Annotated in this window: 57 protein-coding genes, 2 tRNA genes and 1 pseudogene (1 of these 60 only partly in view); 40 read left to right on the top strand and 20 right to left on the bottom strand. The window is 63.1% G+C overall.

Features of this window, described 5'->3' with window-relative positions:
* Positions 1-213: pseudogene (locus tag RBA95_RS11200) on the bottom strand (hypothetical protein); the annotation flags it as partial.
* 17 nt (positions 214-230) lie between these two features.
* Positions 231-2,333, bottom strand: a complete 2,103-nt coding sequence (locus RBA95_RS11205; protein WP_306016948.1) for a TonB-dependent siderophore receptor — start codon at positions 2,331-2,333, stop codon at positions 231-233.
* Positions 2,334-2,421: 88 nt separating this feature from the next.
* On the opposite strand from RBA95_RS11205, the gene RBA95_RS11210 reads away from it, so the two are divergent.
* A complete protein-coding gene (locus tag RBA95_RS11210; protein WP_306016949.1) occupies positions 2,422-3,081 on the top strand; it encodes a DNA-3-methyladenine glycosylase in 660 nt (219 codons plus the stop codon).
* 187 nt (positions 3,082-3,268) lie between these two features.
* On the opposite strand, the gene RBA95_RS11215 is transcribed toward RBA95_RS11210, so the two are convergent.
* Positions 3,269-4,315 carry a serine hydrolase gene (locus RBA95_RS11215; RefSeq protein ID WP_306016950.1) on the bottom strand — a complete coding sequence of 349 codons (1,047 nt, stop codon included), beginning with the start codon at positions 4,313-4,315 and terminating at the stop codon, positions 3,269-3,271.
* Between the two features lie 107 nt (positions 4,316-4,422).
* Here RBA95_RS11215 and RBA95_RS11220 point away from each other — a divergent pair, with 107 nt between their 5' ends.
* The 3 genes from RBA95_RS11220 to RBA95_RS11230 are packed head-to-tail and all read left to right on the top strand — an operon-like array spanning position 4,423 to position 8,146.
* Positions 4,423-5,919: a LytTR family DNA-binding domain-containing protein gene (locus RBA95_RS11220; protein WP_306016951.1), complete on the top strand. Its 1,497-nt coding sequence runs from the start codon at positions 4,423-4,425 to the stop codon at positions 5,917-5,919.
* A 59-nt stretch (positions 5,920-5,978) separates the two neighbouring features.
* Positions 5,979-6,752: a putative hydro-lyase gene (locus tag RBA95_RS11225; RefSeq protein WP_306016952.1), complete on the top strand. Its 774-nt coding sequence runs from the start codon at positions 5,979-5,981 to the stop codon at positions 6,750-6,752.
* A gap of 50 nt (positions 6,753-6,802) precedes the next feature.
* A complete protein-coding gene (locus RBA95_RS11230) occupies positions 6,803-8,146 on the top strand; it encodes a hypothetical protein (RefSeq protein WP_306016953.1) in 1,344 nt (447 codons plus the stop codon).
* Positions 8,147-8,207: 61 nt separating this feature from the next.
* Here RBA95_RS11230 and murD read toward each other — a convergent pair whose 3' ends face one another.
* The 4 genes from murD to RBA95_RS11250 form a co-directional block, all read right to left on the bottom strand.
* A complete protein-coding gene (gene murD / locus RBA95_RS11235) occupies positions 8,208-9,524 on the bottom strand; it encodes a UDP-N-acetylmuramoyl-L-alanine--D-glutamate ligase (protein ID WP_306016954.1) in 1,317 nt (438 codons plus the stop codon).
* Positions 9,525-9,529: 5 nt separating this feature from the next.
* Entirely contained in the window at positions 9,530-10,819 is a 1,290-nt protein-coding gene (gene tyrS, locus RBA95_RS11240) for a tyrosine--tRNA ligase (RefSeq protein WP_306016955.1), read from the bottom strand.
* An 87-nt stretch (positions 10,820-10,906) separates the two neighbouring features.
* The gene (locus RBA95_RS11245; protein WP_306016956.1) at positions 10,907-11,779 is read right to left on the bottom strand and encodes a crotonase/enoyl-CoA hydratase family protein; all 873 of its coding nucleotides are present in this window, start codon (positions 11,777-11,779) and stop codon (positions 10,907-10,909) included.
* Between the two features lie 2 nt (positions 11,780-11,781).
* The gene (locus RBA95_RS11250) at positions 11,782-12,951 is read right to left on the bottom strand and encodes a CaiB/BaiF CoA-transferase family protein (protein ID WP_306016957.1); all 1,170 of its coding nucleotides are present in this window, start codon (positions 12,949-12,951) and stop codon (positions 11,782-11,784) included.
* A 118-nt stretch (positions 12,952-13,069) separates the two neighbouring features.
* Here RBA95_RS11250 and RBA95_RS11255 point away from each other — a divergent pair, with 118 nt between their 5' ends.
* From RBA95_RS11255 to RBA95_RS11265, 3 genes are read left to right on the top strand one after another with little or no spacing between them, the layout of a single operon-like run.
* The gene (locus tag RBA95_RS11255) at positions 13,070-13,903 is read left to right on the top strand and encodes a sulfurtransferase (RefSeq protein ID WP_306016958.1); all 834 of its coding nucleotides are present in this window, start codon (positions 13,070-13,072) and stop codon (positions 13,901-13,903) included.
* Positions 13,900-14,442, top strand: a complete 543-nt coding sequence (locus tag RBA95_RS11260; protein WP_306016959.1) for a GNAT family N-acetyltransferase — start codon at positions 13,900-13,902, stop codon at positions 14,440-14,442. Before RBA95_RS11255 ends, RBA95_RS11260 begins: the two co-directional genes overlap by 4 nt.
* Before the next feature lie 48 nt (positions 14,443-14,490).
* Positions 14,491-15,483, top strand: coding sequence for an NAD(P)H-dependent flavin oxidoreductase (locus tag RBA95_RS11265; RefSeq protein WP_371933607.1), 993 nt, complete (start codon positions 14,491-14,493; stop codon positions 15,481-15,483).
* Between the two features lie 71 nt (positions 15,484-15,554).
* Here the strand turns inward: RBA95_RS11265 and RBA95_RS11270 are convergent, their stop codons facing one another.
* Positions 15,555-16,169, bottom strand: a complete 615-nt coding sequence (locus tag RBA95_RS11270) for a TetR/AcrR family transcriptional regulator (RefSeq protein WP_306016962.1) — start codon at positions 16,167-16,169, stop codon at positions 15,555-15,557.
* A 115-nt stretch (positions 16,170-16,284) separates the two neighbouring features.
* Here RBA95_RS11270 and RBA95_RS11275 point away from each other — a divergent pair, with 115 nt between their 5' ends.
* From RBA95_RS11275 to RBA95_RS11285, 3 genes are all read left to right on the top strand, one after another.
* Positions 16,285-17,820 (top strand): amidohydrolase family protein, encoded by a 1,536-nt coding sequence (locus tag RBA95_RS11275; RefSeq protein ID WP_306016963.1) that lies wholly within the window; start codon positions 16,285-16,287, stop codon positions 17,818-17,820.
* A 130-nt stretch (positions 17,821-17,950) separates the two neighbouring features.
* The gene (locus tag RBA95_RS11280; RefSeq protein ID WP_306016964.1) at positions 17,951-19,249 is read left to right on the top strand and encodes a hypothetical protein; all 1,299 of its coding nucleotides are present in this window, start codon (positions 17,951-17,953) and stop codon (positions 19,247-19,249) included.
* Positions 19,246-19,755: a hypothetical protein gene (locus tag RBA95_RS11285; RefSeq protein ID WP_306016965.1), complete on the top strand. Its 510-nt coding sequence runs from the start codon at positions 19,246-19,248 to the stop codon at positions 19,753-19,755. Before RBA95_RS11280 ends, RBA95_RS11285 begins: the two co-directional genes overlap by 4 nt.
* 53 nt (positions 19,756-19,808) lie before the next feature.
* On the opposite strand, the gene ald is transcribed toward RBA95_RS11285, so the two are convergent.
* The gene (gene ald / locus RBA95_RS11290; RefSeq protein ID WP_306016966.1) at positions 19,809-20,927 is read right to left on the bottom strand and encodes an alanine dehydrogenase; all 1,119 of its coding nucleotides are present in this window, start codon (positions 20,925-20,927) and stop codon (positions 19,809-19,811) included.
* A 210-nt stretch (positions 20,928-21,137) separates the two neighbouring features.
* On the opposite strand from ald, the gene RBA95_RS11295 reads away from it, so the two are divergent.
* The 7 genes from RBA95_RS11295 (at position 21,138) to RBA95_RS11325 (ending at position 25,006) form a co-directional block, all read left to right on the top strand.
* Positions 21,138-21,599, top strand: coding sequence for an Lrp/AsnC family transcriptional regulator (locus RBA95_RS11295; protein WP_306016967.1), 462 nt, complete (start codon positions 21,138-21,140; stop codon positions 21,597-21,599).
* A 55-nt stretch (positions 21,600-21,654) separates the two neighbouring features.
* Positions 21,655-22,119, top strand: coding sequence for a preQ(1) synthase (queF, locus tag RBA95_RS11300; RefSeq protein ID WP_306016968.1), 465 nt, complete (start codon positions 21,655-21,657; stop codon positions 22,117-22,119).
* A 186-nt stretch (positions 22,120-22,305) separates the two neighbouring features.
* On the top strand, positions 22,306-23,220 hold the full coding sequence (locus RBA95_RS11305; protein WP_306016969.1) for an alpha/beta fold hydrolase: 915 nt from the start codon (positions 22,306-22,308) through the stop codon (positions 23,218-23,220).
* Positions 23,221-23,222: 2 nt separating this feature from the next.
* The gene (locus tag RBA95_RS11310) at positions 23,223-23,615 is read left to right on the top strand and encodes a hypothetical protein (protein ID WP_306016971.1); all 393 of its coding nucleotides are present in this window, start codon (positions 23,223-23,225) and stop codon (positions 23,613-23,615) included.
* Entirely contained in the window at positions 23,612-23,815 is a 204-nt protein-coding gene (locus RBA95_RS11315) for a helix-turn-helix transcriptional regulator (RefSeq protein WP_306016972.1), read from the top strand. Before RBA95_RS11310 ends, RBA95_RS11315 begins: the two co-directional genes overlap by 4 nt.
* A 149-nt stretch (positions 23,816-23,964) precedes the next feature.
* Complete coding sequence (locus RBA95_RS11320; RefSeq protein ID WP_306016973.1) at positions 23,965-24,474, top strand: curlin-associated protein; 510 nt, start codon at positions 23,965-23,967, stop codon at positions 24,472-24,474.
* Positions 24,475-24,574: 100 nt separating this feature from the next.
* Entirely contained in the window at positions 24,575-25,006 is a 432-nt protein-coding gene (locus RBA95_RS11325) for a hypothetical protein (RefSeq protein ID WP_306016974.1), read from the top strand.
* Here RBA95_RS11325 and RBA95_RS11330 read toward each other — a convergent pair.
* Positions 25,003-25,545 (bottom strand): TIGR00730 family Rossman fold protein, encoded by a 543-nt coding sequence (locus tag RBA95_RS11330; protein WP_306016975.1) that lies wholly within the window; start codon positions 25,543-25,545, stop codon positions 25,003-25,005. The two genes, RBA95_RS11325 and RBA95_RS11330, sit on opposite strands and share 4 nt — an antisense overlap.
* A 140-nt stretch (positions 25,546-25,685) precedes the next feature.
* Between RBA95_RS11330 and RBA95_RS11335 the strand changes: the two genes are divergently transcribed.
* From RBA95_RS11335 to RBA95_RS11350, 4 genes are all read left to right on the top strand, one after another.
* Positions 25,686-26,684: a LysM peptidoglycan-binding domain-containing protein gene (locus RBA95_RS11335; RefSeq protein ID WP_306016976.1), complete on the top strand. Its 999-nt coding sequence runs from the start codon at positions 25,686-25,688 to the stop codon at positions 26,682-26,684.
* Between the two features lie 51 nt (positions 26,685-26,735).
* Entirely contained in the window at positions 26,736-28,568 is a 1,833-nt protein-coding gene (locus RBA95_RS11340; protein WP_306016977.1) for an ABC transporter ATP-binding protein/permease, read from the top strand.
* A gap of 86 nt (positions 28,569-28,654) precedes the next feature.
* Positions 28,655-30,856, top strand: coding sequence for a patatin-like phospholipase family protein (locus RBA95_RS11345; RefSeq protein WP_306016978.1), 2,202 nt, complete (start codon positions 28,655-28,657; stop codon positions 30,854-30,856).
* A 128-nt stretch (positions 30,857-30,984) separates the two neighbouring features.
* Positions 30,985-32,268, top strand: coding sequence for an NAD(P)/FAD-dependent oxidoreductase (locus tag RBA95_RS11350; protein WP_306016979.1), 1,284 nt, complete (start codon positions 30,985-30,987; stop codon positions 32,266-32,268).
* 77 nt (positions 32,269-32,345) lie between these two features.
* On the opposite strand, the gene RBA95_RS11355 is transcribed toward RBA95_RS11350, so the two are convergent.
* The 4 genes from RBA95_RS11355 to RBA95_RS11370 all read right to left on the bottom strand — a co-directional run bounded on the left by RBA95_RS11355 (position 32,346) and on the right by RBA95_RS11370 (position 36,417).
* The gene (locus tag RBA95_RS11355; protein ID WP_306016980.1) at positions 32,346-32,549 is read right to left on the bottom strand and encodes a DUF2892 domain-containing protein; all 204 of its coding nucleotides are present in this window, start codon (positions 32,547-32,549) and stop codon (positions 32,346-32,348) included.
* Between the two features lie 159 nt (positions 32,550-32,708).
* Positions 32,709-34,244: a sodium/proline symporter PutP gene (putP, locus tag RBA95_RS11360; protein WP_306016981.1), complete on the bottom strand. Its 1,536-nt coding sequence runs from the start codon at positions 34,242-34,244 to the stop codon at positions 32,709-32,711.
* Positions 34,245-34,298: 54 nt separating this feature from the next.
* A complete protein-coding gene (locus tag RBA95_RS11365) occupies positions 34,299-35,591 on the bottom strand; it encodes a glutamate-5-semialdehyde dehydrogenase (protein WP_306016982.1) in 1,293 nt (430 codons plus the stop codon).
* 55 nt (positions 35,592-35,646) lie between these two features.
* Positions 35,647-36,417, bottom strand: coding sequence for a pyrroline-5-carboxylate reductase (locus RBA95_RS11370; protein ID WP_306016983.1), 771 nt, complete (start codon positions 36,415-36,417; stop codon positions 35,647-35,649).
* A 272-nt stretch (positions 36,418-36,689) separates the two neighbouring features.
* On the opposite strand from RBA95_RS11370, the gene proB reads away from it, so the two are divergent.
* Entirely contained in the window at positions 36,690-37,844 is a 1,155-nt protein-coding gene (gene proB, locus RBA95_RS11375; RefSeq protein WP_306016984.1) for a glutamate 5-kinase, read from the top strand.
* Between the two features lie 157 nt (positions 37,845-38,001).
* Here the strand turns inward: proB and RBA95_RS11380 are convergent.
* Positions 38,002-38,077: transfer RNA gene (locus tag RBA95_RS11380), tRNA-Asn, on the bottom strand.
* Positions 38,078-38,398: 321 nt separating this feature from the next.
* Here RBA95_RS11380 and RBA95_RS11385 point away from each other — a divergent pair.
* Positions 38,399-38,755, top strand: a complete 357-nt coding sequence (locus RBA95_RS11385; RefSeq protein WP_306016985.1) for a DUF962 domain-containing protein — start codon at positions 38,399-38,401, stop codon at positions 38,753-38,755.
* A 43-nt stretch (positions 38,756-38,798) separates the two neighbouring features.
* On the opposite strand, the gene RBA95_RS11390 is transcribed toward RBA95_RS11385, so the two are convergent.
* Positions 38,799-38,872: transfer RNA gene (locus RBA95_RS11390), tRNA-Cys, on the bottom strand.
* A gap of 191 nt (positions 38,873-39,063) precedes the next feature.
* Here RBA95_RS11390 and RBA95_RS11395 point away from each other — a divergent pair.
* The 4 genes from RBA95_RS11395 to RBA95_RS11410 all read left to right on the top strand — a co-directional run bounded on the left by RBA95_RS11395 (position 39,064) and on the right by RBA95_RS11410 (position 42,986).
* Positions 39,064-39,720 carry a protein-L-isoaspartate O-methyltransferase gene (locus RBA95_RS11395; protein ID WP_306016986.1) on the top strand — a complete coding sequence of 219 codons (657 nt, stop codon included), beginning with the start codon at positions 39,064-39,066 and terminating at the stop codon, positions 39,718-39,720.
* 127 nt (positions 39,721-39,847) lie between these two features.
* A complete protein-coding gene (locus RBA95_RS11400; protein WP_306016987.1) occupies positions 39,848-41,197 on the top strand; it encodes a TolC family outer membrane protein in 1,350 nt (449 codons plus the stop codon).
* Positions 41,198-41,292: 95 nt separating this feature from the next.
* A complete protein-coding gene (locus RBA95_RS11405) occupies positions 41,293-41,925 on the top strand; it encodes a DUF2497 domain-containing protein (RefSeq protein ID WP_306016988.1) in 633 nt (210 codons plus the stop codon).
* A gap of 92 nt (positions 41,926-42,017) precedes the next feature.
* On the top strand, positions 42,018-42,986 hold the full coding sequence (locus RBA95_RS11410) for a DUF3137 domain-containing protein (protein ID WP_306016989.1): 969 nt from the start codon (positions 42,018-42,020) through the stop codon (positions 42,984-42,986).
* Here the strand turns inward: RBA95_RS11410 and RBA95_RS11415 are convergent.
* Positions 42,983-43,381, bottom strand: a complete 399-nt coding sequence (locus tag RBA95_RS11415; protein ID WP_306016990.1) for a VOC family protein — start codon at positions 43,379-43,381, stop codon at positions 42,983-42,985. The genes RBA95_RS11410 and RBA95_RS11415 overlap by 4 nt on opposite strands.
* Positions 43,378-44,169, bottom strand: a complete 792-nt coding sequence (gene xth / locus RBA95_RS11420; protein WP_306016991.1) for an exodeoxyribonuclease III — start codon at positions 44,167-44,169, stop codon at positions 43,378-43,380. The genes RBA95_RS11415 and xth overlap by 4 nt, the downstream gene beginning before the upstream one ends.
* Before the next feature lie 43 nt (positions 44,170-44,212).
* Between xth and RBA95_RS11425 the strand changes: the two genes are divergently transcribed.
* Positions 44,213-44,602: a hypothetical protein gene (locus RBA95_RS11425; protein WP_306016992.1), complete on the top strand. Its 390-nt coding sequence runs from the start codon at positions 44,213-44,215 to the stop codon at positions 44,600-44,602.
* On the opposite strand, the gene RBA95_RS11430 is transcribed toward RBA95_RS11425, so the two are convergent.
* Together RBA95_RS11430 and erpA are read right to left on the bottom strand one after the other, a co-directional pair.
* Positions 44,599-45,276, bottom strand: coding sequence for a nitroreductase (locus tag RBA95_RS11430; RefSeq protein ID WP_306016993.1), 678 nt, complete (start codon positions 45,274-45,276; stop codon positions 44,599-44,601). The genes RBA95_RS11425 and RBA95_RS11430 overlap by 4 nt on opposite strands.
* Before the next feature lie 86 nt (positions 45,277-45,362).
* Entirely contained in the window at positions 45,363-45,704 is a 342-nt protein-coding gene (erpA, locus tag RBA95_RS11435) for an iron-sulfur cluster insertion protein ErpA (protein WP_306016994.1), read from the bottom strand.
* 98 nt (positions 45,705-45,802) lie between these two features.
* Between erpA and RBA95_RS11440 the strand changes: the two genes are divergently transcribed.
* The 12 genes from RBA95_RS11440 to RBA95_RS11495 all read left to right on the top strand — a co-directional run.
* Positions 45,803-46,978 carry a deoxyguanosinetriphosphate triphosphohydrolase gene (locus tag RBA95_RS11440; protein WP_306016995.1) on the top strand — a complete coding sequence of 392 codons (1,176 nt, stop codon included), beginning with the start codon at positions 45,803-45,805 and terminating at the stop codon, positions 46,976-46,978.
* A 120-nt stretch (positions 46,979-47,098) separates the two neighbouring features.
* A complete protein-coding gene (locus RBA95_RS11445) occupies positions 47,099-47,947 on the top strand; it encodes an SPOR domain-containing protein (protein WP_306016996.1) in 849 nt (282 codons plus the stop codon).
* The gene (gene nagZ / locus RBA95_RS11450; protein ID WP_306016997.1) at positions 47,944-48,972 is read left to right on the top strand and encodes a beta-N-acetylhexosaminidase; all 1,029 of its coding nucleotides are present in this window, start codon (positions 47,944-47,946) and stop codon (positions 48,970-48,972) included. The genes RBA95_RS11445 and nagZ overlap by 4 nt, the downstream gene beginning before the upstream one ends.
* The gene (locus RBA95_RS11455; protein WP_306016998.1) at positions 48,969-49,817 is read left to right on the top strand and encodes a ScpA family protein; all 849 of its coding nucleotides are present in this window, start codon (positions 48,969-48,971) and stop codon (positions 49,815-49,817) included. Before nagZ ends, RBA95_RS11455 begins: the two co-directional genes overlap by 4 nt.
* Positions 49,810-50,574, top strand: a complete 765-nt coding sequence (gene scpB, locus RBA95_RS11460; RefSeq protein ID WP_306016999.1) for an SMC-Scp complex subunit ScpB — start codon at positions 49,810-49,812, stop codon at positions 50,572-50,574. Before RBA95_RS11455 ends, scpB begins: the two co-directional genes overlap by 8 nt.
* A 130-nt stretch (positions 50,575-50,704) precedes the next feature.
* Positions 50,705-50,947, top strand: coding sequence for a twin-arginine translocase TatA/TatE family subunit (locus RBA95_RS11465; protein ID WP_306017000.1), 243 nt, complete (start codon positions 50,705-50,707; stop codon positions 50,945-50,947).
* A gap of 3 nt (positions 50,948-50,950) precedes the next feature.
* Positions 50,951-51,370: a Sec-independent protein translocase protein TatB gene (gene tatB / locus RBA95_RS11470; protein ID WP_306017001.1), complete on the top strand. Its 420-nt coding sequence runs from the start codon at positions 50,951-50,953 to the stop codon at positions 51,368-51,370.
* A complete protein-coding gene (gene tatC / locus RBA95_RS11475; protein WP_306017002.1) occupies positions 51,370-52,173 on the top strand; it encodes a twin-arginine translocase subunit TatC in 804 nt (267 codons plus the stop codon). The genes tatB and tatC overlap by 1 nt, the downstream gene beginning before the upstream one ends.
* A 114-nt stretch (positions 52,174-52,287) precedes the next feature.
* On the top strand, positions 52,288-53,562 hold the full coding sequence (serS, locus tag RBA95_RS11480; RefSeq protein WP_306017003.1) for a serine--tRNA ligase: 1,275 nt from the start codon (positions 52,288-52,290) through the stop codon (positions 53,560-53,562).
* A complete protein-coding gene (gene surE, locus RBA95_RS11485) occupies positions 53,559-54,344 on the top strand; it encodes a 5'/3'-nucleotidase SurE (protein WP_306017004.1) in 786 nt (261 codons plus the stop codon). Before serS ends, surE begins: the two co-directional genes overlap by 4 nt.
* Complete coding sequence (locus RBA95_RS11490; RefSeq protein WP_306017005.1) at positions 54,341-54,988, top strand: protein-L-isoaspartate(D-aspartate) O-methyltransferase; 648 nt, start codon at positions 54,341-54,343, stop codon at positions 54,986-54,988. The genes surE and RBA95_RS11490 overlap by 4 nt, the downstream gene beginning before the upstream one ends.
* 106 nt (positions 54,989-55,094) lie before the next feature.
* Positions 55,095-55,338, top strand: partial view of a hypothetical protein gene (locus RBA95_RS11495; protein ID WP_306017006.1) — the 5' portion only. 152 nt of this gene lie beyond the right edge of the window; only the first 244 of its 396 coding nucleotides appear in the window; its start codon is at positions 55,095-55,097; the stop codon falls past the right edge of the window.

The following is a 55,338-nucleotide window of genomic DNA, read 5'->3' on the forward strand; positions in this document are numbered from 1 at the left end:
CAGCATGGGCGCGATGAACGCGGTGGTGACGCCCAGATCGGGCCCGAGCGCGACCACGAACGGGGCGGCCGCCACCGCCATCAGGGCCCAGCCCGCCACCATGATGGCCGTATGGCCATGCTGACGCTTGAGCCAGGACTGCCGAACCAGCGCCAGGCCCAGAAGGCCCAGCGCCAGTCCGACGATCAGTGCTGTTATCGAAGAGGTCGCCACGATCTCAGCACTCGATCCTAGAAGCGTTTCGCAACGCGGAGATTGACGGTGCGTTCCTCGCCGGGGAAGCAGTCGCCTCGCGCCAGGCAGCTGCCGTAATACTCCTCGTCAAACAGGTTGCGCACGTTCAGCGCCACGCTCCAGTCCTCGAGCTCATAAGCGACCAGAAGGTCGGCGAGGGTGTATTCGTCGGAGACGATCTGGACCCGGTCGCCGGTGACGATGCTGACGCCATTGCTTTCCCGCTCGCCCACATAGCGGACGCCCGCGCCGATACGCAGCGCCTCAAGCGCGGCGGGACGGAACTCCGCCCACAGCGAGGCCTGGTTGTCCGGGATGACCGAGAAGGGCACGCCATTGGCGTCTTCGGTGTCCAGAAGCGTCAGGGCGGCGTCCAGCTTGAGGTCGCCAAAGCCCAGCTCAAAGCTCGTCACGCCTTCAAGTTCAAAGCCGGTGACGCTGGCTTCGCCTTCCTGCTGGGACGGCGCGGTGGGCAGGGCGACCGGGTTCGGCAGGTTGGTCTGGGTGATGTCGAAATAGGCCAGCGTCAGATAGGTGCGGGTGCCGACCGGCTGGTACTTGATGCCGATCTCGACCTGCTCGCCTTCCTGCGGCTCAAGGGTCTGGCCGGTGAAGCTGTCGATGCCGATGACCGGTTCAAAGGATTCCGCATAGCTCACATAGGGCGAGAGGCCATTGTCGAAGGCGTACAGCAGACCCACCGAATAGGTGACCGCATCGTCATCCTGGGTGGTGGCGCCGGATTCATTGCTGACTTCATCCGCACGCAGGCCGGCGTTGAAGATCCAGTTCCCCCAGGAGATCTGGTCGTGCAGGTAAAAGCCCCAATAGTCGGTCTCGCTCGAGTTGAAGCTGCGCACGGCGTCGATTTCGGCCTGGGTCGGCACGCCGTCGCCATAGACCGGTTCGAAGACATTGATCGTGCCTTGCAGCAGGTAGGAGGACTCGCTCTCCAGCTCGACATTCTGATAGTTCACGCCCGCCAGCACTTCGTGTTCGAAGGCGCCGGTCATGAAGTCCGCGCGCACGCGGGTGTCGAAGGCGAGCTGCTCGGAGCTGGCTTCGCTGTCATACCAGCGACGGCCATACCGGCTGTCGCCATTGGGCAGGATGCGCGGCACGCCGGCGCCGGCGAACGCCACCCAGGTCTGGCGATAGGTGGACCCGGAATCGCGCCAGCGCGCCGTGCCTTCCAGCGTGAAGATGTCATTGAGGCGGTGGCTGCCGATCAGGGTGAGGGCGGTGGAGTCCGTCTCATAGGTGTTGAAACCCGGCTCGCCCAGATAGGTGCTCGGCTCGATCTTTTCGCCGTTGGGGTCCGGATAATAGGTGCCGGTCAGCGGAATGAACTGGCCCGCCGCGTCGCCATCGCGGTCGTCATAGTTGAACAGCACGTTGATTTCGGTGTTCTCGCCCGGCGTCCAGGTCAGTGACGGCGCCAGCGCGATTGCGTCGTCATTGACGTAATCGACCTGGGTTTCGCTGTCGCGCACGACGCCGACAAAGCGGGCGTAAAGCGTGTCCTCGATCAGCGTGGTGTTGAAATCGCCCGCCAGTTCAGCGCGGTCATGGGCGCCATAGCTCGCCACGATCTCCTGACCGAGATCGGGGCCGGCCACCTTGGAGGCGAGGTTCACGATGCCGCCCGGAGAGCCTTGCCCGTACAGCACGGACGCCGGACCCTTGAGCACTTCCACCTGGTCGATGGTGTAAAGGTCGGGGCGGGTGTTGTTGTAATTGCCGAACAGCGCCTGAAGGTTGTCGCGATATTCGGGCACATCGAGGCCGCGCACGGTGAAGAAATCGCCGCGGGTGGCGAAGCCATAGGCTTCAGCCAGAACGCCCGACGTGTAGTTCAGCGTGTCGCTGAGATCGAGCGCGCCGCGCGAGATGAAATCATAGGACGTCTCGACAGACACCGAACGCGCGGTCTCAAGGATCGGCGCGCTGGACTTGGTGGCGCCAAACGCGCCCAGAGCGCCCGTGACCACGATCACATCTTCGGTTTCACCGGACGTGTTCGTCTCGGTTTGCGCATGGGCGGAAGTCGCGAGCGTCATGAGCGCACAGGCGCCCAGCAGGGAGGAGCGGAAAGTCATGAGAAAACCCCGTTTGAAATCTTTCCGCCTCAATAATGCGGGTCATTCTCAATAGCAATGCCATCTGAGAATGAATTGCAGAGTCGATATGTCGCTCTGTGTTGACCCGAGCGATTGCGGCGCGCTCGATAGCGTCATGACCCAGGACGTTCACGATCATTGCCTTGATGTCGCCGCTGCGCTCAGCCCCGACCTGCACGCCGCTATCGCGCGGCAGGGGGCGTTGCCACACTGGTCATCGCCCTCCGCGCCGTTCCCGGTCTCGCTGAGCCGGTCGGTCGCTGGTCAGCAACTCAGCGTGAAAGCCGCCGCGTCCATCTGGAAGCGTGTCGAGGCGCTCAGTGATGCTCCCGATGGCCTGTTAGAGGTCTTCACAGAGACCCAGGCAGACCGGATGCGGGCATGCGGCCTGTCCGGCGCCAAGGTCAAGACGCTCATCGCCATCGCCGAGGCGCAGCGGCAAGGGCTGCTTGATGAGGCGGTGTTGCAAGCCCTGTCGCCTCAGGAGAGATCCGACCGCCTGATTGATATCTGGGGTGTCGGGCGCTGGACGGCGGACATGGCCAATATCTTCTATTTTCAAGAACCGGATATCTGGCCCGACGGCGATGTGACCGCGCGCAAAACGCTTGAAAAACTCACCAGCAAGCGCCGGAAAACGGTCCGGACGGCGGCGCGCTTTGCGCCGTGTCGATCCTATCTCGCCCGCTATATGTGGCGCCATGCCGATGCGCCGCCGGACATGTGACGTAAAAAATGAGAACCAAATTCCCGGTGCGGCGTTTGTACTACGGTGCTGATCCTATTCGGCGCTGAACATCGGAACTGATCTGGGTCGCACTGGCGGAGACTGGTAACAGTTGGCCTGCAGCGACTTTATCGGTCTCCGTCTAGGCCGGGCGCTCGGTATCCCCAGGCGCCCGGCTCCCTTCTTCCTATTCAGAGTATCCGGCGAACAGATCGGCCAGCGCCAGCGCCAGCGGATAATGGTTCGGGCCTTCGAAATTCGCCGTCGTGGCCACCACGACCTGCGGTTCGACATACGCCATGATGAAGCTGCGACCGCCAGGGCTGCCGCCCGAATGCGCGGCGTAGTGCAGATCAAGGCTGGGCTCGTAACCCGCTTCCATGCCGTAGACATAGCTCACCGCTTCTCCGTCACGGGTCTGGATCGGCTGGAAGGCGGTTTCGATTTCCTCGAACGTGAGAAGCTCGCCTTCGACGAGCGCCGAGCCGAAGGCTGCAAGCTCGCGGCTTGAAGCGATCAGACCGCCGCCACCGAACTTGCACTCTGCAGACAATGCCATGGGCTCAAGACCCTCGCCCGCATCGTAATAGGCTGTGGCCTTGTCTGCGTCCTGCGCATCCAGACGCGCCTGATAGACCTCGCCCAGCGTCTCATGCATGGCTGCGTCAAAACTCTTGGCGCCAGTCAGTTCGACCAGAAGATGGCTCAACAGAACAAAGCCATAGGTCGTGTAGGCGTGGCGGGCGCCTGGCGCATCGATCAGCGGGTCGTTGATGAAATGGCCAAGGGCGTCTTCCGGCAAAGCGCAGCGGCGCGCGCTGAAAGCCAGCCAGTCCGCATCGCCGGTATAGCCGCGCACGCCTGCTGTGTGGCTGAGAAGCTGACGCAGGGTCACATGCTGATAGCTGTCGGGCAGGGCGGGATCGATGGCGCGCACGGATCGGTCAAGATCGAGACCCTGATGCGCTTCGAGCCGGGCGAAAGCCGTTCCGAGCATCATTTTCGCCGTTGAATAGACGTTATAGTCCGTATCGACGCCGTCCTCAGCCGTGCGCATCGTGCCGCCTTCGGCTTCAAAGACGATCTCGCCATTCACCATCACCGTGGCGTTGAGGGCGGGATGGCCTTGGGCGAACTGATCAAAGATCGCCTGTGCGGTTTCGGTCTGATGCTGGGCGAACGCCGGACTAGCCAGCAGGGTGGCGGCGCCGAGGGCGGCAATGAAGGTTTGCATTGAACGCGTCCTTGTTGTCGTTTGCGTGGGGAGAGGCGGAGACCGCCAACCCCCTCTGTGTGCTGGGGTTTGGCGACATGGAAATGGGAAAAGGACGAACGGCTCAAATGGGGGGTGAACAGCTCAAGGCTTTGACAGCGCGCCTTGCTCAAGTCCTGCGCCCCTGGGAGGCGGCGCTGGCCGCGCTTCTGACAGCCCTTGTTCTGATGGCGCCCTGGCCGAGCACTGATGCGCCGGTCTGGCAGGCCCGCGAGGTTGAGGCCGCCTCGATCACGCCAAGCGGAACGGGCCCCCAGGGCTGGCGGACGGACTCGGTCTGGAGTCTCGACCCTGGCGATGCCGCCATGCGGGTGCGCTGGAGAGCGCCAGACAACGCCTTTCAGACCGGCGCCCCCATGGCGCTGGCCCTGTCCGGTCCGTTTTCAGCCCGGGCGTATTTCAATGGCGAGCCGGTGGGGTGCAAAGGCAGGCCGATGGACGCGGAGCAGGCTGAGCGGGCCGGGCCGATCGACGCTCTGATCGCCCTGCCGCCAGCGCTGACCCGTGAGAGCGGCAATGTCATCGAGCTTGATGTGTCCAGTACGCGCGCCGGCTATGCGCCTGCGGTTGTCTTGCAGACGGTCGCCATCACCCCGTACCGGGCCGACGCCCGCAGGTCCCTGCGGCTTTACGCGCCCACGCTGGGTCTGGCTGGCGTGCTTCTGGTTCTGGCGGTGGGGCTGGTCCGGCTGAGCCTTGACCGGTCAGACCCGACGCTGCTCTGGCTGGCGGGCGGCCTTGCCGCTCTGGTGCTGGCCGCGCTCGCGGAAATGTCGCGCGCTTACATCAATTATCCCTATAGCTGGCATCAGCCGCGACAGGCGGTGATCCTGACCGGGATGACGCTGTATTGCCTGGGCGTGCTGGCCTTCGTGATCCGGCGCTGGGCGCTGGGGCGGTTCTGGCGGCTGGCTCTGCTTGTCTCGGGCGGGGTCGGCGCGGTGTCAGGCGGGCTGCTCTATGGCGGGTATGACGGCAAGATCATTCTTGTGACCATGGTCTTGCTGGGCGCCAGCCTGGCTGGATGCCTGGCGGCGGGCTTCGGGAAAGATCGCAACGCCTGGGCCGTGGCCGGACTGCTTGTCCTGCTGCTCATCGCCAATTTCATCGCGCCGGGATGGTTCATCGATCAGGGCGTCTATGCGCTGACGGCGGTTGGCTTCGGCGTCTGGTTGGTGCGGGCGCCGGACCTGTTGTCACCCGCGGCTGAAGACGCGGCGCCTGAACCGGACGCCCGGCAAGCGGTGGTGATGGTGCAATCGACCGGGCGGCTGCATCGCGTCGCGCTTGAGGACATCCTGTTTCTGAAAGCGGCGGGCAATTACACCGAAGTGCACCGTTCGGGCGGCGACTGGCTGCTCGACCAGCGCGGGCTGGCGGCGGTTCTGGACGAAGCCGGACCGCCCTTGCTGCGGGTGCATCGGTCCTATGCGGTGAATATGGCCCGGGTGGATGCTTTTCTGACCCGGCCGGGCAGCCGCTACGCGCTCAGCCTTGCCGGCGGCGCCGAAGCGCCCGTGGGGCGCTCCCGCGTGGACGCGGTGCGGGATGCATTGTCACGTTAATCATGGCTTGCGCCACAGCCTGAACTGACGTGAACTGGCGTCAGATCAAGGACTTCGTAATGACTGACCCGCATTCGCTTCGTGACGCCCATCTTGCGGCGGTTCGCTCCGGCGGCTTTGACCAGCCCACGACCGGGCTGTGCCCGGGCTTCGCCCAGGCCAATCTGGTGATCCTGCCAGCGTCCATGGCTTATGATTTCCTGTTGTTCACCCAGCTCAATCCGCGCCCCTGTCCGCTTCTGGGCATGAGCGAGCCCGGCGATCCGGTCATTTCCAAGCTGGATACGGATGTGCGTACGGATGCGCCGCGGTACGAGGTGTTCCGGGACGGGGCGTTCAGTGAGGAACGCACCGACCTGACCGAGCTGTGGCGCGAGGATCTGGTCGCCTTGTTGCTGGGCTGTTCCTTCACCTTTGAACACGCCCTGCTCGCAGAAGATCTGCCGGTCCGTCACATTGATGCGGGGCGGAATGTGCCCATGTATCGCACCAATCTTGAGTGCGCTCCTGTCGGCCCGTTTGCGGGCGGCATGGTGGTCTCCATGCGCGGCTATCCGGAAGAGCTGGTGGAGCGCGCTGCCGAGATCACGGGCCGGTTCCCCGGCAGCCATGGCGCGCCCGTCCATGTGGGAGACCCGGCGGCGATCGGCATTGCGGACATCATGCACCCCGATTTCGGTGATGAACCGGTCCTGGAAGAGGGCGATGTGCCCGTCTTCTGGGCGTGCGGGGTGACGCCCCAGGCCGTGGTGCTGGACGCCAAGCCGGAACTAGCGATCTTTCACAAGCCCGGCCACATGATCATCACGGCGCAGCGCGACGCGGTGGTTTAAGCGCGCAAGGCCCGCTAGGGTCTGTCCAACACCGAATTTCGCGAGCCGACATGACCTCCTTCCGCCTCTGTTTCCCCAGACGCCTTGATGGGCAGAACGGGTACGCCTTCGAATATGATGTTCCCGGCCTTGGCGCGTTTACAGAGACGGTCGTGTTTCCCGATGAGGCGGACTTTGACCGCCTGGACCGCAGCGTGCTCGCCGGTCTGGTGCGCATGTGCGCCATTCTGATCGGCACGAGCTATTACAAGGCTGCGCCTGCCGCCTTGATCGAGCCTGACTTTGCGCTGACCGAGGCCGAACGGCGCCTGTTTGAACTGGCGTACGGGCCGGGGCTGGGCGAGTTCTATGTGCGCAACGAGCTGCCATACCCGCCTGAGTTCACCCTCAAGGCCGAGCCGCGCATGGACGCGCTGCAGGCGCCCGAACTCAGGACCGACGATGTGCACGCCGCGGTCGCGTTTGGCGGCGGCAAGGACAGCCATGTGGCCGCCAGCGTCATTGGCGCGGTCGGTGCGGATGTGGAGCGGGTCTCCCTGATCCTGTCAGAGAGTGTCGGTGAACGGCTTGTCGCGATGAGCGAGGCGCCCGTCACGCTGATCCGACGCCGGATTGATCCGCAACTGATCGAGCTGGGCCGTGCGGGCAAGGCGCTCAATGGTCACATCCCGATTACGGGCGTAAACTCTTGTCTCATGACGCTTTATGCGGCCGCCAAAGGGCTTGATTGGGTGGTGTTCGCCAATGAACGCGCCGCCAGCGAGCCGACCATGCAAAGCAATGGCCATCCGGTGAACCACCAGTTCTCCAAATCCCTGGAGTTCGAGGACGCCCTGCGCAACGCCTTCGCCGCGAACGCCGTGCCGGTGACCTATTTCTCGATCCTGCGGCCAGTGAGCGAGCTGTGGACGGCGCATTATCTGGCTACGGCCGGCGAGGATGCGCTCGAGATCTTCGCCAGCTGCAACCGCAATTTCGTTTTCGCTGGCCCCAATGCCCTGCCGAAGGATCGACGCTGGTGCGGTAAGTGCGCCAAGTGCGTCTACACCGCCGTGCTGATGGCGCCCTTCCTGCCGGTGGAGCGTCATGCGCGGGTGTTCCAGAGCCAGCCGCTCCATGATCCGGATAATCTCGACTTCCTGCGCGAGATCGCCGGGCTGACGGACGCCAAGCCCTGGGAGTGCGTGGGCGAGCGCCGCGAGGTCGCCGCCGCCATTACCCATCTTCTGAGCGATGCGGACTGGGCGAAAGCGCCGTTGATACAGGCGATTGAGAGTGAATTGTTCACTCAGTGGGAGCGTGCCGACCTGGAACTGGCCTGGTCGGAGGCGCTGGATGCGCGCTCCGAGCACCGCATGCCCGGATCGGTCGCCGGACTTATGGGCGCAAGCTGACCTTCTGCGTGAAGTTGCAGGCCTGAAAGCCCAAACCCTGAATTGAATCAGTGAGCGCGTTTTATCCGAGCTTCTTCGCGGCTTGCGTGAAGGCGTCGCCGCGTGCGCCGAAATAGGTAAAGGCTGCCCCCCTCGGGGCCGCCGGGCTCATCATCACGATCCCGCCCTCGGGCAAGGCGTCGTAAGCGCGCTTCACGGCGAGCTCAAAGTCTGGCTCGTAAGTGGTTATATCTGCATGCGGACCGGATTTCAGGGCATCGACGATGGCGGGACCGTTCTCCGGAATGGTCACAATCGCCTGGATCCGGGTCTCGTTTTTGAGCCCTTCAGCCAGCGGTGCATAGTCCTGTTCGCGGTCTTCTCCGCCCAGAATGAGGCTGATCGGACGGTCCGGGAACGCCGCGAGCGCCAGCAGGCAGGACTGGGGCGTAGTGCAGAGCGTATCGTCAATGAAGTCGACGCCATTAAGCGCGTGAACGGTCTCGAGCCGGTGCGGCAGCCCCTTGAAACTGGCAAGGCTCTCGAACGCTTCGTAGGCGCTCAGACCCAGCCCTTTGATGACGGCGAGCGCGGCGCAGGCATTGGCGGCGTTGTGGGCGCCGGGCAGGGCAGGGATGCGACCCCAAGCGTCTGCACCGTCATGAATGAGGCCGTCGGGGGCATGAAACCCCTCCGCGTGATCATACCAGACCGTGTTGGGACGATGTACGAACAAGGAGGTGAGCCGGGCATCCGTGGCGCTGATCACGCCGCGCGCATTGGGATCCAGCATGGCCAGCCGCGCTTTGTCGCGGCGATACTGCTCGACGCCGCGATGCCAGGGCGCGTGATCATTCAAGAGATTGAGGAAGATGAACCAGTCCGGAGCATGGGTGAGATCGGCGATCTGATAGCTCGACAGCTCCAGCACCACGATCTCGGCCTCTTCGGGCGTCTCGATCACCGGCTCGCCGATATTGCCCGCCAGCACCGCGTTCACATCGAGCGATTTGAGCATGTGATGCAACAGGCTCGACGTGGTTGATTTGCCCTTGGTGCCGGTAATGCCGATCACGGTCTGGTGGGCGGGCTTGGAGGCGAACCACAGATTGGTCTGGCTGGTCAGTTCCGCGCCCAGATCCATGGCTTCAGCCAGGCGCGCATCATAGAGCGATACGCCCGGCGACTTGACGATCAGCGACTGGCCCGCCTTCTCGATGACGCCCGTCAGCGCATCCTGCGCGACATAGTCCACACCGTCGGGCAGGTCGGACGGCTCTTTCGCGTCAATCACATAAAGCGCCGCGTCAGTGCGCGAGCGCACATGGTTGAGCGCGGCGCGGCCTTCCTTGCCGAACCCCCAGATGAAGATGGAGTCGAACTCAGGCAGCGGCGTCATCTGACTTACCCGGTGAAGCGAATGAGGAAGCGTTTGGCCTTGCCCACGCTCATCACCACGGCGCCGGCGCCGGTGCGATGCTCGCGCACATCCGCGGTCTCGTCCTGCACCTTCTGACCGTTGAGCGAGACCGAGTTCTGCTTGAGCAGGCGACGCGCTTCGCCCTTGGAGGCGGCGGCCTGAACGGTTTCGTCCACCATGGCGTCGATCAGCTTGAGTTCGTCATCCGCCTTGGCGTCCAGTGTCGGCACGGCGCGCGCGATCATGTCGATCAGCTCGGCGCTGAGATTGTCCGATTTGCCCTTGAAGATCACGGTGGAGGCTTCGATGGCGAGATCGGCGGCCTTCTGGCCATGTACGCGCGCCGTCAGAAGCTCGGCGAGGGCTTTTTGCGGCAGGCGCAGATGCGGCTCGGCCTGGGTCAGCTCCTCAAGCTGGCCCAGATCCACATCGGTCAGCCAGCTGAGGAATTTCGGTGCGTCGGCGTCCGCGCTGTTGAGCCAGAACTGGTAGAATTCGTAAGGGCTTGTCAGGTCCGGATCGATCCAGACCGCGCCCTTTTCGGACTTGCCGTATTTCTTGCCTTCCGAATTGGTCAGCAGCGGATAGGTGACCGCATGGGCCTGCACGCCCTCGATGCGGCGCATCAGGTCGACGCCGCCCACGATATTGCCCCACTGGTCCGATCCCCCCATCTGGATCTGGACATTGTGGGCGCGATGCAGGTGCACGAAGTCATAGCCCTGCAGGAGCTGGTAGGAAAACTCGGTGAAGGAAATGCCCTGATCGCGGTTCTCGATGCGGTTGCGCACCGAATCCTTGGTCAGCATGGCGTTGACCGAGAAATGCTTGCCCACATCGCGCAGGAAGCTGACCACATCCATCTTCCGCCACCAGTCGGCATTGTTCACGAAGATGGGCTCGGGGCCGTCCGTCATGGCGAACAGGCGTTCGAACTGTTTGCGCTGGCCCTCGATATTGGCCAGCACCACATCCTCGGTCTGCAGGTTGCGTTCGGCGTCCTTGCCGGACGGATCACCGATCAGGCCCGTGGCGCCGCCCAGCAGAACCACGATCTGGCCGCCGCGCTGGCGGTAGCGGTCCATGCCCAGAAGCGGCATCAGATTGCCCGCATGCAGGCTCGGCGCGCTCGGATCAAAGCCCACATACATCGCCGGCCGATGCTCGGTGATATAGGCGTCGGTCAGCTCTGGGGTCTTCTGGTTCAGAAGGCCGCGGGCTTCCATATCAGCAAGGAAGGGCGTGGCTTTGGGGTCGGCGAGGCGAACGCTCATGAGGCTCTCTTGGCGGTAGGGACGGTCAAGCCTTCGGCTTAGCCGCCCCCACTGTTTCTTGCAACGCTGTCATGGCGTTCGGATCAGTCACTCCATGCGGTCATAGGGCGTCTTCTCAACCTCCGCCGCAATCGGCTCGCCGCCATCGCGCTCGGCCACGGCCTGCTTGAAGCCGACCTCCTGGGCGCGCTGGCGGAACCACATGCCTTCGGGCGAGTGGCGCGAGACGCCGTCAAACACGGTCGCCAGCATCTGGGTGTTGGAAATGCCCATGGTTTCATAGGCCTGATTGACGACCATCTTGGTCATCATCAGCTGGTTCTTGGGCACGCCCTGCAACCGCCCGGCCAGCCGCTCCACGGCGGCGTCCAGCTCGGCTTCGGGCACGGCTTCAAGCGCCAGACCGATGCGCTCGGCCTCTTTGCCGTCGATCAGCTCGCCGGTCATCATCATGCGCTTGGCCTGCTGCGGGCCCAGGCGATAGACCCACATGGACGGGGTCGGCACGCCCCAGACGCGGGCGGGCGGATAGCCGATGCGCGCATCCTCAGCCATGATCACGAAGTCACAGCACAGCGCGATATCCGAGCCGCCCGCCGCCGCCGCGCCATGGACACGGGCGATGGTGGGCTTGTGACAGCGCCACAGACTCATGAAATCGAGCGTGTTCTGGTGCATGAAGGCGTAATCGATCATCGGGTCCCAGGGCATGTCCTGGCTGCCCGGCAATTCGCCTTCGCGCTCGGCGTAATCCTTGAGGTCATAGCCGCCGCAAAAGCCCTTGCCGGCGCCTTGCAGCACGATCACATGCACCGCCGGATCACGCTCGGCCTTCTTGATGGCGCGAGCGATATCGCCGGGCATGGCGTCATTGATGGCGTTCAGGCGTTCTGGGCGATTGAGGGTGATCGTGCAGACCCGGCCCTCGACCGCGTACAACAGGGTGGAAAACTCGCTCATGCTCAGTCTCCGCAAATGCGTGCGATCAGGGCGTCATCCACCCCGGCTTTTTCAAGAACCATGCGGGTGTCCGCGCCCAACTGGCCCGAACAGGTCGCGCCGTGGCCGGGGCGTTCGCCGTCAAAGCGCGCCGCGGCGCCCGGCAGGCGCACCGGGCCCGGACCGTCCGCTTCGCCCTCATAGAGGAAGCCGCTATTGGCCAGTTGCGGATGGGAGAGCAGGTCTTCGGACGTGTTGACCTTGCCCGCCGGCACGCCCGCCTTGCGCAGACGCTCGAGCAGTGCGTCAGCGGATTGATGCTCGGCGAGCGGGGCGCAGGTCTCGCGGATGAAATCCCAGTTCATGAACCGGCTGGCCATGTCCGCGCAGCGCGGGTCATCAAGCAGTTGCGGGGCGCCGACGACTTCGCACCAGGCGCCGAACTCCTTCTCCGACAGCATCACCACGACAAACCAGCCATCGGACGCCTTCCAGGGGCGGTAGACCTTGGAGATGTTGGGGCCGGGCTGGAGCGGATCCTTCAGCGTCAGCGGCATATGCACATCCATCCAGGAGAAGGCGAGGGCGGCTTCCAGCATGGAGACCGCCACATGCCGCCCCGCGCCATCACGTTCGCGACCCACCAGGGCGCTGGTGATCGCCTGGCACAGATACAGCCCCGCCACCTTGTCGCAGATATATTGCGGGTACAGCTCCGGTTCGGGCTTGTCGGGCCGCGCGGCGAGGCCGCTTTCGGCCTGGATCACCGGGTCATAGGCGCGCACATCGCTCAAAGGATCCCAGGGGCCGAAGCCGGTCACTTCCGCAACGATCAGCCCATCCTGGCGGGCGCGCAGGCTGTCGGCGTCGAGCCCCAGCTTCTTCGCCGCCGCCGGACGATAGTTGTGCATCACCACATCGGCCTGCTCGACCAGCGGGGCGAGGGCGGTCCGGCCGTCCTCCGTGCTGAGATCGAGACTGATCAGCGCCTTGCCGCGATTAAGCGTCTGGAATGTGGAGCTGGAACCGTCCTTGGCGATAAAGCCCAGACGGCGAACGAGGTCTCCGCCCGGCGGTTCGACCTTGGTGATATGGGCGCCCTGCTGGGCCAGTGTCAGGCTGGCGATCGGCCCGGCGACGACTGTCGTCAGGTCAAGCACGTTCAGCCCGGCCAGAGGTGTGGCTGGGGTCATGGTCTCCTCCCGTAAGCGCGCGATTTTTCGCGTCATTTTGATGACAGTGACGCAGCCGGCTGTCTCCGGCAAGCCAAGCTGGTACGGTGAATACGATTAGTTCTGGAGAATCGCCCTGATGCGGGAAACGGTGACAATCAGCGCGATACAGGCGCTGGCCGAGACAGATCCGGTCTTCGTGGAATCCAGCTGGTTCCTGCCGGGTTCAGGCATGACCGGGGAAGAGGTGTTTGAAGAGCGCCGTCTGCCGCGCGCCGTCTTCTTCGACATTGACGGGGTGTGCGATGCGACCTCGTCTTTGCCGCACATGGCGCCGGGCGCGGCGGCTTTCGCCCGCTGGCTCAGCTGGCACGGGCTTAGCGGCGGCGAGAAATTCATCATCTACGACCAGACGTCCATGGTGGGCGCCGCCCGGGTCTGGTGGACGTTTCGCCGGTTCGGGTGCGATGTGCGCATCCTGGATGGTGGCCTGAACGCCTGGCGCAAATCGGGCGGGTCGATCGAGACCGGCGAGATCTTTCGCCGTCATCCGGCGATTGAACGCACGCCACGCATGATCTGGGACGATACGGTGACCTGGGAAGACGTCTCCCACGCTTCTCGCTCGGGCAAGGCGCTGATCGTGGACGCCCGCTCCAAGGGGCGCTTTGAGGGGGCTGAGCCCGAACCGCGCAAAGGGCTGAAATCCGGTCATATTCCTGGATCGGTCAACCTGCCCTTTCCCCAGCTCCTGACGTCAGAGGGCAAGCTTAAGACCGAAGACGCGCTGGAAGCGGCCTTGCCGCGCATCAGCCGGGACACGCGCATCATCACGAGCTGCGGGTCCGGCGTGACGGCGGCGATCCTGAGCGCGGCCTTCCTCAGCGCCGGGTTTCGCGATGTGCGGCTCTATGACGGCAGCTGGGCGGATTGGGGCGCGCGAGACCTGCCCGTGGAGACCGGTCCGGCATGAGCGTGACGTTTACGGTGTATGATACGCTGGCGGATGCGCCAGATGCCGTGTGCGCGGATGTGTGGTCGTTGGTGATCGAAGCTGATGACGCGTTCTGGCCGCCCTTGCGGGCCCGCACGCCCGAACAGGGGCTGTCGGTGGGGGCGGGCGCCGTGCTGGATGAAACGCCCGACGCCTATTGGGCCTCGATCCAGAACCACGCTCTGATCACCGCCGAAGAGGCAGGCAATGTTCTGGGGATGATGAGTGTGGCGCAGAACAAGCCGCTCGAGGCGCTGAAGCTGACCGCCACCGCCTACCTGTCGACCCTGATTGTCGCCGAATCGGCGCGCGGGCGCGGGCTCGCCCGTCAGCTCTATGCGCGCCTGTTCGAGCTGGCGCGACGCTGGTCGCAGACCCCGAGCGTCGCCACCCGCACCTGGAGTACCAATGCGGCGCATCTGCCGCTGATTGCCCAGCTGGGCTTTGAAGAAAGATTACGCCTTAAGGATGATCGTGGCGTCGGGATCGACACCGTGTATTTTCTTAAACCGCTCTGAGCGCTTTTCTTGCGCGAAATCTGCGCTAGCCTTGGGCAAAACACTGTTATGCCAACCGCAGGGGAGGAAGCCCGCGTGTCCGAACTCAAATGCCTCAAAGGCAAGCTGCGTCTGCCCGTCATCGGCTCGCCGCTGTTCATCATCTCCAACCCCAAACTGGTCATCGCCCAGTGCAAGGCGGGTATTGTCGGCTCATTCCCGGCGCTGAATGCGCGTCCGCAGAGCCAGCTCGATGAATGGCTGGACGAGATCACCTCCGAGCTCGACAGCTACAACAAGGCCAATCCGGACGCGCCGGCGGCGCCGTTCGCGGTGAACCAGATCGTCCACCGCTCCAATGATCGTCTGGAAGCAGACCTCGCCACCTGTGAGAAATACAAGGTGCCGCTGGTCATCACCTCGCTGGGCGCGCGTGAAGAGCTGAACCAGGCTGTGCATGGCTGGGGCGGCGAGACGCTGCACGACATCATCAACATCAAGTTCGCCCACAAAGCGCTGGAAAAGGGCGCGGACGGCCTGATCCCAGTGTGCGCGGGCGCAGGCGGTCATGCCGGCACGCTGTCGCCCTTTGGCCTCGTGAGCGAGATTCGCGAATTCTTTGACGGTCCGGTTGCGCTGTCGGGATCAATCTCCACGGGCGCCGGCGTTCTGGGCGCCCAGGCCATGGGCGCGGATTACGCCTATATCGGCTCGGCCTTCATCGCCACCGAAGAGGCGCGCGCCAGCGAGGCCTACAAGCAGTCCATCGTCGACAGCACGGCGGAAGACATCATCTATTCCAACCTCTTCACCGGCGTGCACGGCAATTATCTGCGCAAGTCGATCGAGGATGCCGGGCTGGACCCGAACAATCTGCCCGAAAGCGATCCGTCCGCGATGAATTTCGGCTCCGGCGGCAATACCGACGCCAAGGCCTGGAAGGATATCTGGGGCTCCGGTCAGGGCGTGGGCTCGATCAAGAAAGTCCAGAGCGCGGGCGGATACGTCTCCGAGCTTCAAGCCCAGTACGAAGCCGCCAAACAACGCATCTGCGGCGGATAGAGACTGCGAGACGCTCATCAAAAGGCTCCTTGCTCAGCAAGGGGCCTTTTCTTTGTGAGGCTGCCGATGGGCTAGCCCTTCACCTCATGTACGCGCATCAGGATGGCGTGGATCATCGCATCGCGCTCTTCCGGTGAGCGCGCGTCGAGCTGCATCGGCGCCGTCGCGCGGCCGGAAATGATCAGCTCGGCGAGGCCATGCACCACCGACCAGGAGGTCATCAGCATGGTGGTGCGTCGCGCCTGATCGGTCTCGTCCGGGTAGAGCGCGTTGACGCCGTCCTGGAGCTTGGCGAAGGCGGCCAGGGACGCCTCGGCGAAATCGGGGTGGCTGCGATCGGGCTTTTCCGACGCAAACATCAGCTGGAACAGGGCCGGATGCGCTTCGGCGAAATCCACATAGCCCAGCCCCAGCGCCACAAACTGCGACACCTGATCGGGCCCCGCCTGCGCCTGGCGGGCCTCCTGAGCGGCGATGAGCCGGCGATAGCCATCTGCGCCGAGCGCGCTCAGAAGCCCCGTCATATCCTTGAAGTGATGCGCCGGGGCGGCGTGGCTGACATGGGCGCGCTTGGCCGTGGCGCGGAGCGAGAAACGTTCCAGTCCGTTTTCCGACAACTCGTCCTCGGCCGCCTTGAGCAACAAGGCGGGCAAATATCCCTTGTGATAGGGCTGCTTGGCAGTCATCGCCATTTTCCGTCACCCGTTTCGATTTCAAACTTGACACTGGAAAGATAGCGCGGCTAGCGTATCTTGACAATGTAAAGATACAGGTGTGGTCAGACGCCTTGAGGAGATAAAAATGTTGAAATGGGGCCTTCGGATTCTGGGCGTCTTCGTGTTGCTGAACGTGCTGGGCGCAATTGGCGCCTATGTGATGATCGATCGCTCGGTCTTTGAAATGTTTGGCGGACGCACGCCGGTCATCGCGCTGCAGCCCTCCGATGAGACGCCAGAACGCTATGTCCTGGCGAATGTGCGTGTGCTGGAGCCGGATTCGGAGCAGTTCTCTGAGCCCATGGACGTGGTCATCGAGAACGGCGTCATTGCCGATATGGGCCCGGACATGGTGGAGCGTGCGGCCGCGCCGGTGATGGAAGGCGAGGGGCGTTATCTGATGCCCGGCCTGACCGATTCCCACGTGCATTTGTGGAACAGCCAGAATGATCTGGCGCTTTATCTCGCCTACGGCGTGACGCAGGTCCGCGAAATGCATGGCCAGCCCCATCACCTGGAATGGCGTGACCAGATCACTCAAGGCGAGCTTCTGGGCCCGGACCTCTTCGTGGTGGCGGCGCAAATCGCCACCTATGACTTCGCCGAAGGCTTGTGGCAGTCGCTGACCTCCAAACGCAATGTCGCCCGGACGCCCGAGGCGGCGGACCAGATGGTCCGGGATCTGGCGGCGTCTGGCTATGATGCGGTGAAAGCCAGCAGCTATCTCAGCCATAGCGGCTATGAGGCGGTCAGCGCCGCCAGTGCGGATGTGGGCATTCCGCTGGTGGGCCATGTCCCGGTGGCGGCGCGTCTTGATGACCTGTGGGCGTCCAACCAGCGCGAAGTCGCCCATGTGGAGGAGCTGATCAAGGGGCTCGACCGGGATTTCGGCGGCTATGGCGTCAGCACTTCGGGGGAGTATCTCGACTATGTGATGGAGCACCGCGATGCGGTCGCCCAGTCCATGATCGACAACGAGATCGTGCTTGCCTCCACCCTGGCGCTGGTGTCGAGCTTCGCTCAGCAGAAGGTCGACACCGAAGGCGCGCTGGAGACGGCGCCGGTCAATCTGGTAAATCCCGGCGTCGCCGAAGGCCGCGCCATGGGCTGGTTGCCGGATGTGAACATCTATTCCGTGCCGCAGCAGTATCGCAATGAAGGCTGGCGCGATCGTTACCAGACCTACTGGACCACCTATGCCCAGGCGCAACAGCTGATGTTCGAGGCTGTGCTGGCAGCAGGCGTGCCCATGGTCGCAGGCACGGATGCGAATGTGCCGCTCATGGCGCCGGGCTATTCCATGCACCAGGAGCTTGAAGCGCTGGTTTATGCCGGGATGACGCCGGCTGAAGCGCTGGAATCGGCGACGGGAACGCCGGGCCGCTTCATGGACTGGAATACCGGCCGGGTGCTGCCGGGGTTCCGCGCCAATCTGGTGTTGCTGAATGCCAACCCGCTGGAGGATATCCGCAATATCAGCAGCATCGAGGCCGTGGTGATGCATGGCGAAGTGCTGTCCCGGGACGAGCTGGATGCGTTGCTGGATGCGGTCGTGGCCGCCAATGACAGTGCGCGCAACACGCCCCTGGACCCGGCCTGGGGCCAGGCGTCGGGACTCTGATCCCGTATCCGGGCGGGGGATTTCCTCGCCCGGATCGCCTGTTCCGTGTCTTTCGCTTCAAAAATCCATCCCTGATTGAAACGCGCCAGATGTAGGCTTAGTCTGGTTTTGGTGCTGCAGGGGGCGACGATTGGCTGTGACAGGTATTGCAACGTTCGTTGCGGGGTGGCTCTCGCTCCAGTCTGCTGATGTATGGAGCGGGCAGGCCTGCCCGACTTACGTTCAACCCAATGAACTGACGCGCAAGACCGAATTCCAGATCGCGCTGCCGCAGGACCAGGCCGAACGTTGGATAGACGCTTACTCCGGCCGTGTTCTCACCCTGGAGCAGGCAGAAGAATTGCTTCAAATTGCGCCGCGCGAAGCGGCGGGGCAGGACTGTGAAGTCTATCAGTTCTTCGCCACTGGCTATGATGACGGCTTGCCATTGTTTGAGTTGGTCTCGGCCAGGCCCGGCGCGCAGGATGACGTGTTCGCCGGCACGCTGGAGGTTGCCGCTCCCGATTTGAACCGGCTGGGCCAGCAAGCGATTTTGGCCTCGGCCGGATCCGAAATCGTGGCTTCAAGAACAAACCCGGATGGCTGGGCCTATTTGGTGAGCGTGGATGATCCGAGCCCGCGTCAGGCGGCCGACCTGTCACGTCAGTTGTCCGGTCGCGTGCGCGCCCCGCATCGGCCGTCACGCTCTGACGGGCCGGTGCAGCCCTTGCGTACGGTCACGCCGGTCCGGGTCCACCTTGAAGTCACAAATCTTGCCGGCCGCGCCTATCCCTATGGCGGCTGGGAGCGAACATCGACTGCACGAACCGCGCCCATCACACGGCGTTATGTCTGGGAGCCGGTCGATCCGATCCTGCCTTACGAAGCGCTGGGGCGCAGTTTCGAAGAGCCCTTGGATTGTTTTTTCAGGCTTTGGTACCCCGTCCATCCCGATGATCTGATGCAGCATCAGCGCCCACAATGGGGCGCACATTCGGAGGGGCGATTCTCGGTCCGGGCCATCATTTCTGATTTGCGGGCTGAGTTGCGCTCTGGGCGGGAAGAGGAATGGGAGCGCATCACCCTTGAGCTGGACCTGTCCGAGCTCAAGGCGCAGCAGGCGACCATGAATTACACCGTCTGGATCGAGCGCCAGCCAGGTGATCATGTGGGCGACGATGTGCCCCTGGTGGGGTCTCTCATCTCCGTGCTCAACACGTTTTCGCCCTCGCCGGAACCAGCCGATTATACCGCTTACGATGAGAGCATGTTCGCCAACATTACGGCTTATGCCGAAGCACTGACCCTGTGCCTGAACACGTTTCTGTCGCAGGGACGTTTCGTGTCAGGCTGTCCGATGGGAACCGAGTCCAGCTCGCGCTTTCGCGAACGCGAGGTCTTGATGAACCAGGTCTACGATCCGCAATACTGCCGGAGACGATCCCTATGAATCCTCTGGCTTGGATACGGGTCAAAAAGCACCTGGCCATCGTGGTCGGCCTGATGACGCTCCTGGCTCATATTGTCGTCTACGGATGCATATGGGCGGGGCTTGAGCTCGATGGCGGTGTTGGACGTGGCGAACTGGCCGAAATTCTCATTCCATTGAGCTCAGGCTATGCCGTGGCCGTGATCACCTATGTGGTCATGGACGGGTCGCGCCCCGCCACCTCTGAAGACCGCAAGGATATTCGCAGCGGCATGTTCGTCCTGCTCGCACTGGCCGGGCCCTTGATGCTGATCTTCGGCATGTTGGGGCTGACCGTGCTGATCAATTCCGGCGCGATCTACACCGGACCGCCAACCGAGACGCGCTCGCCTGAAGGGGCGCGAAACGTGCTGGCCGGGCTGGCGGCCGCCACGGCCGCGCTTCAGGGATTGTTTGTCCCCGCACTGTTCGGCACGCAAGCGCCGGACGCGCCGGATGTGCCGCGGGACGCGGATGGCGACGCCTAGAAAAAACCCCGGCTCATCGAGCCGGGGTTTCAGGTTTCATGCTGTAAGAGGAGTTACAGCACGGTCAACCAGTCAGGCTTCACGAAAGGCACGCCCAGATCGTCGGCGGCTTCCTTGAAGGTCACTTCGCCCTCGGCCACGTTCAGGCCGCGCGCGAGGTGGATGTCATCATTGAGGGCCTTCTTCGCGCCTTTGTTGGCCAGCGCGATGGTGAAGGGCAGGGTGGCGTTGGTCAGCGCCAGGGTCGAGGTGCGCGCCACGGCGCCCGGCATGTTCGCCACGCAATAGTGCACGATGCCGTCCACCACATAGGTCGGATCCTGGTGGGTGGTGGCGTGGGAGGTTTCAAAGCAACCGCCCTGGTCGATGGCGATATCAACCAGCACCGCGCCTTCTTTCATGGTGCCCAGCATGTCGCGGGTGACCAGCTTGGGCGCAGCCGCGCCCGGCACCAGCACCGCGCCGATGACGAGATCGGCTTCGGCGATCTCTTCGGCGATGGCGCCCTGGGTGGAGAAACGGGTCTTCACCTGGCCGCGGAAGAACTGGTCGGTTTCCGCCAGTTTCGGCAAGGAGCGGTCCAGCACGGTCACGTCAGCGCGCAGGCCCAGCGCCATTTCCGCGGCGTGTGAGCCGGACACGCCAGCGCCCAGGATGACGACCTTGGCCGGCGTCACGCCCGGCACGCCGCCCATCAGCACGCCGCGACCGCCGGCCGCCTTGTGCAGGGCGTTGGCGCCCACATGCACGCTCATCCGCCCGGCCACTTCGGACATCGGACGCAGCAGCGGCAGACGGCCATTGGGGTCGGTGACGGTTTCATAGGCGATGGCGAGGCAGCCGGACTTGCGCAGGCCTTCGGTCTGCGTCGGGTCGGGGGCGATGTGCAGGAAGGTGAACAGGGTGTGGTGCGGCTTCAACATCGCGGTTTCGGACGGCTGAGGCTCTTTGACCTTCACGATCATTTCGGCGGTGTCGAAGACCGACTGGGCGTCCGCCAGGATCTGGGCGCCCGCCTCGACATATTCCTCGTTGGAGAAGCCGGCGCCATTGCCCGCGCCGTCCTGCATGTAGACCTCATGGCCATGCGCGATCAGCTCGCGGGCGCCATTCGGGGTCAGGCCGACCCGGTATTCGTGATTCTTGATCTCGGTCGGAACGCCAATGCGCATCAATCTGCCTCCCGGCTGGCCGAACCTCGATGGGGAGGGTTCGGCGGTGTGATTTTGCGCGGAAAATAGGGATCATGTGTAGCATCCTGCAAGTAAAATTATCTTGTTCGAATTATTTTGCGTTATACTCCATTTTCACGCCATGACGCGCTGCGTCATTGGATGTGTTCACTCTGTCGGCGCTAGAAATTTCGACGTTTGGGAACGGACATGAAACTCGACGATATCGACGCGGCCATTCTGGGGGCGCTGCAAGCGGACGGGCGGCTGACAAACGCCGATCTCGCAGACCGGGTGGGCTTGTCGCCCTCGGCCTGTCACCGCCGGGTCAAGGCTCTTGAAGGCGATGGCGTCATTGCGGGGTATTCCGCCCGTCTCAACGCCAACCAGGTGGGCCGCGGCCTCACTGTCATCGTTCTGGTGACGCTGGAGAACCAGAAGCGGGAGACCATGGAAGCGTTTGAAACCGCGGTCGCCGGGATCGAACATGTCAGTGACTGCTATCTGACCACGGGCGCGGAAGACTATTTCCTGCAGTTGCAGGTGCGCGATGCGCGCGATTACGAGCGCGTCCACCGCGAGCGTCTGTCCGGTCTACCGGGCGTGGCGCGACTGGTGTCCAATATCGCCATGCGCACGGTTTTTTCCCGCCGGGCCATGAGCGTGCAGTAGGTCAAAGCGGCGTGCCCCATTGCCGCCACCGCGCTTCGGCGCTAAATGCGCGCCCATGACCGATGAACGCTATTCCAAGCTGGACATGCTGGGTTCGGACGCGAGAGCGGCCGAGACCCCCGAAGAGGCGCGTCTTGAGCGGGTGGAAAACCCCACGCAAAACGCTGACTACATGATCCGCTTCGCCTGTCCGGAATTCACCTCGATCTGCCCGGTGACCGGACAGCCCGATTTCGCCCATCTCGTGATTGACTATGCGCCGTCCAAATGGATCGTGGAGAGCAAGTCACTCAAATTGTACCTGCAGAGCTTCCGCAATCATGGCGCCTTTCATGAGGCGTGCACGACCATGATCGGTCAGCGCCTGGTCGATGAGCTCGATCCCAAATGGCTGCGCATTGGCGGCTACTGGTATCCGCGTGGCGGCATCCCGATCGACGTCTTCGCGCAATGGGGAGAAGCGCCCAAGGGGCTGTGGATTCCCGACCAGGGCGTATCTTCGTATCGCGGTCGCGGGTAAGTCTCTATAAAATTTGTACTTTGAAGCCCTTTCGGCCTGTTCCGAGAGGGCTTTTTTCTGTGCGCGATGTCTGGGTATTCACGACAAAAAGACAGGTTTGTCAGAAATTATGTCAGGATAAGTTGACATGCGGTCGGTATGTCAGGTAATCATGACACATCGTCAATTTAGCCTGATGGTGTGAACATGAAACCTGTCACCGCCTACCGTTTCGCCGCCGCCGTTCTGGGGGTGTTTGCTACCTTCCTGTCCTTGCAGGCCTTCGGCGTGTTCCGCGCCGAGGCCCAGGAGATCTGGTCCGCTGATCGCATCACGGTCGAGCGCACCGGCTCCGGGCAGGGGCCCAGCGTTGTGTATATCCCCGGTCTCGCCACGCCGGGCGAGGTCTATGCCCCCATGGTCGAAAGCCAGCCCGACTGGGATAATCATGTGGTCACCCTGCGCGGGTTCGGCGGTGATGCTGAAGCGCCCGACAGCCTTGACGATCTGGTCGAAGGGGCGGCGCTGGATATCGCCGCCTATCTTGACGCGGCCAATATCGACAATGTCGTGCTGGTCGGCCATTCCATGGGAGCCCAGGTGGCGCTGGTCGCAGCGGGAGAGGCGACCAACCGGGTCTCCCATGTCGTGGCGGTGGATTCCGCGCCCTTCTTTGCCGGGCTGATGCAACCGGGCGCGACGCCGGAGATGATGGCGCCGCAGGCGCAAGCCATCCGCCAGCAGATGACCGCCATGCCGCGAGACGCCTATCTGGGCATGATGGCCCAGGGCCTGCGCGTTCAGTCCATGGGCGCTGACAATCAGGGCCAGGTGATGTCCTGGATCGAAGGTGCGGACCAGGCCACGGTCGCGGCTGCCACCGCCGAACTGATGTCCACCGATTTCGCGCCCGAGCTGGCGGATGTGGAAGCGCCTGTGACCCTGCTCTATGCCGAATTCCCCGAACTGGCGCCGGCGCAAATTCGCCAGATGTTTGTCAGCCAGTATGAAGACTATATCGATGTCGAGGCGCGCGGCGTCGCCGACTCACGCCATTTCATCATGCTGGACCAACCTGAGCGCTTCTCGGCCGAGATCGAGCGCGTGGTGGAAGGAGACTGATCATGGCCATGACCCCTGCCGCCAAGACCTATATGCGGCGCATGCTGGTGATATTCACCCTGTATACCGTGCTGCTGTTCGGCGCCGTCTGGACCGACAACACGTTCGAGCTCGCCCAACCGGTGCGGATCATCCTGAGCCTTCTGCCTGTCCTGCCGGTGATCGCCTGTATCGGCGCCATCATCGCCTTCGTGCGAGCCATGGATGAAGTCCAGGCCCGGATTGTCCTGGAATCGGCCCTGATCGGCGCCATCATCGTCGCCATCGCCAGCTTCACCTATGGCATGATGCGCGGCGTGACGGACTGGCCGGCGATTTACGAGGTCTGGTACTTCCCCGCCTTTATAGGCGTGACCGGGGTGGCGAAGTTCTTTGTGAAAAGGCGCTACCAGTGAAGAACCGTATCCGAGTGCTCCGCGCCGAGCGGCGCTGGTCCCAGGCCGATCTCGGAGAACGGGTCGGCGTGTCCCGACAGGCGATCAATGCGGTAGAGACCTCCAAGCACGATCCGTCGCTGTCTCTGGCCTTCAAGATCGCCGAGGCCTTCGAGGCCCGGATCGAAGATGTCTTCGATCCCCATGGCGAGCCCGACTAGGCTTGCCCTGAAAATGTCCTGACCGTGAATGGCCTGTTCAGCTCAATCAATTGAAGCTGAACAGGCTTTTCCGTTCCGGTTCAGCTCACCCCAGGCAGTCTCCCTTTCGTCGCGGACGCTCTTGTCCGTTTCTGAAAGGGAGACATTCCATGTTCAAACGCTCGCTACTGGCCGCCGGCCTGGGTCTGACGGTGCTCATGCTCAGCCCGACGGCGCACGCCCAGTCCCGCAATTCCATCGACATTCGCCAGTCCGGCTACGCCAATGAGCTGGCCGCGCGCGTGGACGGTCATCGCAATCGTCTCAGCCTTGAACAGCGTGGCGTCCGCCAGTTCATCTCCACGCTTCAGGACGGCACGCGCAATGGCGCGCAGGTCTCCCAGACCGGGCGGGACAACCAGGCCGGCCTCAATCAGGAAGGGCGTCGCAACCGGGTCGTGATCGGCCAGGAAGGCTGGCTCAACGAGGCGTTCAGCGCTCAGACCGGTCGCGGCAATGTGGTGGGGGTCGCCCAGATCGGCGACGGCCATCAGGCGGTCACCACCCAGGAAGGTTCCAACAACGCGCTGGGCGTCATCCAGGTTGGTCGCGGTCAGTTCACTGATGTGCACCAGAGCGGATCCGGCAATGTGACCCTGGTCATCCAGGGTGGTTTTTAAGACCCCAATCAAGGGGCTGCTTTACGCCCGCCTCAAAACGCAACGCAGCGGCCGGCGTCCGGCGCCGGCCGCGCTCTCCGACAGGAAGGAGGACATGATCATGCGTATCAAAACAGGCCTCTTGGCCTTTACGGCTTGCCTTGGTCTCGCCGCAGCGTGCGCGCACGCCCAGCCCGGTCCAATCAGCGCCAGCGAGGCAATGTCGCCGCTCTGTTCGCTCACCGTGATCGAGGATGGCCAGGGCCGACACCTGATGGCTCAGGCCGCACCAGGACTGACCGGGCGCTGGATCCTTGAAGCCGGCGGTCCGGCCATGAGGCTGGAGCAATCAGGCGATCTGGCCTTGCGTTCTGACGAACAAAGCGAGCTTGCGCGGGTCAGTCTTGATGCGCCTTCCGGGCCTGCGCCTGCACTGGAAACACTCGCGCCGGGACAGACGGTGATCAGCGGTATGTCCAATGATCCGGTCTTCGCCACCTTGCGGCTGATCAGTGCAGATGGTGATCCGCTTTGTACAGCCGAGCTGGGCTAGGACGCCCACTCCGATTCCAGCCGCTTGAGGGCGGCGTCGGGATCGGGGTGGAAGCTGATCGTCTTGATCACATTGTCCTGAGCGAAGCCGGCATCGACCACGCGCAGAAGCAGGGTTTCCAGCGGACCCCAGAAGTCGGCGTCGATGAAGGCGGCGGGTTTGTCGTGCCGTCCCAGCTGGCGCAGCATGATCATGTCGAAGATCTCTTCGAGCGTGCCGGCGCCGCCCGGCAGGACCAGAAAGCCGTCCGCTTCCTCGACCATGATCGCCTTGCGAGAGGCGAGGGTGGCGGTGATACGAGGCTCGACGCCGTCTTGAAGGCCTTCAAGCGGGATGAGGAATTCGGGGATAACGCCCAGCACATCACCGCCTTCCTCAAGGGCTGCGCGGGCCATGCGTCCCATCAGTCCGGCCTCGGCGCCGCCATAAACGAGGCGAATGCCCTGGCGCGCGATGGCGCGGCCCGTGTCTTCGGCCAGTTTTGCAAACCGGGCGTCACTGCCGTCGCTGGACCCGCAAAATACGCAGATGCTCCGCATTTTCGCCTCACAAATTTCCGATAATGTCTGTAAACGCGGATTGAAACGTACAGACGAGACGTTCAGCATTAGCAAGATGGCGCATTCGGCGCGAGGCTTGCATAGCAGTGTCGACCCGTCAGAACGCGAGGAGCACGCTCATGGCCGCAACGCGGTCCTTTCTGATTGCCACAGCCCTGCTGATCATCGCCGTCGCCGCGGCGGCGATCTTTATCGTCATGCGTCCCGGACCGGGCGCCATCAGCGCGCCCGAAACGCCTGCTGTCACCGAACCGGTTGAGAACGCAGCTCAAACCAGCCAGGAAGCTGCGGCTCTGATCCCGCCCACCTTCGACATTGTGAGGGTGGACCCACGCGGCACGGCGGTCGTGGCCGGACGCGGCGCGCCGGGCTCCGAGGTCGTGCTGATGGTGGGCGAGGACGAAATCTCGCGTGTCTCGATTGATAACGCCGGTGAGTGGGTGATGATCGTGGATCGACCGCTGCCTGCGGGCTCGGTTGAGCTGTCGCTTCTCATGATTACCCCCGCCGGACAGGAAATTCGCTCTGATCAGGTGGTCGTGGTCTCCGTGCCTGAAGGCCGGGATGAAACCCCGCTCGTGGTGCTGGGCCGTCCGGGGGAAGCCAGCCGCGTGCTGCAAGGCCCGTTCGACGGCCTGACGGTGGGCCCGCTTTCGCTTTCGACTGTAGACTATGATGACAGCGGCGCCGTGATCTTCGCCGGTCGGGCCGAACCGGGCACGGATGTGCGGGTGCTGGCCGACGGCGAAGTGGTGGGCCGCACCACCACCGATGACGCCGGACGCTGGGTGATCCGCGCAGGCGAGGCCTTCGAGCCGGGCGTCTATGATCTGCAGGTGGACCAGCTTGACGCGGATGGCCGCGTGACCGCGGTGATCGTTCTTCCGTTTGAGCGCGCCGAGCCTGAAGCGGCCCGCGCCGCCCAGCAATCGGGTCGCGTCATCGTTCAGCCTGGCAATTCGCTGTGGCGGATTGCGCGCCGTCTGTACGGCGAGGGCTTGCAATACACGGTCATCTACGAGGCCAATCGCGACCAGATCCGTGATCCCGATCTCATTTATCCCGGGCAGGTGTTCAACGCGCCGGACGAAGAGACCGAGAGCGACCCCCAGCAATAAGGCGCCGGGGCGGCATGGCGCCGCCCGGCTCCCCGCCCTAAATAGGGCTCCATGCGACATCACGATTCCGCCAATCCCACAGAAGGCCCTGCACCCGAAGGGCGTCTGGGGGAGGCCATCTCACGCTTGCTCACCATCCTGGCGTCCGATGACATGCGGCGCTGGCGCCCGCGCATGGCGATCGCCTTCCTGATCACGCTCGCGGCCAAGGGCTTCGCCGTCGCGTCTCCGATCGCCTTCGGGGAAGGGGTCAACGTGCTCACCCGCGGGGTGTCCGACGGTGCAGTCGGAGCGGGCCTGTTTGGTGCGGCGGCGATCCTCTTTGTCGGCTATGGCCTGTTGCGGTTCGCCTCGACCGGAGCGCCGCAATTGCGCGACGCGATCTTCGCGCCGGTGTCCCAGGACGCCCAGCGACTGACCGCGGTGCAGGGGTTCTCCCATGTGCAGACCCTGTCACTGAGCTTTCACCAGACCAAGCGCACCGGCGCCATGAACCGCATCATCGACCGCGGCGCCAATGCGGTGGACTTCCTGTTGCGCTTCCTGGTCTTCAATATCCTGCCCGCTCTGGTCGAGCTGTTGCTCGCGGCGGTCGTGGCGGCGGTGCTTTACGGTTGGGTGTTCTCCGCCATCATCGTCGTGGCGGTCATCGCCTATGCCGTGGTGACGGGTCTGATGACCGAATGGCGGGTGAAGCTGCGTCGCCAGATGAACGAGGCGGACACCGAGGTGAACGCGCGCGCCGTCGATACCCTGACCAATTTTGAGACAGTCAAAGCCTTCGCCGCCGAGCAGCGCGAGGCGGAGCGATTTGATACAGCCAAGCAGCGCTATGCTGAGGCCGCGTCAAAATCCCAGCAAAGCCTGGCGGGATTGAACGCCGCCCAGGCCGCGATTATGAATGGCGGCCTGTTGGCGGTTGCGCTGACGGGCGGCTGGATGGCGCTCAATGGCGAGCTCGAGCCCGGCGATGTGGCGGCCCTGACCCTGATGCTGATGAATGTCTATCAGCCTTTGAACATCCTGGGCTGGGCCTATCGCGAGATCAAACAGGCGAGCGTGGATCTCGAGCGTCTGTTCCAGACCTTGAGGCTGAAACCCGAAGTGGCTGACAAGCCTGATGCGCCTGCGCTCGCCCTGAAGGGCGGGGCGGTGCGTTTTGAAGGGGTGAGCTTTGCTCATGACGGCCGGGACCGGTCCGTCTCCGATGTGAGCCTGGAGATCAAGGCGGGCAGCTTTGTCGGGCTGGCCGGGCCGTCAGGCGCGGGCAAGTCCACCCTGCTGCGTCTGTTGTTCCGGTTCTATGATCCCGATGAGGGCCGGGTGCTGATCGACGGTCAGGACATCGCCGGGGTGACCCAGTCCAGCTTGCGCGGGGCGCTCGGGCTGGTGCCTCAGGATGTGGTCCTGTTTAACGACACGCTGCGGCAGAACATTCTCTATGGTTATCCCGAGGCCGATGAGGAAGCGCTCTGGGATGCGGTTGAACGGGCGCGTCTGAAAGAGTTCGTCCTCTCCCTGCCCAAGGGGCTTGATACACGGGTGGGCGAACGCGGGCTGAAGCTGTCAGGCGGTGAAAAGCAGCGTGTGGGCGTGGCCCGGGCGATCCTGAAAAACCCGCCCATTCTGATCCTCGATGAGGCCACTTCAGCGCTGGATTCGGAAACCGAGAGCGAGGTTCAGGCCGCGCTAGCCGAAGCCGCGCGCGGACGCACAACCATCGCGGTGGCGCACCGTCTGTCCACCATCGCCAAGGCCGACCAGATCATCGTGCTCGAGGATGGCCATGTGGCCGAACAGGGGGAGCACGGCGTGCTTCTGGACCAGGACGGGCGTTACGCTTCCATGTGGCGACGGCAGGCGGAAGCGGGCGAGCTGGCCTAATTTGTTATTTGAAGGCCGCTTTTTCGCCGGATTTCTCCCTGAGAACCATGCAGCCTGACGGGACGCTGGTTTAAGTGGGGTACGCGATGAAGCTGTCTTTTCTTTACAGCGCGCTGATGGGCGCGCTGGCGTCCGCATGTGTGACAACTTCGGCCTTGTCCTGTGATTTCGAGGATAATGACGGCCCGGATGTGGCGCTGGTGCTCAGTGGCGGCGGTGCGCTGGTCAGCACCCAAATCGGCGCCCTTCAGGTGATCGAAGAGCTGGGTGTGCCGATTCATTGTGTGGTGGGCACCTCGATGGGCGCCGTTGTCGGCGGGCTCTATGCGGCGGGGTATTCCGCGGCGGAGATCGAGGATATTTTCGTCTACACCGACTGGGCCGAGGTGTTCAGCGGGCGTCCGCCGCGCGAAGATCAGTCCTACCTGCAATCGGAACGTTCCTCAGACTATCTCACCGGCGCCCTGATCGGTCTTGGGGATGAGGGCGTGCGTCTTCCCGGCGGCATGCGCTCGATGCACGGTCTGCGGCGGCATTTTCGCGAGCTTACCTTCCATGTGCCGCTGGATGCGGATTTTGACGGCTTGGCTGTTCCCTACCGCGCGGTGGTGACCGATTTTGCGACCGGCGACGCCGTCGCCCTGTCCTCAGGCGATCTGGTACAATCCATGCTCGCGAGTATGGCCGTGCCCGGCGCTTTCCAGCCGCGCCAGATTGATGATGCGCTCTATGTGGATGGCGGCATGGCCGCACAATTGCCCGTGCGCGTGGCGCAGGAAATGGGCGCGGATATCATCATCGCCATCGACACCACGGTTGAACCGCCGGCGCCCTCCGCCAGCCCCTCCATGGCGGACACGATGCAGCAGCTGATCCGCGTCTCGGTCTGGCGCAATCGTCAGGAGGATGTGGCGCGGCTCGGCCCGGATGATCTGTTGCTGACGCCGTCGCTGGATGGGCTCAGCACCACCGCTTTCGAGCGGGCGCCCCATGGCGTGGCGGCGGGCGTGCAGGAGGCGCGCCGACATGAAGCGCAGCTGCGCGCCATCTCCGCTCTGGCTGCGCCGCCCATCCGTCGCGATTTGCCGCGCACCCGCCCGTCCCAGATGGTGCAGGCGGAGATGCGCGTGGTGAACGCCACGGCGCTGGATGATCAGGTGCTGAGCGCCCGCGCCAATGTGAGCCGCGCCCTGGAAGAGGATGAGGATGTGCTGACCCGTCGGCTGAACGCGCTGACCGCGTTCGGCGCCTTGGGGGAAGCGGATCTGGCGCAGGATTCACAGGGGCTGGTCTTGATGGTGGATGAGCGCGATATCGGACGCTCCCAGCTGGAGGGCGGCGTGCGGCTGTCCAACACATTCGAGGGGGATTCCACCTTCTCCGTGCTGGCGCGCTATTCCCGGCGGCCTTTCTCCCGCCATGGCGGGGATTTCAGCCTGTCGCTGGAGCTGGGCACCACCAATGGCCTTGAAGCCGTGCTGCAACAGCCCTTCGGCGCGGCAGGCCGCTATTTCTATGAGCCGAGCCTTTATTATGAGGGCGAGGAAGTCCCCCTGAATATCGGCGAAGTGAGATTGGGAGAGTTCTGGGACCAGAAAGCCGGCGCACGTCTGCGCGTAGGCCGTGAGCTTGGCGATTGGGGTGTACTTTATGCGGGTGGCGAGGTGCGGCGGGGGCGAACCGAAACCAAGGTCAGCCTGCTGCCGGAGATTGATCCGTTGATCTATACTTTAGCTGGGTTTGGCGGCGGGCTTCGTGTGGACACGCTCGATCATTTCAGCTGGCCGACCCGGGGGCTGGCTCTTAATGCGGAAGCGTTCCAGCTTTATAGCGTGGGCAATGAGGGCTCGGACACGCTTCAGCTCCAGCTTTCGGGCTTGCGAGCGTTCGAACTGGGGCAGACACATCTCTTGGCGGGTTTGCGGGCGGGTAGCGTCGAAAACCGGAACGACGATCCGGTAGACCTGATTTCGCTGGGCGGTTTTCGTTCCATCTCGGCTTATCCGCAGAACGCGATTCCGACCAACGGTTATGTCTATGGATCGCTGGAGGCATATGAGCGGCTGGACCAGGCCGGACCGTTGTTCAATGTCCCGGTCTATTGGGGCGTTTTGCTGGAAGCGGCTTATGTTGAGCTGGATTTCCTGGGGGAGGGTGAAGCGGGCGCGACCTATTCCGGCGCGGTCTATCTTGGGGTTGATACCGTCCTGGGGCCCGCCATTTTCGGTGGCGCTCTGGGTGAGGAGGGCGCCGGCGGCATATTCATTCACTTGGGTAGCTCGTTTTAATAATATACAGTTTCGACAATTGATATGCGACGATTTGCCGAATGGCGCTGTCGGCGCGCCGGCGGGATGCTGGGGCAAAACAGAGCCCCTCCCAACCGCGGATGGCGGCGAACAACGGGAGGTGGATCATGGCGGATATCGTCATTCTCGGCGCGGGGCTGGGCGGACTGCCCATGGCCTTCGAAGCGCGCGAGCAGATGCGCAAGTCTGATACCATCACGGTGATCAGCGATTCAGCGACGTTTCATTTCACCCCCTCCAACCCCTGGGTGGCGGTGGGCTGGCGCGAGGCCGAGCAGATCAAGATCGAACTCGGTCCCTTGCTGAAAAAGCACGGCATCGAGTTCATCCATTCCGCCGCCAGCAAGGTTCATCCCGAAAGCAATGAAGTCGCCCTCAGCAATGGCGACACAGTGCCTTATGACTATCTGGTCATCGCTACCGGGCCCAAGCTCGACTTTGACGCCATTGAGGGGTTGGGGCCGCATACTGGCCACACCCAGTCGGTTTGCCATGTGAACCATGCCGAAACGGCCTATGACGACTGGCAGCGGCTGATCGCGGATCCCGGACCGGTCATTGTGGGCGCGGTGCAGGGCGCATCCTGTTTCGGCCCCGCTTACGAACACGTGTTCACCCTGGAGACCGATCTGCGTCGCAAGAAACTGCGCGACCAGGTGCCCATGACCTTTGTGACCTCGGAGCCATACATCGGCCATCTGGGGCTCGATGGGGTCGGCGACACCAAGGGACTTCTGGAACACGAGCTGCGCCAGCGCTCCATCAAGTTCATCACCTCCGCCCGCATCGCCAAGGTGGAAGCGGGGCTGATGCATGTGGAGGAAGTCGGTCGCAAGGGCGAGGTGGTCGAGACCCACGCGCTGCCCTTCAAGCACGCCATGATGCTGCCCGCCTTCAAGGGTGTGGATGCGGTCTATGGCGTCGAGGGCCTGGTCAACGAGAAGGGGTTCGTGCTGGTGGATCGTCACCAGCAGAATCCCAACTGGCCGAATATCTTCTCGGTCGGCGTTTGCGTCGCCATTCCGCCCGTGGATATTTATCCTGTCCCTGTGGGGGTGCCGAAGACCGGCTTCATGATCGAATCCATGGTCCGGGCGGCGGCGCAGAATATTCGCGCCCTGATTGAGGGGCGCGCGATGAAGCATGAATCCACCTGGAATGCGGTCTGCATCGCCGATTTCGGGGATGGCGGTGTGGCGTTCGTGGCCATGCCGCAAATCCCGCCCCGCAATGTGAACTGGGCCATGGAAGGGCGCTGGGTGCACATGGCGAAGGCGGCGTTTGAAGGCTATTTCATGGGCAAGATGCGCCGCGGGGTCAGCGAGCCCTTTTACGAGCGCATGATGCTGGACATGCTGGGCATCACGAAGGTGCGTGACAGCAAGGCCTGATCCGTAGGGGACGCGGCATGAAAAACCCCGGCGCTGGGGAGGCCGGGGCTTTCCGCCTGACGACTGGGGCGAGCCTTTTAACCAAAGGCGCCGCCAGGCTTCACCCCCATGAGCTTGAGGATCATGGCGGCGGGACAAAAACCGGTGAAGCTGGACTGGAACAGGTTGAGCCCCACAAAGGCGGTCAACCACAGCCAGTAGGGGCTGTGAAACTGCGACAGCAACAAGGACGCCAGAATCAGGGTTCCGGCCAGAAGGGTGACAGCTCGTCCGACAGTCATGTTCGCCTCACTTATTATCAGTTTTGATAATTGATAAAAGATATGGCGTCCAGTGTTCGGCTCAGCAATGTGGCGGACTGACGCGGTTTTGGAGGATACACATGAAAACGCCGGCCCCGTTTGAGGCCGGCGTTCCCTGGGGCAGGCCGGGCGAAGCGCCTAGCCGTGTTCTTCGATGTGGTCTTCCATCGCTTCGTATTGCTCTTTCACCTTGCCACGGGGGGCGCCAGTGATGGCGTCCGTGATCAGGATGGCGAGCGTGGAGGCGATGAAGCCCGGGATGATCTCGTAGATGAACGCTGACAGCGAACCGCCATTGATCGTAATCGGCGCATAGAGCCAGAACAGCACCACTACCGCGCCAGTCACCATGCCGGCGATCGCGGCCGAGCGGCTCATATTCTTGCGATACAGGCTGAACAGGATCAGCGGACCGAAGGCAGCGCCGAAGCCGGCCCAGGCGTTGGAGACCAGATCCAGGATCGAGCTCGACCGGTCAAACGCCAGACCAATCGCCACCAGCGAGACAACCAGCACGGACAGACGACCGATCAGGACCAGTTCCTTCTGGCTGGCGTTGCGACGCAGGAAGGTCTTGTAGAAGTCCTCCGTGAGCGAGCTCGACGACACCAGCAGCTGGCTGGAAATGGTCGACATGATCGCCGCCAGGATGGCCACGAGCAGGAAGCCGCCCACCAGCGGGTGGAACAGGATCTGGCTCATCAGGATGAAGATCGTCTCGGCGTCGGTGAACTCGATGCCGCTTTCTTCGATCACGGCGCCGTTCTGGGTCACGAAAGCCAGACCGAAGATGCCCGTCAGAACCGCGCCGATCACGGTGATGACCATCCAGGTCATGCCGATCCAGCGGGCGACGGCCACGTCCTTGAGCGTGCGGATCGCCATGAAGCGCACGATGATGTGCGGCTGACCGAAATAGCCCAAGCCCCAGCTCATGGCCGAAATGATGCCCAGAATGCCCATGGAAGTGAGCGGATCGGGGATCATGGACATGTAATTGGGCACGTCGGAAGCGGCGCGCGTGGTGTCCACGATCTCACCCAGCCCGCCGAGCATGGAATAGGCCACGATGGGCACCATGATCAGCGCGATGAACATGATTACGCCCTGTACAAAGTCCGTCAGGCTGACAGCCAGGAAGCCGCCGAACAGGGTATAGGCGATCACGACGCCAGCGGTGAGGAACAGGCCAAGTCGGTAATCAAGCCCGAAGCTGGCTTCGAAGAGCTTGCCGCCCGCCACGACGCCCGAAGACGTGTAGAGCGTGAAGAAGATCACGATCACGACCGAGGACAGCACCCGCAGGATGCGGGTGTTGTCGTGGAAGCGCTTCTCGAAATAGTCCGGAATGGTGATCGCATCGTCCGCGATCTCTGTGTAGACGCGCAGGCGCGGCGCCACGAGCAGATAGTTGAAATAGGCGCCGATCACCAGGCCGACGGCGATCCAGGCCGCGCCCAGGCCCGAGAGGTAGACCGCCCCCGGCAAGCCCATCAGCATCCAGCCCGACATGTCGGACGCGCCCGCAGAGAGCGCGCCGACCGCCGGGTGAAGTTGACGTCCGCCCAGCATGTAGCCGGACACGTCGTCTGTCGATTTCTTATAGGCATAGAGCCCGATGCCCAGCATCAGGACAAAATACCCCGCAAGCGATACAAGCGCTTCAACTTGCATGTTGGCCCCCGAATGAACGCGTTAATGGGTTCGTTTAATCTATTTTTGTTGGGCTTAGGGCCGGGTCTGGCCATTGCCGCGGACACGGTATTTGAAGCTGGTCAGTTGCTCCAGCCCCACCGGGCCCCGTGCATGCATTTTGCCCGTTGCGATACCGATCTCAGCGCCCATGCCGAACTCGCCGCCATCAGAGAACTGGGTGGAGGCGTTGTGCATGACCACCGCTGAGTCGATCTCGTTGAGGAAGCGCTCCGCCACCTCAGCATCATCGGTGACGATGGCGTCCGTGTGGGCCGAGGAGTGCTCGGTCACGAAGGGAATGGCCTCATCCGGGCCGTCGACCAGCTTCACCGACAGGATGGTGTCGAGATACTCGGTGTAGAAGTCCTCGTCCGAGGCCGGCTTGATCCGGGAGTCGATGTCGCGGGCTTCGGCTTCACCGCGCACTTCGCAATCACCCAGGGCGTCCAGCGCCATCGGCAGGAAGTCCTTGGCGACCTTGCGGTCAACCACAAGGCTTTCCGTCGCCCCGCAAATGCCGGTGCGGCGCAGCTTGGCGTTCTTGATGATGGCGGCCGCCTTGGTCAGGTCCGCAGCTTCATGCACGTAGGTGTGGCAGTTGCCATCCAGGTGCAGCAGCGTCGGCACCCGCGCCTGGTCGCGCACGAGCGAGACGAGGCCCTTGCCGCCCCGCGGGATCACCAGGTCGACATAGTCGGCGCAGGTCAGAAGCGCCTGAACGGCGTCGCGGTCGGTCGTGTCGATCATCTGGATGCAATCGAGCGGCAGGCCAGCGTCTTCCAGACCCTTGGCGAGGCATTCCACGATCACGCGGGTGGAGTTCAGGCTTTCCGAACCGCCGCGCAGAATGACGGCATTGCCCGATTTCAGGCACAGCGCGCCTGCGTCAGCGCCCACATTGGGACGACTCTCATAGATCATGCCGATCACGCCGAGCGGCGTGGCGACGCGTTCAATGGTCAGACCATTGGGACGGTTGGTCGTGTCCAGCACGCGCCCCACCGGGTCGGGCAGCTCGGCGATCTTGTCCAGCGCATCCGCAATGGCGCCCACACGCTCTTCATCCAGAATCAGACGATCGATGAAGGCGTCGGGCTTGCCAGCCGCCTTGACGCTGTCGACATCCTTGGCGTTCGCTTCCAGGAGCCGTCCGCAATTGTCGCGAAGGGCCTGGGCGGCGGCGGTCAGGGCCTTGTTCTTGCGCTCGCTCGAGGCAGAGGCGAGCGAACGTGCGGCGGTCGCAGCGCGACGGCCCAGCTCGTTAACATAGGCGGTGACGTCATTGGTGTCGGTCATGTCATTCATCCGGCTGAGAACAGCGGTCATACGGTGGCTGGCTCCTTTGTAGCGTTTGTGATCGGGGCGGGCGAATTAAAGGTGATTAGCGCAGTTCAACGGCGCGTGAGTAGGCGGCTTCAAGCGCTGCGTTCAGGCGCTCGTCCAGAACGCCGTCGCTGTTCAGCGCATTGACGCCAGCGGCGGTCGTGCCGCCCTTGCTCATGATCGAGTTGCGCAAATCCTCGAAACCGGCCTCGTCTTCCAGGGCGAGCGCCATGCACCCGGCCAGGGTCTCGATGACGAGGCGGCGAGCGTCCTTGGCGTCGAAGCCCTGGGCTTCAACGGCCTTCTGATAGGTGCGCGCGAACTCGAACACATAGCCCGGTCCGCTGCCGGCGGCGGCTGTGATGCGATCGATCTGATCTTCATCGTCAAGCCAGATCGCTTCGCCGACAGCTTCGCCAAGCACAGTGCCCAGTTCGCGGTGGTCCTTGGTTGAGGCATCGTCGGCATAGAGGCCGCTGACGCCGCGACCCACGCGGGCGGGCATATTTGGCATCAGGCGCAGGGCGCTGACGCCACCCGCAGCTTCGGACACCTTGGCGGCTGAAGCGCCGGCCGCAATGGACACCACGCAACCGTCATCCTTGACGAATTTGGCGGCAGGCGGAATGGCGACGTCGATCAGCTGGGGTTTGACGGCGAGGATCATGGCGTCGAAACGCTCATCCTGGGGCAGATCGTCCACGGATTTCACCCACTTCGCGCCCACGGGCAGCTTGGGTTCTCCGGGATCGACGACTGTCACGCCGACACCGCCCAGTTTGATCCATCGCGAAAGCAGGGCGCCGCCCATATTTCCGCATCCGACCATAATCAAATTCCAGCGCACGATGCCTCCGTCTCCGCTGTGCAACACATGTGCGTCAATCCAGTATGACGCGACGCCGCATCATTTAGATGACGAAGTAAGCTTTTTCAACTCGATGCAGAGTTCTGGCACTGAAATACCTTGTAAACTACGCTTATAAGAGCCTTTTCACGGTGTGGAATTTCACCGTGCCTGCCCTTGAAATATTTCGAACAAAAAGTATGTTCCGGGCGTCTGAGCGGCATGCTGCGCCGCGTCACAGGAGAGGTATAGTTTTGTCAGATCGCCAACGCGTCGTTGTAAAAATCGGCTCATCGCTGCTCGCTAATGAGGAGCATCTCACCCTGCGCTACGCCTTCATGCACGGGGTGATGGAGGATGTCGCCCGGTTGCGCGAAGAGGGCATCGACGTGGTCCTGACCTCTTCAGGCTCCGTGGCGATCGGGCTGTCCACCATTGGCGTCGCGCCTGAAGAGGCCGGGCTTCTGGACAAGCAGGCCGCTGCGGCTTGCGGCCAGCCGCTGCTGATGAATGCCTACAAGCAGATTGCGCTCGAATACGGCTTCGATATCGCGCAGGTGCTGGTGACGCTGGATGACCTTGAGGATCGTCGCCGCTTCCTGAACACCAAGAACACGATCACGCGCCTGATTGAACATGGCGTCATGCCGATCGTGAACGAAAACGACTCCGTGACCACCCAGGAGCTGAAAGTGGGCGATAACGACCGTCTGGCCGCCAAGGTGGCGCAGATGGTCCAGGCCGACCAGCTGGTGATCCTGACCAGTGTTGACGGTCTCTATGACCGCAACCCGGAAGACGAGGGCGCCCAGCACGTGCCGGTGGTCGAGGATGTGTCCGAGTATCTCGAGGTGACCAGCTCCGTCAGTGCGCTGGGCACGGGCGGCATGCTCACCAAGATGCGCGCCGCCAACATGGCGCAGAACGCCGGTGTGGAGACCATCATTGGCCAGGGTGAGGTGGACCGTCCGGTCTCGGCTCTGCTCAAGGATGAGCGCCGTCACACCAAGTGTGTGGCCATCGGCGACCCGGACAGCTCCTGGTCGATCTGGCTCACGGACCGCCTGCAACAGGCGGGCGGCCTGGTGGTCGATGCGGAAACGGCTGAGAAGCTGCGCAAGGACCGCACCGACATTGGTCGCGAAGCCGTGGTCTCAGTGCAGGGCGAGTTCAACAAGGGTGACGTCCTGCACGTGTATGACGAGGCGGGCGAAGAGCTGGCGCGCGGCATGACGAACTTCACGTCGGCCGAGATTCTGCTTCTGGCGCGGAATACCGATTCCGAGCCGTCGGACCTGCTGGGTTACGAATCAAAGCCGCGAATCATTTCCGCGGACAACATGGCCGTGCTCAAGGAGCACCATCTGCCTTGGGATGCGCCCACCGACTCGGTGCGCATGGTCAGCTAGGGCTGGAAACAGATTTCCGGACTGGGGAAGGGGCGCCGTCGGCGTCCCTTTTCTTTTGTGCGTATGTCACGAAGGGTGGCCCAGATGCGAGCAGCCCCGCCTTGATGATCAAGGCGGGGCTTGCTGCTCACAGTGTGTGAAGGCTCATCGCCGCTGATGGCTCCTCGGGACGGGCTCGAACCGCCGACCCAGCGATTAACAGTCGCTTGCTCTACCAACTGAGCTACCGAGGAACGTTCATCAGCGATGAGGTGGTGTGTATATCCATGGCGTTTGAGACGATCAAGCGGCTGTGTGCAGCCCGATGCAGTTTCGTTTCAGTTCGCCGTGGAGCAGGCAAAAAAAATCGGGAGCCCGGAAGCTCCCGAAAAGGCATTGGGTGGATGGTGGGGTGTCTTCGAAGGAAGACGAGTAAACAAATACTGAGTCGGGGGTTAACATCGGCCTAACGTTAATGAAAATTCTCCACATTTCCCCACAGGCTTCGTTCAGCTCGCTCTGGCCCGTGGGCTGTGCTACTTTGCCTTTAAAACAAAGCAGACGGGGAGGTCGTCATGGCCGAGCGCAGCGCCAGTTACAAAGAGTTCTGGCCCTTTTACCTTCGCGAACACGCCGAGGCGGGTACGCGCTACATGCATTACGCCGGCACGCTCATCGGTACCGCGATTCTCATCGCCGCCATCGTCACGCAGACCTGGTGGGCGATCTTGCTGTGGCCGTTGACGGGCTATGGCTTCGCCTGGGTCAGCCACGCCTTTATCGAACGCAACAAGCCGGCGACCTTCATTCACCCCTTCTGGTCTTTCATCAGCGATTACCGGATGACGGCGCTGGCGCTGACCGGGCGTCTCAAGCCTGAACTGGTCAAGGCGGGCGTGCTGGAGCATCCGCACGCGCAAGCGGCGGAATAGCGCGCGCAAGCGCGATACTCGATCAGAGGTGATGGAAAGAGGGTGGAGGCGCCACCCGGAATCGAACCGGGGTACACGGATTTGCAATCCGCTGCGTCACCACTCCGCCATAGCGCCGCCGTGTGGTGGGTCGCCATCTATACAAAAGCCCGCAGGCGCCCGCAACGCGGTTTGAGGGGGCTTTGACAGCTTGCACAGTGAAATAATGCAGTGGCCTGGCGCCGCAGGGGCGTGACTTGGCCTTGCAGGTCTGAAAGCGAGCGCGATATAAGCGGCCCGCAGATTCAACAAAGGGACGCCGTCGCGCCATGTCCGAATTCGAGACCGCCCGCCTCGCAATGGTCAACAGCCAGATTCGTCCGAACGATGTCACCGATCATCGTATCCAGGACGCCATGGCGGACATCCCGCGCGAGCGCTTCATGCCGAAGTCCCAGGCCGCCAAGGCTTACGCCGATATCGAGGCGAAGGTGGCGGAGGGGCGCTACATGCTGACCCCGCGTGATCTGGCCAAGCTGATTCAGGCCTGCGACATCCGTCATTCCGACGTGGTGCTCGATGTGGCGTGCGGGCGCGGTTACTCGACCGCGGTCCTCTCTCGCATGGCTGAAACCGTGGTCGGGCTCGAGCAGAAAGATCTCGGCCTCGCCGAGAAAGCCACCCAGGCCCTGAACGCCATCGAGGCGGACAATGCGGTGGTCGTGGAGGGCGAACTGTCCAAGGGCGTGCCCGGTCAGGGCCCGTTCAACGTCATCATCGTGAACGGCGCCGTCGCCAAGCCGGCCCAGGCCTGGCTGGACCAGCTCGCGGTTGGCGGGCGTCTGGCTGTGGTCGTCCGCGACGGAACCGTGGGTCAGGCGCGTATCTATACCAAGGCGCAGAACTCTGTGGGGGACCGGAGCGTGTTTGACACCACCGCGCCCTACCTGCCCGGGTTTGAGCCCGAAGCGAAATTCGCCTTTTAGAGCGGTCATTTAAAAAACCGTCTCCTGGGGGTGACATTTTGCACCGTACACCGCATGCGGCGCGCCCTATAAGAAGGCGTGTCGGGATTGCGTATTTTACGCAAGGGATGCTCAAGAGGGACGCCCCATGAAACGTTTTCTGTGCGCCGCCGCACTGTCGGTTCTGTCAGCAGGTCTAGCGCCGTGGGGGATGGCGCAGGCCCAGTCTCTGACCGAGACGCTGGCCGCCGCCTATGAATCCAACCCCACGCTGGGCGCTCAACGCGCGAGCCTGCGTCAATCCGAGGAAGGCTATTTCCAGGCGCGAGCCGCACGGCTGCCCAGCCTGTCTGCCTCCGGGTCGGTAGGTGAGACCGTGGAAACCTGGGGCGGAGCGCAGGAATCGGATTCCTCCAGCTATGGGCTCACCCTGAACCAGTCACTGTACCGTGGCGGCCGCACCAGCGGCTCCATCGACGCCTCACTGGCGCGAATCGAGGCGGCGCGCCAGCAATTGCGCTCTACCGAGCAGTCGGTGCTTCTCGATGCCGTTGGCGCACACATGAATGTGGTGCGGGACCAGCAAGTGGTCGCCATTCGCAGCAACAATGTCGAGGTGCTCGCCGAGCAGCTGCGTGCTGCGCGGGACCGTTTCGAAGTGGGTGAAATCACCCGGACCGATGTGGCCCAGGCCGAAGCGCGTCTGTCCGGCGCTCGCGCCCAGCTCTCCGCCGCCCAGGCCGCGCTTGCCACCTCCCGCGCCGGATATGCCCGAGTGACGGGTGTTGAACCGATCGAACCCGACAATGCCGGGCCGTCAGAACAGGTTCCGGCCGAGTTTGCAGACGCCGCAGAAGTGGCCATCAGCCGCAATCCCGATCTTCTGGCCGCGCAGTATGCGGAACAGGCGGCGGAATATGGCGTCCGGGTCGCCCGGGGCGCTCAATTGCCTGAAATCGGCTTGCGCGCGTCGGTCTCCGAAGGTCGCGAAAGCGATTTCTCGGGGCAGGGGCGCGGCTCCGCCTCGATTACGGCGAATGTGACCATGCCGATTTTTACCGGCGGCCTGAACCGCTCGAACGTGCGCCAGGCGCGTGCGGCTGCGGACCAGGCGCGCCTGTCCGGGCTGACCGTGCGTCGTCAGGTGATCGAAGGTGCGACCAACGCCTGGAACAATTATCTCGCAGCGCTGGCGGTGATCGAATCCAGCCGCGAAGCTGTCCGGGCCAACGAAATCGCCTTTGAAGGGGTGGAGCAAGAAGCGCTTGTGGGGCTCCGCACGACGCTGGACGTGCTTAACGCTGAACAGGAATTGCTCAACTCCCGGCTTGAGCTGGTGCGCGCCGAACGCGACCTGACCGTGGCCAGCTACGCCCTGCTGCAGGCCATGGGCCAGCTGGACGCCCAGAGCCTGGGTCTGCCGGTCGAGGCCGAGGACGTGCGATCGCGCTTTGAGCAATCCCGCGGCAATAACTTCGACTTAACGCCCTGGAATTAGACCTTGGAAATCAAGGATGGGTGCTGGACAGCCAAGGCTTGCCGCGCCTAACCTGTGCGCCGCCGTTTACCCCTCGACGGACGAAGGACGTCTCTATGGCTCAGGATACCGATCAAGAACCGACGATGGAGGAAATTCTCGCCTCCATTCGCCGTATCATTAACGAAGACGAAGAAGAGCCGAAGGCTGAAGAGGCCGAAGCCGAGGCGGAGGAGCCTGCTCCCGAGCCCGAGCCGGAACCCGAAATGGAAGCCGAGCCTGAACCGGAACCCGAGCCCGAACCTGAGTTTGAGGCTGAACCGGAACCTGAGCCCGAACCCGAACCCGAGCCTGAGCCTGAAATGGACATGGACGATGCGCTCGAACTGACCGAGCGGGTCGAGGATGAAGACGACGAGCCCATGGATGTGGCCGATGATCTGATGATCATGGACCGCGAGCCGGAGCCCGAACCGGAACCTGAGCCCGAATTCGAGGCCGAACCGGAACCTGAGGAAGAGCCTGAAGAATCCCTGATTGACGCCGCGCCGGCGTCCGCAGCGGCTGGCATGTTCGCCGCACTGTCGGAAAACCTGCGTGTCTCGTCCCAGCAAGGTCAGACCCTTGAGAGCATTGTGCGCGAACTGATGCGCCCGATGCTCAAGCAATGGCTCGATGAGAACCTGCCCACCATCGTGGAAGAGAAGGTGCAGGCCGAGATCGAACGGATCGCCCGCCGCGGTCGTTAATCGGCCCTGCATGCGTGATGACATAAACGGGCGCCCTGTCGTGGCGCCCGTTTTCTTTTGCCCGCCTCTGAGACAAGTCGCCGAGTGGACACATGCAAGACCTGAAACAGGCCATTGAGGACCTGACCCCCTGGCTGGAGAGCCTTGAAGCCGAGCGCAAGGCCGCGGTCGCCCAATCCTTCAAGGCGGTGGCGCTTGGACTGGCAGGCGGCGGGGCGTTCGCCCTGATCGGGTTTGCGGCGTCCTGGCCCGCACCTGTCCTGCTCATCGGCGCGGGTCTCATTCTCGGCGGTCTCGCCATCTGGGGCGCCCAACCGCTCAACAAATTACGCAAGACGGTGAAGACCGGTCTCAATGACCGGTTCGCCGAAGCCTTCGGCATGCGCTATCGCGCCGAGGTGCACGACCCCATCCGTTTTGACGCGTTTCGTCAGCATGGCCTGCTGCCTGGCTATGACCGCCGGAATTTCGAAGATCATTTTTCGGGCGAGGCGCACGGCGCGGATTTCGATATTTACGAAGCCCATCTCGAACAAAAGCGCCGGACCAAGAACCGCACCTATTACGTCACGGTGTTTCACGGCGTGCTGATCCGCATCAATTTTCCGCGCACGGTGGAAGGCGTCACCCTGGTGACCCGGGACGCTGGCGTATTCAATGCGCTGGAAGGCTGGGCCAAGAAGACCTTTGGCGGGGACAAACTTGAACGGATCGGGCTGGTGGATCCCACCTTCGAGAAGGCGTTTGAAGTCTATGGCACCGATCAGGTCATGGCGCGCTACCTGCTCACGCCCTCCTTCATGGAGCGGCTGCTGAAGCTGGAAAGCGAGCTCAAGGGCAAGAATGTTCGCTGCGTGTTTGATGAAAAGCTGGGTGAGGGCGCCGGCCGGGGCGAGCTGCTGATCGCGGCGGAGACGGGCAACAAGTTTGAAGCCGGTTCCATGTTCAAACCGCTGACGGATCATGACCGCATCGCGAACCTGCATGGCGAGTTCGCGATGATCGACGACATCATCAACACAGTGCTCGAACCGCCCAGCGAGGGCGGCGGGGTCGCCTAGGATTTCGGTTCCAGCAAGTCCCAGCGATTGCCGTAAAGGTCACGGAACACCGCTACCTTGCCATAGGGCTCATGACGGGTGTCTTCCTCGAACCGGACGCCAGCGCGCTCCATGAGCGCGCGTTTCGCCTCAAAGTCGGTGGTGTGGAGGAAGAACCCGACCCGGTCGCCGGCGAACGCGCCGATGGCGGCGACCTGTTCCACGCCCTTGGCCTTGGCGAGCAGGAGCTTGACGCCATCCTCTCCGGCGCGGATCTCGACCCAGCGTTTGCCGTCGCCCAGATCCTGATCGCTCAGGAGGTCAAAGCCGAGCGCGCGGGTGAACCAGTCGATGGCCTCGTCATAGTCCGCGACCAGATAGGTGACGGCGGCGAGGGTTTGTTCCGGCCCGCTCACAGATCGAATACGCCGATGAAGGGGACGTGGTCGGAGGCTTTTTCCTTGCCGCGCACATCCTTGGCGATTTCCACCGATTTCAGGCGATCCGCCGCCTGCGGGCTCAGCAGAAGATGGTCGATGCGGATGCCGTTGTTCTTCTGCCAGGCGCCCGCCTGATAATCCCAGAAGGTGTACTGGTGGGCGCGACCATCGGCCTGCATGAAGGCTTCCGAATAGCCTAGCCACAGGATCTCGGCGAAGGCGTCCCGGCTTTCTGGTCGGATCAGGGCGTCGCCTTCCCAGGCGGCGGCGTCATGTACATCGCTGTCACGCGGGATGAGATTGTAGTCGCCGGCCAGGATGACGGGCTCTTCCAGCGTCAGAAGCGATTTCGCGTGCGCCTTCAGACGCTTCATCCAGTTCAGCTTGTAATCGTATTTGGGACCGGGCGCCGGATTGCCATTGGGCAGATAGATCGAGGCGACGCGCACAGGGCCGCTATCGGCGCTGATCACGGCTTCCACATAGCGGGCCTGTTCATCCTCCTCATCACCGGGCAGGGCGCGTTGGCACACCTCTTCGATGGAGCGTTTCGAGAGCAGGGCGACGCCGTTATACGTCTTCTGGCCGACGGTCTCGACATTGTAGCCAAGCTCTTCGATCTCGAGCCGGGGAAAGTTCTCGTCCACCGTCTTGAGTTCCTGAAGGCAGGCCACGTCCGGGCTCGCTTCCTTGAGCCAGTCAACGACATTGGGCAAACGCGCCTTGATCGAGTTGACGTTCCACGAGGCGATGGACAAGCTCATTTGGATGCTCCCGATCAATGGGGCCCGATAACGGGGTAACTGGATGCGCGATTTGGCGGACGAACCCGCGCCGAAAACCTACACGGTTTTGACCGTGATTCTGATGGCGCTTGCGACGCTGGTCGCAGTGGCCATCGGGTTTGTCAGTTTCGGGCTCTATCTGCCCAACCTGATGACCTTCTCTCAGGTGCTCAGCCAGGACACGGTGGACAAGGCCGCGCTGGCTGCTTTCCTGTTCCTGTCCGCCGGCCCGGTCATTGCTGCAGCAGGGCTGATCCTGGGATGGATCAGCTTCGGGCTATTCAGGGCGCCGAAGACCGGCATTCGCCTTGTTTTCTTTCCGCCCGTGATCTGGGTGGTGGCGGTCCTGGCCTATTTCGCCCTGATCATGAGCCTGTGCGACGGCAGCTTTACCTGCGGCGTCTCGCTCTAGAACCCCTCAAAGCGCGCGATCTCGTCAACCGGCGCCCGCTTGGAGCGCAGCTTGTTCACAGGCGCCTCGGGATCGGCGTATCCGACGGCCATGCCGCAGTAGACCCGGTCCGGGCTTTCAACGCCCAGGGCCTTGCCCACGGTCTTGCAATGAGGCGTCCAGGCTTCCTGAAAACAGGTGGCGAGGCCGCGTTCCTGGGCGGCGAGCGCAAGGCTCATCATGAACATGCCCAGATGCGCCCATTGATTGGGGTTCATCCGCTCATCAATCAGGAAGAACAAGCCCACAGGCGCGCCAAAGAACTGATAGTTCTGCATCAGCCAGTTCAGGCGGGCCGCCTTGTCTTCGCGGGGCACGCCCATCAGCGCATACATGTCCTCGCCCAGCTCATAGCGGCGCGAGCGATAGGGCTCCCAGAGCTTTTCAGGATAGACGGGGAAGTCCGCTTCATCATCAAACGGGTTGTCGGAGAGCTTCTTGGAGACCGCGTCCATCACGTGCTGGCGCGCTTCGCCGGCCACCGCAATGACTTTCCACGGCTGCAGATTGCCGCCTGACGCGGAGAACCGGGCATCGTCGATTAGCGCGCGAAGCTCGGTTTCGGAAACGGGTTTGTCGAGAAAGGCGCGGGTTGAAATGCGCGCATGCAGCGCGTCTTTGACCGAAAGGCTCATAGTGTCTCCCCTGACGTGTTTTTCGCAGGGGAGCGCGAAACAAGCCTGAATGTCCAGATCAAGCCGACAGGCTCACCTCGACGTGATCAGATTGAAAAGCTGGTCCCGCAGCCGCAGGCGGCCGTGGCGTTGGGGTTCTTGATCTGGAAGCTCGCGCCGATGAGCTCGTCCACATAGTCAATGACCGAGCCGGACAGGAATTCCACGCTCATCGGATCGATCAGCACCGTCGCGCCATCACGTTCAATGCGCAGATCGTCCTCGCGCGCCTCGTCGGTGAGATCGTATTTGTATGAAAAGCCCGAACAGCCGCCGCCCTCGACAGACAGGCGCAGATAGCGAGAGCCCTGCGCCTTGGCGATCTGGTTGATCTGCGCGGCGGCGGAGGGGGACAGGGAAATATCCGTTGTGTCGATCGTGGTGCTCATGAGCGTTTGACTTTCCATGTCTGGCGTTTCGGCCTCGCATCAGTATATGGACGTTCCCGACGCCCGAAAAAAGACCCCAACAGCCACAGGAGCTGGAGATGGACCAGATGCGCGCCCCTTATGCCTGCGATCCGGCAAAGAGCCGGGGCCGTCATCATCCCCAGCCCGAAAGCGCCATGCGCAGCGCGTTCCAGCGTGACCGCGACCGCATCATCCATTCCAGCGCGTTTCGGCGGCTGAAGGAAAAGACCCAGGTCTTCGTGGCCCATGAAGGCGACGCCTATCGCACGCGTCTGACCCATTCGCTGGAAGTGTCCCAGATTGCGCGCACCCTGGCGCGGGCGCTGCAGGTGGATGAGGATCTCGCCGAAGCCAGCGCGCTGGCCCATGATCTGGGGCACCCGCCGTTTGGTCATTCAGGGGAAGACGCCCTGTCTGAATCCATGGCTGATTTTGGCGGCTTTGATCACAACGCCCAGACCCTGCGCGTCGTCACCAAGCTCGAGACCCGCTATCCCGAATTTGAAGGGCTCAACCTCGCCTGGGAAACGCTGGAAGGCGTGGTCAAGCATAACGGGCCGCTGATGAATGCGGGCGATGACCCCAAGGTCCTGCCCTGGGGGTTCCGCGCCTATCCGGGCTGGAAATCGCTCGACCTTCACACCTATGCCGGGGTGGAGGGTCAGATCGCCGCCCTGTCTGACGACATCGCCTACAACAATCACGATATCGATGACGGCCTGCGCTCGGGGATCCTGAAGATCGAGCAGTTGATGGATCTGCCGCTCGTGGGTCAGGTCTTTCGCCGCTGTCGGGACCGCTATCCCGATATATCCGAGAACATCCTCATTCATGAGGCCGTGCGTGAAATGATCGGCCTCATGGTGGCCGATGTGCTTGAAGAGACCCGCCGCCGGCTCAAGGAGAGCGGTGCGGACAGTCCCGACGCCATTCGTGCGCTGGATCAGCCCATGGTGGCCTTTTCGGACGGCATGACCGAAAGCCTCGCCGCCGTGCGTCGCTTCCTCTATGCGAACATGTATCTGCACTACAAGGTCAAGCGCATGAAGGAAAAGGGGAAAATGGTGGTTCGCGACCTGTTCGCCGCCTTCCTCTCCGATCCCATGCTCTTGCCCACCGACCTTCAGCGCGAGGCGGGCGGTCCGGGCGAGGAGGCCACGGCGCGGGTTGTCTGTGACTACATTGCGGGCATGACGGACCGGTACGCGATTGAGGAGCACCGCAAGCTCTTCCACGTGGAAGGCTGGGGCTGAACCGCGTCAGGCTGTGGAAAATCGTTTTGCACAGGGCGACTCACGTTGAGCGCTCTTGCTATGGTCTAGTCTGCCATAGATCGCCGAATCACGGCGACGCTCTCCGGTGTGGGACGTGACATGACCGACGACGACACCCGTTACGGGGCGTATGCCCCGCCGCCTGACGAATACGATACCTATGATGCGCGTGAAGAGGAGCAGGACCGCCGCGGCTGGCTGTTCCTGGGCGCATCCGCGGTTGTCTTCGTGCTGTTCGTTGCGGTCGTTTACAACACCTTCCAGCTGGGCGTGCGCGAGCGCGGCGAGAACCCCGTGATTACGGCTGACGCGGAACCCTATCGCGTCGCCCCTGAAGACCCGGGCGGCTATGAAGCGCCCGATCAGGATCTGTCCGCGTATGAATTACGCGAGGGCGATGAAGGCGAAGTCGAGCTGGAAACCCCGCCGGCGCGCCCGGTCTCCGAAGAGCCCGTTGTCCAGAATACGGAGTCCCCGGACACCGAACTGCCGGCGCTTCAGGTGGAGACAGCTAGCGCCGATGAGCTTGATGACCCGGCGCCTGAGGCTCCTGAACCCGCGCCGGCCCGGCCCGAGCCTGTACCCGAACCCGTGGCGCGCCAGACGGCGCCGGCCGAGCAGACGCGCCCTGACCCGACGCCGACCCAACCGGCGCCTTCGCAGCCTGATGCCCAGACCCAGAGCGCTTCGCGCGCAGACGGCGCCTATGTGGCCCAGATCGGCGCTTTCCGCTCTCGCGAGGACGCAGAGGCGGGATGGGTGGCGTTCACCAGTCGCTTCTCGGATCTGGCCATGGGGCGGGCGCCCGACATACAGCGCGCTGATCTGGGCGATCGCGGTGTCTTCCATCGCCTGCGCGTCGCCGCCTTCGCCAGCCGTGAAGAGGCGGCGAATTTCTGCGCTTCACTGGATGCACGGGGCCAGGCCTGTCTGGTGGCGCGCCGATGAGCGTGAGTGCAGCGCTGTACGGGCTGGAAGGGGAGACCCTGACGCCGGACGAGAAAGCCTTTTTCCGCGATTCAGATCCGTGGGGCTTTATCCTGTTTGCGCGCAATGTGGACACGCCCAAGCAAGTGCGCCGCCTGACCGGCGCCTTGCGCGATGCGGTCGGCCGTGAAGCGCCCATTTTCATCGACCAGGAAGGCGGCCGGGTGCAGCGCTTGCGTCCGCCGCACTGGCGCGGCGCGCCGCCGGCGCGTGTTTTCGGCGAGCTCTATGATCGCGAACCCGAGCTGGCGCTGGAAGCGGTCAAGCTGAACCACCAGCTTCTGGGCCATGAACTGATTGATCTCGGCATTGATGTGGACTTTGCGCCCTGCGCCGACCTGTCGGTGCCGGGCGCCCATGATGTGATCGGTGATCGCGCCTTTCACACCGAACCTGAACCGGTCGCCCGGATGAGCACGGCGGCGCTTGAAGGCCTGCTGGATCAGGGCGTGCTGGGCGTGATCAAGCACCTGCCCGGCCATGGTCGCGCGGCGGCGGACAGTCATCTGGAGCTGCCGGTCGTCACGACCGACGCCGAAACGCTCCATACCCGCGATTTTGAAGCCTTCAAGGGCATCAAGGGCGCGCTGATGGCCATGACCGCGCATGTGGTCTACGCCGCCATCGACAGCGACCATACCGCGACCCAGTCCCGGGACGTGATCGACGGGATTATTCGCGGCGCCATCGGGTTTGAGGGGCTTTTGATGACCGATGACTTGTCCATGCAGGCGCTGGAAGGCTCCTTGCGGCATCGGGGCGAGCGCGCCCTGGCGGCGGGGTGCGAGCTTCTCATGCACTGCAATGGCAAGATGGATGAGATGGTGGAAGTCGCCCACGCCGCCCCGAACCTGTCGGGGCAGGCCCGAGAACGGGCCGGGCAGGCTCTGGACGCGCGGCACAAACCCAATGTCTTTGACGCTGTGGACGCCATGGCGCGGCTCAAGCATCTGTTTGAAGACGGAGGCGTGCCGCTGAAGCCATGACCGACCTGTTTGACGGTTTCGAGGGCGATGACGACTTCTCCGCCGCCAAGGAGGCTGGCGCGACCGAAGCGCTGATCCTCGATATCGGCGGTTGGGAAGGCCCGCTGCACCTGCTGCTGGCGCTGGCGCGCAAGAACAAGGTGGACCTCGCCGTCATTTCCATGGTCGAGCTGGCGGACCAGTATCTGGCCTTTATCGACAAGGCCCGCACGCACCGTCTTGATATCGCCGCCGAATATCTCGTGATGGCGGCCTGGCTCACCTATCTCAAATCGCGCTTGCTGTTGCCCAAGCCGCGTCCGGCCGATGACGAGCCCGAGCCCGAAGAAATGGCCGCCGCGCTGGCGTTCCGGCTGAGCCGTCTCGAGGCCATGCGCGCAGCAGGTGATGCCTTGTTCGCGCGGGCGCTGAAGGGGCGGGACGTGTTTGTGCGCGGTGCGCCGGAGGGCGTGCGCTCCATTCGCACGCCGCTTTACGAGGCTGAGCTCTATGATCTGCTCAAGGCCTATGCGACCCGGCGCGAGCGCGAGGCGTTCGCCACCTACCAACCCAAGTCGCCGAATGTTTATGGGCTTGAGCAGGCCCGTACCCGGCTGTCCGGCGTGACCCGGACGCTGACGGGGTGGGCCCGGCTTGATGAGTTGCTGCCTGATGAGGACGAGCTGGGCTATGATGCGCCGAGCGCGGACTCGGTTATGGCGTCGTCTCTTCTGGCGGCGTTGGAGATCACCAAGCACGGCGAAGTGCGCCTGCGACAGGACGAGACCTATGCGCCGATCTGGATGCGCCGGGTCGCCGAGGCGGCCGGCCTGACCGAGACCGGGGAGGGGGCCGAACATGGCTGATCGTGACGACGACCCGATCTCTGAAGCCATCAAGGCGCTGCGCGAGCAGGCGCAGGCCATGCCGGCCGGAGATGACGGTCCGCCGGGCGTCCGGCTCGCCATTGATAATGACGCGGCCCTGTTGCGCATTGTCGAGGCCTTGTTGTTCGCCGCGTCCGAGCCTCTGGATCTTGATACCTTGCGCGCGCGCCTGCCCGAGGACAGCGATGTGCGCGGCCTCCTCAACGCGCTTCAGGCGAAATACGCCGAAGCCGGGGTGAATCTGGTCGAAGTGGGCGGACGCTGGCGGTTCCAGACGGCGGAGGATCTGAGCTGGTTGTTGCGCACCGAGCGGGAGGAGCCGCGCAAGCTGTCCCAGGCGGCGCTCGAAACCCTGGCCATCATCGCCTATCACCAGCCGGTCACCCGGGCGGAGATCGAGGAAATCCGGGGCGTCGCCGTGTCCAAGGGCACGCTCGACCAGCTTCTCGAGATGAAATGGATTCGCTTGCGCGGGCGGCGTCGCACGCCAGGGCGCCCGGTCACCTATGGGGTGACCGAAGCCTTCATGGACTATTTCGGCCTCGCCAACCTGTCCGACCTTCCCGGCGTGTCCGATCTCAAGGCCGCGGGCCTTCTGTCGAGCCGCTTGCCGCCGGACTTCTCCATACCCGCGCCGGGACAGGTCATTCCCGACACGGATGAGGAGCTGTTCAGCGAGGATGAAGCCGCCCAGTTCCACATGGACTTTCTGGAAGGCGAGGATCCGGACGCCTAGATCGTTTCACTCAAAATGTCGGGGCGGAGCTGACCGGGTTATTGGACCCGCACGCGGATATCCTCTAGTGAAGTGAAAGCTGAGCGCCTGTGCACAGGGCCTCAGACACCGTTTGCAAGGAGAGCGTCTCATGGGTGCGCATTGGACGGGTATTCTGGTCGTCATCGTGTTGCTGGTGCTGCTGTTTGGCGGCCGCGGCAAGATTTCCGGACTGATGGGCGATCTGGCCAAGGGCGTGACGGAGTTCCGCAAGGGGCTGCGTGACACCAGCGAGGATGAGAAGTCCACGACCTCTCAATCCACCGCCGCGCTCAATGAGGGCGCCTCTCAGGACAGCAGCTCCGCCCGTGAGGATGAGCGCACCGGAGGCTAGGCCATGAACCCGGCCTTTGGTTTTCAGGAACTGATCGTCCTCGTCATTCTGGCGCTGGTGGTGGTGGGCCCCAAGGACCTGCCGCTCATGGTGCGCCGGGTGGGCAAGATGATCGGTCAGGTCCGCGCCACGGCGCGTGAGTTCCAGCGCAGCTTTGACGAGCTGGGCCGCGAAGCCGAACTCGCCGAGTTGCGCAAGGAAATCAGCGATCTGAAATCCCATAATCCGATCAAGGAAATGGAGCGCGACTTCCTGCAAGCCGATCAGGACATGCAGCGCGACATGGAAGAGCGTCCGCATCCGCGCATCGCCAAACCCATGAGCGACCCTGAACCGCAGTCCGGCGACGGTCTGACCCCGGATCCCGAGGCGCCGGACGCCAAGACGTCGTCCGGGTCAGACGGCAAGACCGGAGAGGGGTGATGTCGACCCCCGAACTTGAGCATGACGACGAGGTGGAAGCCTCGCGGGCGCCGCTGATGGCGCATCTGGAAGAGCTGCGCGACCGGCTCATCTGGGCGCTGGGCGCCATCGTCATCGGTTTCGTGATCTGCTTCGTCTTCGCCGAATGGATCTACAATGTCCTCTTGGTGCCGTTCGAGGACGCCGCTCGGCAGGTGCGTGGCGATGCGCTGGATTTGCAGCTGATCTTCACCGCGCCGCTCGAGTTTTTCTTCGTCAAGCTCAAGCTCGCCCTGTTCGGCGCGATCGTGCTGGCCTTTCCCATGCTGGCCTATCAGGTCTGGGCGTTTGTCCGCCCCGGCCTTTACAAGAATGAACGCCTAGCGTTTGCGCCCTTCCTTCTGGCCTCGCCGATCCTGTTCGCGGCGGGCATGGCGTTTGTCTATTACGTCATTCTGCCCTTCGTGATGGGCTTTGCCCTGGGCCAGGAACAGATCGGCCAGGAGGGACGCGCCAGCATCCAGCTGCTGACCCGGGTGTCGGAATACCTCAATCTCGTCACCACGCTGGCGCTGGCCTTTGGCGTGAGCTTCCAGCTGCCGGTGCTGTTGTCGCTGCTGGGCAAGGCTGGGATCATCACCTCGGGCGATCTGATCCGCTTCTGGAAATTCGCGCTGGTGGGCATCGCCGCTTTCGCCGCCTTCGTCACGCCGCCCGACCCGATCAGCCAGCTCTTTCTGGGCGCGGCGATGTTCGGGCTTTACGCGCTGTCGATCCTGGCGGTGAAGCTGGTGGAGCGCAAACCCGAGGATGAGGACGCCTAGCGTCCGTCCGGGCGCTGCGCGCGCCGCAAACACATCCATTTGAAGTGTGGACGATGGGCGCCTGCGCGAGTATCACGCGGGTTCCTTTCATCCGTTCGACCTTTGAGTTTTGACATGCACGATATTCGTCTGATCCGCGACGAGCCGGCGGCTTTCGACGCCGCCATGGCCCAGCGCGGCCTGGAGCCCCAAGCCCAGCGCCTGATTGATCTGGACGCGCGCCGCCGCGAGGCCACCACGCGTCTGCAAGAGGTGGAGACCGAGCGCAACTCAAAGTCCAAGGAGATTGGCAAGGCGAAGGCCCAGGGCGATGAAGACCGCTTCAACGCTCTGCGCGCCGAGGTCGAGAACCTGAAATCGGAAATGGAGCGCCTGACCGAAGAGGCGCGCACGGCCGAAGAAGTCCTCAACCAGCATCTCGCTGCTCTGCCGAACCGGCCCGCCGAGGATGTGCCCGAAGGCGCGGACGAGACCGACAATGAGGAAGTCCGCGGCTGGGGCGAACCGCGTCAGTTTGATTTCGAGGTCGCCGATCATGTGACCGTGGGCGAACGTCTGGGTCTTGATTTCGAACGGGCCGCGGCACTGTCGGGCGCCCGCTTTGCGGTGCTGCAGGGGCCGCTGGCGCGGCTTGAGCGCGCTCTGGGCCAGTTCATGCTCGATATCCAGACCAGTGAACATGGCTATCGTGAAACCTCTGTGCCGCTCATGGTGCGCGATGAGGCGTTGTTCGGCACCGGCCAGCTGCCCAAATTTGCTGAAGACCTGTTCCGCACCACCGATGACCGCTGGCTGATCCCGACCGCCGAGGTGCCGCTGACCAATCTGGTGCGCGACTCGATCCATACCGAGGACAGCTTCCCGATCCGCATGACGGCGCTGACCCCGTGCTTCCGGTCTGAAGCCGGCTCGGCCGGGCGCGACACGCGCGGCCTGATCCGCATGCACCAGTTCCTCAAGGTCGAGCTCGTCTCGATAACGACGCCTGAGCAGTCCGAGGAAGAGCTCGAGCGTATGACCCAATGCGCCGAAGAGGTGCTGCGCCGCCTCGAGCTGCCCTATCGGGTGATGAAGCTGTGTACCGGCGATATGGGATTTGCGGCGCGCCGCACCTATGACCTGGAAGTCTGGATGCCCAGCCAGGACACCTATCGTGAGATCAGCTCGTGCTCGACCTGCGGCGATTTCCAGGCGCGTCGCATGAACGCCCGCTATCGCAAGGAAGGCGAAAAGAAGCCCGACTTCCTGCACACGCTGAACGGGTCGGGCCTGGCGGTCGGCCGGGCGCTGGTCGCCCTTCTTGAAAACCACCAGCAGGCGGACGGATCGGTCCATATTCCCGAAGCCCTGCGGCCATACATGGGCGGTATCGAGGCGATCCAGCCATGAGCCAGCCGCGCATTCTCCTGGTCAATGATGACGGCATCCATGCGCCGGGCCTCAAAGTGCTCGAAGAGATCGCGCGCACCCTGTCCGATGATGTCTGGACCGTGGCGCCGGCGGAAGAGCAGTCCGGCATGGGCCGGGCGTTGACGCTGAACGCGCCCCTGCGCGTTCAGGAGTATGACGAGAAGCGCTTTTCCGTGTCCGGCACGCCCACCGATTGCGTGCACATGGCGATGGATATCCTGATGAAGGATGCGCAGCCGGATTTGCTTCTCTCGGGCGTGAATTCAGGCCAGAACATCGCCGAGGACGTGACCATGTCCGGCACCGTCGCCGCCGCCATGCACGGCGTGCAGATGGGCGTGCGGTCTGTGGCGCTGTCGCAGGCTTACGGGTTTGAAGGCCGCGCCAAGATTCGCTGGGAAACCGCGCGCGAACATGGTCCGCGGGTGCTCAAGGCGTTGCTGGACACGCCCTGGAGCCAGAACACGCTGCTCAATGTGAACTTCCCTGACCGGGCGCCCGATCAGGTGTCGGGTTTTGAAGTGACGGCTCAGGGCCTGCGCGACCAGGTGGTGCTCAGGGCGGATGCCCGCACGGATCTGCGTGGCCGCGACTATTACTGGCTGGGCTTTAACGGCAAGCTGTCCGACCCGGCCGTGGGTACCGATCTGCGCGCGGTGTATGAAGGGCGGATATCGGTGACGCCGCTGCATCTCGACCTGACCCATTATGAAGCCCGCACGCGATTGAAAGACGCATTGGGAGACACGCTCGATCCATGACCGGCATGCCCGACACCCGCATGATCCAGCTTGTGATGGCGCTGCGACGGGCGGGCGTCTCGGACAAGCAGGTCCTGATGGCGATCGAGCGCACGCCGCGTGAGCTGTTCGTGCCGCAGGGGTTTTCCGACCAGGCGTTTGAGAACCGGCCTTTGCCGATCGATTGCGGTCAGACCATCTCCCAGCCCTTTGTGGTGGCGGCGATGACCGAAGCGCTGAAGCTCAATGACCGGTGCAAGGTGCTCGAGATCGGTACCGGGTCGGGCTATCAGGCCGCTGTGCTCGCGCGCTTGTCGCGACGGGTTTACACCGTCGAGCGCTACCGCACCCTCGCCAAGGAAGCCGAGGCGCGCTTTCACGAGCTGAGGCTCTCCAACATCGTGCCGCGCATCGGGGATGGCTCGGTGGGCTGGCCCGAGCAGGCGCCGTTTGATCGGATCATCGTGACGGCTGCGGCGGCTGAGCGTCCCGACACGCTGCTGGAACAGCTCAAACCGGGCGGCATTTGCGTGGCGCCGGTTCAGAACGGCTCGGTTCAGACCCTGATGCGCTATGACTGCTCGGAAGCGGGCGAGATCAGCGAAACCGCTTTGTTTGACGTGCGCTTCGTGCCGCTGGTTCCGGGCGAAGCCCGCGCGTTATAGCGCGAATAAATATCACTCTCTTCTTTTGTCGGTCGCCATGTTAACCTCTTTGCATGGGGGGAGACGTGACGGGCCCCGGGCTCGTCTGGATTGGAAGGAGCTTGGTATGAAATACGCAGCTATCGGCGCCTTGGGCGCTTCGCTCGTGATGGGTGCTTGCGCGACGGCTCAGTCGGAAGACATGTTCATGCCTGAAGGGTATGAGCTGACCGGTGAAAGTCGCACCTGCCTCTCGCTGCGCTCGATTGATCAAATTGACACCGCCAGCGAAACCGCCTGGGTCGTCACGACGACGACGCGCGACACCTACCTGACACGTGTGAGCCGAGGGTGCAGCGCCGCCACGCGGC

It is taken from the genome of Oceanicaulis sp. MMSF_3324, from assembly GCF_030733545.1.
Lineage (GTDB): Bacteria > Pseudomonadota > Alphaproteobacteria > Caulobacterales > Maricaulaceae > Oceanicaulis.

Bases quoted from the DNA above. Each gene is read 5' to 3' on its own strand.
- RBA95_RS11210 (WP_306016949.1), top strand. From the start codon at position 2,422: ATGTCGCTCTGTGTTGACCCGAGCGATTGCGGCGCGCTCGATAGCGTC.
- RBA95_RS11305 (WP_306016969.1), top strand. From the start codon at position 22,306: ATGAAACCTGTCACCGCCTACCGTTTCGCCGCCGCCGTTCTGGGGGTG.
- ald (WP_306016966.1), bottom strand. From the start codon at position 20,927: ATGCGCATTGGCGTTCCGACCGAGATCAAGAATCACGAATACCGGGTC.
- RBA95_RS11325 (WP_306016974.1), top strand. From the start codon at position 24,575: ATGCGTATCAAAACAGGCCTCTTGGCCTTTACGGCTTGCCTTGGTCTC.
- RBA95_RS11335 (WP_306016976.1), top strand. From the start codon at position 25,686: ATGGCCGCAACGCGGTCCTTTCTGATTGCCACAGCCCTGCTGATCATC.
- murD (WP_306016954.1), bottom strand. From the start codon at position 9,524: ATGACGCCGCTGCCTGAGTTCGACTCCATCTTCATCTGGGGGTTCGGC.
- RBA95_RS11275 (WP_306016963.1), top strand. From the start codon at position 16,285: ATGTTGAAATGGGGCCTTCGGATTCTGGGCGTCTTCGTGTTGCTGAAC.
- tatB (WP_306017001.1), top strand. From the start codon at position 50,951: ATGAACCCGGCCTTTGGTTTTCAGGAACTGATCGTCCTCGTCATTCTG.
- RBA95_RS11340 (WP_306016977.1), top strand. From the start codon at position 26,736: ATGCGACATCACGATTCCGCCAATCCCACAGAAGGCCCTGCACCCGAA.
- RBA95_RS11370 (WP_306016983.1), bottom strand. From the start codon at position 36,417: ATGGTCGGATGCGGAAATATGGGCGGCGCCCTGCTTTCGCGATGGATC.
- xth (WP_306016991.1), bottom strand. From the start codon at position 44,169: ATGAGCTTGTCCATCGCCTCGTGGAACGTCAACTCGATCAAGGCGCGT.
- RBA95_RS11455 (WP_306016998.1), top strand. From the start codon at position 48,969: ATGACCGACCTGTTTGACGGTTTCGAGGGCGATGACGACTTCTCCGCC.
- tyrS (WP_306016955.1), bottom strand. From the start codon at position 10,819: ATGAGCGTTCGCCTCGCCGACCCCAAAGCCACGCCCTTCCTTGCTGAT.
- serS (WP_306017003.1), top strand. From the start codon at position 52,288: ATGCACGATATTCGTCTGATCCGCGACGAGCCGGCGGCTTTCGACGCC.
- RBA95_RS11385 (WP_306016985.1), top strand. From the start codon at position 38,399: ATGGCCGAGCGCAGCGCCAGTTACAAAGAGTTCTGGCCCTTTTACCTT.
- RBA95_RS11345 (WP_306016978.1), top strand. From the start codon at position 28,655: ATGAAGCTGTCTTTTCTTTACAGCGCGCTGATGGGCGCGCTGGCGTCC.
- nagZ (WP_306016997.1), top strand. From the start codon at position 47,944: ATGAGCGTGAGTGCAGCGCTGTACGGGCTGGAAGGGGAGACCCTGACG.
- RBA95_RS11215 (WP_306016950.1), bottom strand. From the start codon at position 4,315: ATGCAAACCTTCATTGCCGCCCTCGGCGCCGCCACCCTGCTGGCTAGT.
- RBA95_RS11405 (WP_306016988.1), top strand. From the start codon at position 41,293: ATGGCTCAGGATACCGATCAAGAACCGACGATGGAGGAAATTCTCGCC.
- RBA95_RS11365 (WP_306016982.1), bottom strand. From the start codon at position 35,591: ATGACCGCTGTTCTCAGCCGGATGAATGACATGACCGACACCAATGAC.
- RBA95_RS11285 (WP_306016965.1), top strand. From the start codon at position 19,246: ATGAATCCTCTGGCTTGGATACGGGTCAAAAAGCACCTGGCCATCGTG.
- RBA95_RS11490 (WP_306017005.1), top strand. From the start codon at position 54,341: ATGACCGGCATGCCCGACACCCGCATGATCCAGCTTGTGATGGCGCTG.
- RBA95_RS11225 (WP_306016952.1), top strand. From the start codon at position 5,979: ATGACTGACCCGCATTCGCTTCGTGACGCCCATCTTGCGGCGGTTCGC.
- RBA95_RS11425 (WP_306016992.1), top strand. From the start codon at position 44,213: ATGCGCGATTTGGCGGACGAACCCGCGCCGAAAACCTACACGGTTTTG.
- RBA95_RS11220 (WP_306016951.1), top strand. From the start codon at position 4,423: ATGGGGGGTGAACAGCTCAAGGCTTTGACAGCGCGCCTTGCTCAAGTC.
- RBA95_RS11350 (WP_306016979.1), top strand. From the start codon at position 30,985: ATGGCGGATATCGTCATTCTCGGCGCGGGGCTGGGCGGACTGCCCATG.
- RBA95_RS11410 (WP_306016989.1), top strand. From the start codon at position 42,018: ATGCAAGACCTGAAACAGGCCATTGAGGACCTGACCCCCTGGCTGGAG.
- queF (WP_306016968.1), top strand. From the start codon at position 21,655: ATGACCGATGAACGCTATTCCAAGCTGGACATGCTGGGTTCGGACGCG.
- RBA95_RS11255 (WP_306016958.1), top strand. From the start codon at position 13,070: ATGCGGGAAACGGTGACAATCAGCGCGATACAGGCGCTGGCCGAGACA.
- RBA95_RS11395 (WP_306016986.1), top strand. From the start codon at position 39,064: ATGTCCGAATTCGAGACCGCCCGCCTCGCAATGGTCAACAGCCAGATT.
- RBA95_RS11465 (WP_306017000.1), top strand. From the start codon at position 50,705: ATGGGTGCGCATTGGACGGGTATTCTGGTCGTCATCGTGTTGCTGGTG.
- tatC (WP_306017002.1), top strand. From the start codon at position 51,370: ATGTCGACCCCCGAACTTGAGCATGACGACGAGGTGGAAGCCTCGCGG.
- RBA95_RS11430 (WP_306016993.1), bottom strand. From the start codon at position 45,276: ATGAGCCTTTCGGTCAAAGACGCGCTGCATGCGCGCATTTCAACCCGC.
- RBA95_RS11245 (WP_306016956.1), bottom strand. From the start codon at position 11,779: ATGAGCGAGTTTTCCACCCTGTTGTACGCGGTCGAGGGCCGGGTCTGC.
- RBA95_RS11310 (WP_306016971.1), top strand. From the start codon at position 23,223: ATGGCCATGACCCCTGCCGCCAAGACCTATATGCGGCGCATGCTGGTG.
- RBA95_RS11355 (WP_306016980.1), bottom strand. From the start codon at position 32,549: ATGACTGTCGGACGAGCTGTCACCCTTCTGGCCGGAACCCTGATTCTG.
- RBA95_RS11205 (WP_306016948.1), bottom strand. From the start codon at position 2,333: ATGACTTTCCGCTCCTCCCTGCTGGGCGCCTGTGCGCTCATGACGCTC.
- RBA95_RS11440 (WP_306016995.1), top strand. From the start codon at position 45,803: ATGGACCAGATGCGCGCCCCTTATGCCTGCGATCCGGCAAAGAGCCGG.
- RBA95_RS11250 (WP_306016957.1), bottom strand. From the start codon at position 12,951: ATGACCCCAGCCACACCTCTGGCCGGGCTGAACGTGCTTGACCTGACG.
- RBA95_RS11445 (WP_306016996.1), top strand. From the start codon at position 47,099: ATGACCGACGACGACACCCGTTACGGGGCGTATGCCCCGCCGCCTGAC.
- RBA95_RS11260 (WP_306016959.1), top strand. From the start codon at position 13,900: ATGAGCGTGACGTTTACGGTGTATGATACGCTGGCGGATGCGCCAGAT.
- erpA (WP_306016994.1), bottom strand. From the start codon at position 45,704: ATGAGCACCACGATCGACACAACGGATATTTCCCTGTCCCCCTCCGCC.
- RBA95_RS11265 (WP_371933607.1), top strand. From the start codon at position 14,491: ATGCCAACCGCAGGGGAGGAAGCCCGCGTGTCCGAACTCAAATGCCTC.
- RBA95_RS11330 (WP_306016975.1), bottom strand. From the start codon at position 25,545: ATGCGGAGCATCTGCGTATTTTGCGGGTCCAGCGACGGCAGTGACGCC.
- RBA95_RS11270 (WP_306016962.1), bottom strand. From the start codon at position 16,169: ATGACTGCCAAGCAGCCCTATCACAAGGGATATTTGCCCGCCTTGTTG.
- RBA95_RS11320 (WP_306016973.1), top strand. From the start codon at position 23,965: ATGTTCAAACGCTCGCTACTGGCCGCCGGCCTGGGTCTGACGGTGCTC.
- RBA95_RS11400 (WP_306016987.1), top strand. From the start codon at position 39,848: ATGAAACGTTTTCTGTGCGCCGCCGCACTGTCGGTTCTGTCAGCAGGT.
- RBA95_RS11230 (WP_306016953.1), top strand. From the start codon at position 6,803: ATGACCTCCTTCCGCCTCTGTTTCCCCAGACGCCTTGATGGGCAGAAC.
- putP (WP_306016981.1), bottom strand. From the start codon at position 34,244: ATGCAAGTTGAAGCGCTTGTATCGCTTGCGGGGTATTTTGTCCTGATG.
- scpB (WP_306016999.1), top strand. From the start codon at position 49,810: ATGGCTGATCGTGACGACGACCCGATCTCTGAAGCCATCAAGGCGCTG.
- surE (WP_306017004.1), top strand. From the start codon at position 53,559: ATGAGCCAGCCGCGCATTCTCCTGGTCAATGATGACGGCATCCATGCG.
- RBA95_RS11295 (WP_306016967.1), top strand. From the start codon at position 21,138: ATGAAACTCGACGATATCGACGCGGCCATTCTGGGGGCGCTGCAAGCG.